We start from the raw sequence: 54,095 nt of genomic DNA, 5'->3' as shown, positions 1-54,095 counted from the left end.
AGGCAGGGGGCTCCCTGCTCCGGCAGCCCGCCCTGCCCAGCCCGAGGGTCGACCCCGGTTCTCGCGGCGCCCGTCTCATCCGGTGTGGTCATGTGGATCTCCTGCTCTTCCGAGAAGCCGGGATCACCCATTCGGGCCGCCTCGGGCGGCCGTCGGATCCATTTCTCTGCGGCTGAGGACAACGGAGAACTGCCTACGCCGTCTGATCCGGCAATTACTCACCCCGGCGCAGGTGAAGGGATGTTAGAACCGGACGTTGCGGGCCGCAACGGCGTCACCCAATCGATGCGCGCGTACTCGACGACCTGATCTACGAATGCGTCCGGAATCTCACCGAAGCGATTCGTCCCGGGACCATTACGAGCGCCCGGACGGGTGGGGGCGCCCCGGGAAGTCGATCCGTCCCAGCGGCCAGTCCGCGGCGATCCAGTGCGCCACGGCCTCGTACAAGGGGTGATCCAGCTCGGCCCGGTCGGCCCGCACCCAGCAGCGCACCACGGTGTCGAAGTCGGCTCCGCGCGCGGGGTAGATGTAGACGCACCCGATCACGTCACCACCGGCGGGCTCGATGACGGTGTAGGTGAAACCACTGCGCCGGGCGAAGTCCTGCGCGTGACCGCGCAGGTCGGCGAGATTCGCCTCCGGGGTCATGCCGGTGGCCGGAGGCCAGTCCCGGCCCGCGAACCCCGGCGTGGCCCGGATGTGCTCGATGCTGCTGGTCCAGGCGGCGAGATCGGCCTCGTTGTGCTCCGGCCCGAGGGGCTCCAACCGGAACCGCGGGGCGAGAAGCTCCCGCGGGACCGTGAATCCCTCGGGCACGAAGGGCCGATCCGTCGTCATGTGCCGGTCAGACCTTCGCCTCGACGAACTGCTTCCCGGCGGTGTTCTGGACGGCCACTCCCGCGACGTCGTCGGGAGCGATCAACGCCGACCCGTCGAGCGTGGTGCCTCCGGTGGCGCTCTGCGCGGACACGAGCCACCCGCCCGCCATCTCCCTGCTGCCGTCCTTGCCGATGACGATCAGCTGACAGCGCTCCCCAGCCGGTATGCCGGTGACCGCCACGTTGACCCGCACCCATCCGGCTGCCGGCGTGATCGCGGCCGTCAACCGTGCGCCGGTGCCGGGATCGAGCGCGCTCGCGTACCGGATGCCGGCCTGGACCGGCGCAGCCGGCTGGGTGGTGGAGGCGGGCGGTGCCGCGGCGATGACCGTCTGCTCGCCCAGGGTGACGCGACCGACGAGTACACCCCCGACAAGCGCGACGGCCGCCACGGCCGCGGCGGCCGCGGCGGCCAGGTGTCTGCGCTTGCCCTCTGCCGCTGATGACTCGGTTCTCACCTGCCGGAGGGTGCGTTGCAGCAGGAGGTCCGCGTCATCCGGAGGTCCGTCGAGCAGCACCTCGGGCGGCATGTCCGCCAATAGCTGTTGGAGTTCCCGGAGCACGGCCGCCTCCTCCCGGCACTCGGTGCACGTCTCGAGGTGTTCCTCGACGGCCCGGATCTCGTCCGGGGTCAGTTCGTCGGCGACGTAGGAATCGACGTCCGCATGGTCACGCTCCGCACTCATCAGGCTGCTCCTTCCATCCCTAGCCGCCGTTCGGGAAACATCTGGCGCAGTGCCCTCAGCGCGTAATGCGATCGGGACTTCACGGTGCCTGCCGGGATGCCCAGCTCCTTCGCGGTCTCGTCGACCGACCGGCCCTGGAGGTACACCTGCTCGAGCACCTCCCGGTGCTCGACGGAGAGCCGTCCGAGCACGTCGAGCACCACCATGCTGTCGACCACGCGGTCCGCGTGATCCCTCTCGACAGGACCCGTGGTGGGTGACTCGGCCACCTCGGCGGGCCGCGCGTTGCGTGCCCGCACCCGGTCCGTGACGATGTTGCGGACCACGGTCAGCAACCAGCCGCGCACCGAGCCCTTCCCGTTCACCAGGACGTCCGGATTGCGCCACGCTCTCACGAGAGCCTCCTGGACGATGTCCTCGGCGGCGGCGCGGTCATTGGTGAGCCTCGTGGCATACGCGAGCATCGCCTTCCCGTGCTCGTCGAACAGGGACCGCACGAGTGCCTCGTCGGCTCCCACCGGCCGCCTCGTCCTCATCCCGACCACGCACGTGTCCCTTTCCCCGCCACCCACGACGTGGGTACCCCGCACGTCGTACCGACGGCCATCGTGATGTTCGTCCGCCCACCCGGGGGATCTGGAGGGTGGTGGCGTCTTCGTCGAACGCCGGCGGCGGCCGGGACGGGCGGCGCGGCCGGGGTGGGCGCCGGGAGCCTCGTCATGGATCGAACCCCTCAACTCGGAACTGGGACCGGAGCACCGGCCACCCCCCACACGTCGCCTACGGCGGTGAGGTTCAAATCTTCTTTGCCGGATCTTCGGAGGCTCATCCATCGCCGGAGAGCCGCAGACGGGCTACGGCACACCGAACTCCCGACCTTCCATGGAATACGTCCTCGGGTGCAGGCCGGTTCGTTCTCCGAGGGGTGTCATGGATCACCCCGAATGCCGGAACCGCAATGCGGCACGGATCCGTGTGTTACTCCGAACGGGTCGGAGCGACCGGCCCGCAGATCTCCCCGAGGAACTCACCATGATGCTCCGCTCCGTCGCCCGGCATGCCGTCATCGCCGCCGTGGGCCTCGCGGCGCTGGCTGCCTGCGGCACCGCGGCCGCCCCGCCCGCTGCACTGCCGGCAGCGGCCGCACCGCCCTCCGCCGAGCAGCAGGCACCGGACCAGACGCAGCAGCAGTTCGGACAGGTCATCGCCACCGAGGCACCCACCATCACCCGCACCCAGGGCAAGGTCAAGATCTACACCGGGGCGTCGACCGCGGCGATCACCCCGCCGACCGACCACGCGTCGAACACGATCCAGCTGCAGGTGATCGCGAACACCCAGATCGGCCCGTACGTCAGCGACAGCTCCGGCATGACCCTGTACCGCTTCGACAAGGACACCGCGAAGCCGTCGAAGTCGAACTGCACGGGCGACTGCGCGACGACCTGGCCGCCGCTGCTGGTGAAGTCCCCCGGTGACATCTACACCGTCGGTCTCGACGCCAAGACCGTCGGCTACGTCGAGCGTCCCGACGGCACCTGCCAGGTGACCATCGCCGGCTGGCCGATCTACTACTTCTCCAAGGACCAGCAGCCCGGCGACATCAAGGGTCAGGGCGTGGGCGGCACCTGGTTCGCGGTGAACCCGAAGGGCGGCAAGACCGCGGCCACGCAGGAGCCGGCGGCAGCGGGCACCCAGCCGGGATCCGGCAGCGGACAGCAGCAGTCCTCCTCCGGCGGCTCCGGGGGCTACTGAGCGACAGGGGTCCGGGCGGTCGGCGTCGCCGAGCCGCCCGGACCTGCCCTCGTGGTCGCTCGTCAGGCCAGTGCCCCGGTGGTGATGCAGCCCACCGGGGCACTGCCGCGTGTTCAGGGGCCGCCGTGGCCGGGCCCGGTGGTCCGGTGGGAGCGGGCAAGGGTCTCGCGGCTGTCGGCGATCCGCTGCCGGGACGTCTCGACCGCTTCCGACCAGTCGTCCAGATGGGACTCGGCGAAAGGGTCCGCGGACGCGGCGACCTCGGGCGGGTCCACCTGGGCCCGTTCGATCGCCGACTGGTCGCGGTCGACCGCGGCGAGGTCGCGGTCGCCCGCCGAGGCGGTGCGGTCCTGGGCGGAGGCGGTGCGGTCGGCCGCCGAGCCGGTGCGGTCGGCAGCAGCGGCCCGGTGCTCGTCGTGACCCGGCCCCACCTCCGTGAGGATCTCGTCGATGAGGGACGAGACGGCGGCGCGGTCGAGCGAGGCGAGCCGTCCCTGCTCGGCGGCGTGGTCGCGCAGCTGCGCCAGGGCCGCCGGGGTGAGGTTCTGCCACGCGGCCGGGTCGATGTCGGTGTCCTCGATCCGCCGCAGGCGTTCGACGATCTGCCGGCGGATGTCCCAGAGCCGGCCGCAGAGCTCGCTGCGGTGCTCGCGGGCGGCCACGTCCCGGTCCTCGGCGTGCTCGTCGCGGGCCTCGGCCGTGCGGTCCCGCCGGGCCGAGGAGAGGTCACGCTCATCGGCGGCGTTGTCCCGATCGGCCGCCGCGTCGTCCCTGCGCTCGGCGGGAGCGGAGGAACCGGCCGGCGTGCCGCTGCAGTCCATGCGTCTGCTCCTCCCTGACGCTGACGCGTGCCATGGTGCACCTCTGCCGACCGGTCGTGCGACCTGTGCGGCCGAGGTCGTGGTGGGAACGCGCAGTTCCCGTCATCCTTGCTCGCGTGACTGACTCGGACGGTTCCGGCCACGGTGTTGCGTCCGGGCAGGCAGGCGCGGCCGGGCTCGCGCTGCGGCTGCACGCGGAGCCTGCCGCGCTGCGGGTCGTCCGAGCCGAGATCGACGGATGGCTGCGCGGGCTCTGGTGGCCCGACGCCGACCGCGACGACGTCGTGTTCGCGGTCAGTGAGGCGTGCACCAACGCGGTGGAGCACGGGTACTCGTCCGTACCGGCGGGCGACGTCGAGGTCGTCGGCGGGCTCCACGCGGAACGCCGCGGGCGGTTCGTCGTTCTCGTCGTACGCGACTGGGGTCGCTGGCGCACCGCACGCGCGGACTCCGGGTTCCGGGGCCACGGTCTCACCCTGATGCGGGAGTGCGTGGCCGACCTCGGCCTCCGTACCGGCACCGACGGCACCGTCGTGACGATCACGAGCTGTCCCGTCCCGCTGCCCGGCTCGCGATCCAGGGCACTGCTCCGCCGGGCCCCGACGGGGGTCGCGTGCCCGGCCGTCGACCGGGTGACCGGCGACCGGCGCCACCGGCGGGCCGTGCTCATCCGCCGGGCGGCGGAAGCGCGGAGCCGGTCCGCTGCCGCCGTCGCGGACGCCGGCGCCGCGAACGTGCGCGCGCGGGAGATCATGCTGACCAGCGAGCGGCTGCTCGCCCGCGGCCACGCACTCTCGTCGCTCTAGCCTGCGCCGACCGGCTGCGGCTGCTCGCGGGCCCGCCGGTCGAACTCCGTGCGTGCGACGTGCACCGTCTCCGCGTTCGCGCCCGCCCAGCCGACGAGGGCCTGGACGACGTCCAGCAGGGTGCGGCCGGAGTCGGTGAGGGCGTACTCGACCCGCAGCGGGACGGTGGGGAAGACCGAGCGGGTCACGAGCCCGTCGCGCTCCAGGCCGCGCAGGGTCGCGGTCAGCATCCGCTGGGTGATGCCGTCGACGAGCCTGCGCAGCTCGTTGAACCGCCGTGGTTCGGGCCCCAGCCGGCAGATGACGATCACCGACCACTTGTCCCCGATGCGTTCCAGCACGCTGCGGACGAGCTCGGGCGCCACACCCGCGCACGTCGGGGGGCCTCCGGCGGCCGGGGTGGTTCCCTCGGGGGTACCTGGGCAGGTCGAACTGCCTTCTTGTGGCGACGGTCCGGCGGAGCTGAGACTCATGGGGCCAGTATCAATCAGATACCTGGCGGCTGACCAGGTACTGGAGACCGTCGTGAGAGCAGTAGGTGTCGAGCGGTACGGGGGGCCCGAGGTCCTGCGGGTCGTCGAGCTTCCCGAACCGCACGCCGGGCCGGGGCAGGTCCGGATCCGGGTGCACGCCGCCGCCGTCAACCCGGCCGACACGTTGCTGCGGGCGGGCGTGGTCGACCATCTGCTGACCGAGCTCGACCCGCCCTACCGCCCCGGCCAGGACGCGGCGGGCGTCCTGGACGAGATCGGTCCGGGCACGCAGACCGACCTGCGGGTCGGCGACCGGGTCATGGCGATCGTGACCCCGATCGAACCCTCCGGTGGTGCCTACGCCGAGTACATCGTGCTCGACGCGGACCAGGTGGCGCACGCACCGGCCGGGAGCAGCCACGCGGAGGCGGCGACGCTCCCGCTGAACGGGCTCACCGCGCGCCTGGCTCTCGACATGCTCCGGCTGCCACCTGGGCGCACGGTCGCGGTGACCGGAGCCGCGGGGGCCGTCGGTGGGTACGCCGTTCAGCTCGCCAAGGCCGACGGGCTGCGCGTGCTGGCCGACGCCTCGCCGTCCGACGAGGAGCTCGTGCGGCGACTCGGGGCCGACGTCGTCGTCGCCCGTGGGGCCGACGTCGCGGAACGCTTCCGCGCCGCCGCCCCGGACGGCGTCGACGCGGTGATCGACGCCGCGCTGCTCGGCACCGCTGTGCTGCCCGCCATCCGTCCGGGCGGCGCGCTGGCGCTGTTGCGCAGCACGGGGGAACCCGGCACCGACCTGCTCGCGGGCCTGCCGAACGGGGTCACGGTCCACGAGGTGTACGTCCCGCAGTACGGCCATGCCCGCGACAAGCTCGAACAGCTGGGTCGCCTCGCCGAACAGGGGGCGCTGTCCCTGCGGGTCGCCGGCACCTTCCCGCCGGAGCGAGCCGCCGACGCTCACAGGGCCCTCGAGGCAGGTGGCGTCCGCGGCCGCCAGGTCCTCGAATTCGGCCATCAGAACCAGGAGAACGTGTGAACACCATCGGAGTCGGCATCATCGGGGCCAGCCCGGGACCCACCAGCTGGGCGGCGAACGTCCACGTCCCCGCATTGCAGGCACTGTCGGCCTACGAGCTGCGCGCCGTCAGCACCAGCCGCCGCGCGTCGGCGGACGCCGCCGCGGCCACGTTCGGGGTGGACGCCTTCGACAACGCGGCCGACCTGATCACCCACCCCGACGTGGACCTGGTCGTGGTGGCGGTCAAGGTGCCGGAGCATCACGCCCTGGTCAGCGCGGCTCTCGCGGCCGGAAGGATGGTCTACAGCGAGTGGCCGCTGGGCACCGACCTCGCACAGGCCCGGGACCTCGCCGCCCGTGCCGACGCCGCCGGTGTCCGCACCGCCGTCGGCCTGCAGAGCAGGTTCGTGCCGGAGGTCCGCAGGATCCGGGAGCTCGTCGATGCCGGTTACGTCGGGGACGTGCTCGGCACGACGATCGTGGGCTCCGGGACGTCCTGGGGGGCGACCACCCACCGCGGGCAGACCTACCTCTTCGATGCCGCCAACGGCGTGACCCCGCTGACCGCGTCGGCCGCCTACGGCCTCGATGCCATCGCGTTCACGCTCGGCGAGCTCACCCGCGTCACAGCGACCGCTGCGGTCCGCCGCGCCACCGTGCGGATCGTCGACGACGGTACGGACGTGCCCGTCACCACGCCCGACCACATCGCGCTGACGGGAACTCTCCGCTCCGGCGCCGTGGTGTCCGCCTACTACCGCGGGGGAGTGTCCCGTGGTGAGAACCTGCGCTGGGAGATCAACGGCACCGACGGCGACCTCGTACTGACCTCGCCGCTCGCCAACGGCAACATCCAGGCCACCCAGCTCGTCCTCGCCGGCGGCAGCGGCACGGCGACGGTGGTCAAGGAGCTCGCGCAGCCGGTGCCCGACGACCCGGAGGTCGCCGCGATCCCGACGCCCCCGGCGCGGGCCGTCGGGGGGCTGTACGCCGCGCTGGCCCGCGACCTCCGGGAGAACCGGAACGAGGTGCCCGACTTCGCGGCTGCGGTCCGGATGCACGCCTTCCTCGACACGATCACGGCAGCGACCGCGCCGGAACGGGCGGTGCAGGTCGGATGAGCGAGGAAAACCTGTATCGGCGCTTGGTGGACGTCGAGGAGATCAAGCAGCTGAAGGCCCGTTACTTCCGCCTCCTCGACACCAAGGACTGGGACGCCTGGCGCGGGCTGTTCACGGCGGACGCCCGCATCGAGGCCGGCGGCGTCGCGATGGCTCTCGACGAGTTCGTCACCGTCACGCGTAGGTGGATCGAGGACGCCTCCACCGTGCACACCGGGGGCATGCCCGAGATCGTCATCACCGGCCCGGACACCGCCACCGGCATCTGGGCGATGCACGACCTGCTCCGATTCCCCGAGGACGGCGGGGAGCCGCGCGGAATGGACGGCTACGGCCACTACCACGAGCAGTACCGGCGGGTCGACGGTCGCTGGCACATCGAGGCCATGACACTGACCCGCCTGCGGGTCGACCTGCTCAGCGGCGGCGTTCCCGACGTCTGAGCAGGCCGACCCGGCCGGTCAGCTGTACCAGGTGGGCTCGGGGAGCTCGTCCTTCAGCAGGTACGCCCCCACCTCGCGGCGCTTGTAGAACACCGGGTCGTGCAGGGTGTGGGTCCGGACGTTGCGCCAGAACCGGTCGAAGCCCAGCGCCCGCGTCGTCGAGCGGGCCCCGGTGCCCTCCAGCACCCGGCTGGTGACCTCCAGCGCCACGTCCGTGGCCCTCGCCTTCACCGCGGCCACCCGGACCTCGTGCTCGCCGCGCTGCCGCTCGGTGACGTTCGCCGCGTCGCGGTGGATGGCCAGGCCCTCCTCTGCCACCTGGTCGGCGAGTGCCTCGACGGCCCACAGCTTGGACGCGAGGTCGCCGCACAGGTCCAGCTGGTACGGCTCCTCGACCGCGCGCTCGTGCCCGCCGTGCAGCCACGCCCGCGTCTGCGTCCTGGTGTACCCCACCGCGGTCTCCAGGGCGCCGCGGGCGATGCCCAGGTAGAAGCTGACGAACACGAGCTGGATCGTCGGGACGTTCAGGGTGTTGTAGACGCGCGGCTGGAACGCCTTGTCCACGAAGCCCGCAGCGGCACCCCACGGCACGTGGACCTCGCTGATCGTGACGCTGCCGCTCTCGGTGAGCCGCTGGCCGATGTTGTCCCAGTCGTCGTGGAAGGTGATGCCCGGCTGGTCGCTCGGCACGATGGCGAAGACGTGCGTGTCGGTGCCGTCCAGCACGCCCTCCAGCACGGTGACGTCCGAGACCTTGTTCCCCGTCGAGAACGACTTCCGTCCGTTGTAGACGATGTGGTCGCCGTCGTCGCGGATCACCACGTCGGCGTCGCGCTGGTTCACGGCGCCGCCGAAGAACCAGCGGTTGCGGGTGGCGTCGGCCTCCACGGCCGCGATCTGCTCGGGGGTGCCCACCAGCCGCGCGGCCCAGAACCACAGGTAGTGGTAGCCGAGCAGCTGGCCGATCGACCCGTCTCCCGCGGCCACCTCGCGCACCACCCGGTAGGCGAGCGGCCACTCCTGCCCGCCGCCCCCGCGCTCGACCGGGCCGAGCAGGGTGACGAGCCCGGAGTCCTTGAGCAGGGCGATCTCGGCGTAGGGGGTGGCGCCTGCCTGGTCGCGGGCGGCCGCGTCGGTGGCGAGGATCGTGCGCACCTCGCGGGCGCGGGCCAGCCATTCGTCGGGGGAGGCCGGAGCGGGCAGGGCCGCCCAGTCCGGTGTGGTGGTCGGACGGTTCTCGAGCGTTGTCATGGTCGTTCCTCTCGTGGTCGGCGTCCTGGGGCGGCAGTCGCTTCGGTCAGCGACAGCCGCTGGACGCGACCCGGAGGAGGTCGATGTGCCTGCGCCGGGTGAGGACCACGGCTCAGCGGGTGCTCGACGTGCTCAGCTCGCGGGCGTCGAGCTCCGCCTCCTTCTCCCGGATGATCGGGAGCACGTGACGGCCGAAGTACTCGACCTCCTCGTGGTAGTGCAGGAAGCCGAGCAGCAGCAGGTCGGCCCCGCGGCGCTTGTACTCGATCGCCCGGTCGGCGATCTGCTCCGGCGTGCCGATCAGCTGGGTGCGGAAGCCGTCGTTGTACTGGACGAGGTCGTCGAAGGACGAGTCCGCCCACATTCCGCGCTTGTCCGATGTGGACGATCCGGCCTGCTGCACGGCCCCTCGGAAGCCTTCGACCGCCACCGCGTCGGCCTTCGCGATGATCTCGTGCAGGGTCTCGCGCGCCTCCCGTTCCGAGTCGCGGGCGATGAGGAAGCCGTTGAGACCGAACCGCACCTGCCCGAGGCGCCCGGCGTCGGCGGCGTGCCCGTTGACCTCCTGCACCTGCTCGGCGAACCCGTCGTAGTCCTTGCCGTTGGAGAAGTACCAGTCGGACACGCGGCCGCCGTTGCGACGGGCGGCGGTGGAGTTGCCGCCCTGGAAGATCTCCGGGTGTGGTCTGCCGGGCACCTCGACGGGCTTCGGCTTCAGGTCGAAGTCGTGCAGCCGGTAGAAGTCGCCGCGGAACTCGGCGTGGTCGCTGGTCCAGATCTCGCGCAGAACCCGGATGAACTCCTCGGTGCGCCGGTAGCGCTCGTCGTGCTCCAGCCAGGGCTCGCCGAGTTTGGTGAACTCGTCCTTGAACCAGCCGGACACGACGTTCACCGCGGCGCGTCCCCCGGAGAGGTGGTCAGCCGTGGAGATGAGCTTCGCGAGCACGCCGGGCTGCCAGAGCCCGGGGTGCACGGCGGCGATGACCTTGAGCCGCTCGGTGGCGAGCAGGAGCGCGAGCGAGAAGCTCGTGGACTCGTGCTGGTAGGCGGCGCCGTAGCTGGCGATGTAGCGCACCTGGCTCAGTGCGTACTCGAACCCGTTCGCCTCGGCGAGCTGAGCGAGCTTCCGGTTGTAGTCGTACCCCCAATCCGTGCGCTGCTCGATGGTGCTGGTGACGAGGCCGCCGCTGACGTTGGGCACCCAGTAGGCGAACTTCAGCGGAGCCTGTTCGGCGTGGGACATGGCGGGGCAACTCCTCGATGCGAGGGAAGAGCGCGGGGGCTGTGGCGGAGCGTGGACCGCAGGTCAGCAAGCCGGACAGCGCGGTGCGACACGGTGCGCGCAGGCCACGGCCGGGACACGACCCGGGGCGGCTGACTGCGGCACGTTCCGAATACAGCACACATCCCAGGTGAGCGCCACATAATCCCAGATAGGGGACGGTGTTCCGCGCTGCCCGGACAATTGCTACCGAGCGTGCGGAAAGTCGGCTGAGCAGCTCACCTGCGCCCACTGCGCCGCCTCGGCGGCCCGGGAGCGGGACGACCGCTCGGCCGCCTCCACCGCGTCGGAGCCGAGGAGCAGCCGCAGCGGTGGGTCGTCGAGGTCGACGAGATCGACGATGATCCGGGCGCCACGCGCGGGGTCTCCCGGTGCCGATCGGTCCATACCGGCGCGCCGGCGGTTCATCGCCCCGACGGTCTCCTCGTAGTCAGGCCCGACGGGGGCGAGGCGCATCGACGAGCCCGCCCAGTCGGTGCGGAACGCGCCCGGCTCGATGATGGTGACCTTGATGCCCAGCGGCTTCACCTCGTTGTTGAGCACCTCGGAGAAACCTTCGACGGCGAACTTCGCGGCCTGGTACGCGGCGGCGCCCGGGGAACCACCCACGCGCCCGCCAACGGAGGAGAACTGCACGAAGTGGCCGGAGCGCTGTGCACGCAGTACCGGCAGGGCGGCCTTCGTGACGTTGACGACGCCGAAGAAGTTGGCCTCGACCTGCGCGCGGAAGTCCTCGTCCGGGGTCTCCTCGATCGCCGACGAGTTCGCGTAGCCCGCGTTGTTCGCAACCACGTCGAGGTGGCCGAACTCGTCCTCGGCGAACTGCACAGCGGCGCGCGCGGCCTCGGCATCGGTGACGTCCAGGGCGAACGAGCGGGCGCGGTCGCCGTACCTCTGTACGAGGTCCTCGACCTGCTCGCGACGGCGGGCGGTGGCGACCACCTGGTCCCCCTTCTCGAGTGCGGCGACGGCGAGCTCGCGGCCGAAGCCTCGCGAGCTGCCGGTGATGAGCCATGTCCTGGTCATGCTTCGTTCCCCTGTTCTGCCGGATCGGATGGCGTCAATCCGACGATGTGGCGTCTTCTGTCGTCGCCTGCCGGGTGAAGCCCCCGAGGTGCGTCGGCAGGACAGTGATGGGGACGTCCGGTCCCACTGCCCGGCGCAGTATCTCGAGAATGGTCGCGGTGGGTTGTCCGTAGATGCGGATGTTCGTGGTGCCTTCGAGGGTCTCGGTGTAGGAGAGGTTCGATCCGTCCGCGAGGACCCGCATGTGGTGCTCGAAGGAGTCGCTGTCCGGATGGACCTGGACGTACTCGACTTCGGTGCCGTCGCCGCTGAGGAACTGGTGGAAAGCGATGAGGCGCGGCTCGTTCTCCTCGATGAAGTCGACCCAGCCGGGTACGCGCCGCTTCTCGTCCGCCAGCCTGCCCTCTCGGATCTTGTTGGTGGCTATGAAGACGAACGCGGCGGACATCTGCCGACCCTCCTGATGCGCTACCCCAGTAACTGTCACATCAACGTAGCAGTAAGGACGTCTCATGCCACTTGGTCGAGGACCCTTTTCCATGAGGTGCCTCACGTCGCTAGGCTGGACCTGTCATGAGAGCTGATGCCGCGCGCAACATCGACGCCGTCCTGCGCACCGGAGCGCGGCTGCTCGCCGAGGACCCGGCCACGAGCATCGCCACCATCGCGGCCGAGGCGGGGGTCGACCGGCGCACCGTCTACCGACGGTTCACCACGCGGGAGGCCCTGCTCGCCGCCGTCTTCCAGGCGAAGCTCGACTCGGCCGAGCGCGTGCTCGACGACGCCAGGCTCGTCGAGGCGCCAGTGGCGGTGGCCCTGCACCGTTACGTGGAGGGCATCGTCCCGGTCAGCCGGGAGTGGCCGGTGGACGTGCGCCGGATGATGCGTGCCGACCCGGAGGCACACGCGCGCCGGGAGCAGCAGAGCCATCGGCTCGACGTGTTCCTCCAGCGGGCGGCCGACGACGGTCTCCTGCGAGCCGACATGCCGCCCGGTTGGACCCGTGCCGTCCTGGACCAGCTCGTCGACTCCGTCGCCCACGCCTTCCCGCGGGTCGAGCCACCGCAGGCCGCCGACCTCGTCGTCGACACGCTGCTGGTCGGTGTGGGCCGGCGCTGACGACTAGCGGGGGATGATCGACGCGCATGCGGCCTGCACGCGGTCGGGCACGAAGGCGTCGGAGCGGGAGTCGCCCAGGGCGCGGGCGTCGTCGACGATCTCGCGCAGCGCGTCGGCCTGCTGCGAGCTGAGCCCGCGGTGCTGGTAGTCGTACCCCTGATCGGGAGCCCCGCGGAGATCCTCCGCGGCCCAGTAGGTGAGCTGGTTGACGCACACCGTCACGGGATCCGGCGGCGGCGGGGTGGCGCTGAACTGCGGGGGTGCCGGCGGGACCGGTCCGGCGGCGCAGCCGGCGAGCACCGCGCCGAGAAGCGCCACCCCCAGCCACCCCACGGCCCGCGTCACCGGCGGAGTCTGACCGAGCACCCCAAGTTCAGGAAAGCCACTTTCAGGCCCTCTGCGGGCAGGAAAGTGGCTTTCCTGAACCTCGGGGCGGGGCTGCGCCGGCGGTCAGACCACTCGGCGGAGCCGGAGTTTGCCGGCTGCGAGGGTCAGGGCGCTGAGCACGATCATGATGGCGGTCGTGATGCCCTGGAGCGGCCAGTAGTTCGAGTCCGGCTGGTAGTCCCGGTAGACCGAGACAGCGCCGATGGTGGGCGCGCAGACACGCATGTCGGTCGGGACCGGGCAGTGACGGTAGAAGGTGGTCAGGTCGATCCGGTTGCCGGCGGCGTCGAGGAAGCCGAAGTCCCGCGGGAGGGTGCCCGGCCCGGTGTCGCCGTCCCAGCCACGCCACGTGTCGGTGAGCGGGGTGGTGGTGGTTTCGGCGGGCAGATAGTCGTACCGGTCGTAGAGGACCACGAAGAAGATCAGCGTCCAGCCGAGGACGGTCACGACGATCGTGGCGAGCGAGTTGCGGAGCAACAGCCCGGCTGCGGCCGCGATGGCGAAGGCGAGGAGGGCGCTGCCGACCGGCAGCACGCCGGACAGGTCGAAGTCCACCGGCTCGATGCGGTAGTGCTCGTAGAGCACCGCGAACGGTGCCAGGGCCCACGACGCGACGAGCGTCAGCCCGGCGACGGCGACGAGGACCGGCACGAGCGTCACCGCGATGCCGGTGGCCCACCAGCGGGTCCGGCTGGTTGCCTGCGTCAGGGCGAACACCTGGGTGCGCTGCTCGAACTCGCGTGCGAACAGCCCGGCTCCGGCGATCATCCCGACGATCGGGGCGAGGACCCACAGCCACGCCCGCGCGGGACCCTGGAAGCCGCGGAAGGACTGGTAGAGCTCGTAGCGCCGACCGCCGTCGGTGCAGTCGACCGCGCGGTCCGTCAGGCATGCGGTGACGCCGAGCTCGGCGGCGGCGCCGGTGAGCAGCAGCCGCGCGGCGACGAGGACGAGCGCGGTGCCGCCCAGCAGGGCCGCGCAGAGCAGCAGTGCGGCGCGTTGCCTGCGCCAGACCAACCAGGTCATGCCGCGCTCCCGGTGCTCGTCGGTGCAGGTTCCTGCTGCAGGTAGCCGAGGACGAGGTCGTCCAGTGTCGGTGTGACCGCCCGGAACCCGGGTGGCACCTCGGTGTCGCGGATCAGGGCCGTGGTCTGCCGTCCGACGGTCGAGCGGTGCACCACGTGCCCGGCGCCCGGATCGGCGGCGCTGTCGGCCGGCCCGGTGAGGTGCCGGTGCGCGGCGAGAAGCTCCTCGACCTCGCCGCAGAGCCGGACCCGGCCGTCGCGGAGCAGGACGAGGTAGTCGCACGAGTCCTCGAGGTCGGCGATCACGTGGGACGACAGCAGCACCGTCGTGCCGGTCTCGGCGGCCTCGGCGAGCAGGGTCGCCATCACCTGCTTGCGGGCGAGCGGATCCAGCTCGGCCAGCGGCTCGTCGAGAAGCAGCAGGTCGGGCCGGCGCCCCAGCGCGAGCGCCAGCGCCACACGGGCCCGCTGCCCCGGCGAGAGCTCTCCGACCCGCTCGCCGAGCCCGACCCCGGCCTCGTCGACCAGCCGGAGCACGTACGGCGTGTCCCACCGGCCGCGCGCGTTGAGCACGGCCCCGGCGCGCAGCATCTCGTCCACCCGCAGAGCCCGGTAGAGCGGCTTGTCCTGAGCGACGAAACTCGCCCCCGCCGCCATCCCGGAGCGGCCGGGATCGACGCCGAGCACGTCGACCCGCCCGCTCGTGGGGCGCATCAGCCCGCTGGCCAGCATGAACGCGGTGGTCTTGCCGGCCCCGTTGGGCCCGACCAGCGCGGCGATCCGGCCGCGGGGCAGCTCCAGCGCGCAGTCGCGCAGCGCCCAGCGCCGTCGGAAACGCTTGCCGACCCCGTCGAACCGTAGGACGACCCCCTCACCCATCCCTGCCATCCCTTCGGAAGTGCCGGTCGCGGACGTCGGCGACCAGCGCGTCGATGTCCTCGTGCTCGAGCCCCGCGGCCGTGGCCCGCCTCATCCACTGCTCCAGGTCGGTCCGCAGCTGCGCGTCGACCTCCGAGCCGGGCCGGGCGAGGGACCGCAGCACGAACGTGCCGAGCCCGGGGCGGGGCTCCACCAGACCCTCACGTTCGAGCTCGCGGTAGGCCTTGAGCACCGTGTTGGGGTTGACCGCGGTGCGGCTCACCACGTCCTTCGCGGTCGGCAGCCGGTCACCCGGCTGCAACGCTCCGAGCCGCAGCGCCTGCTTCGTCTGGGCGACGATCTGCAGGTAGGTGGGCACCCCCGAGCGTCGCTCGATCCGGAACTCCACCCGCTCACCCTCAAACAACTAAGTAGTTAGTGGAATGATGGTGATGCGAGCGGACGGAGTCAAGCTCGGCGGCCGCCGGAACCGAGCACCCGAGTTCAGGAAAGCCACTTTCCTGCCCGCAGAGGGCCTGAAAGTGGCTTTCCTGAACCTCGGGGGGCGCCTCAGCGGGCCGGCGACCGCGTGCGCATCCGGGCGGCGTCGCGGCCCGGTGAGACGCCGAACATCCGGCGGTACTCCCGGCTGAACTGGGACGGGCTGTCGTAGCCGACCGCGAACCCGACACCGGCGACGGTGCCGGGCTGGGCGATCAGGCGGGCCCGGGCCTCCTGCAGCCGGACCTGCTTCTGGAACTGGATCGGGGTCATCTCGGTGACCGCCCGGAAGTGGCGGTGGAAGGAGCTGACGCTCATCGCCGACATCTCGGCCAGGTCCTCGATCCGGATCGTCTGGTCGTAGTGGCCCCGCAGCCAGCAGATCGCGCGGCCCAGGTGGGACAGGTGGCTGTCGGCCAGGCCGATCTGGCGGACCATCGCACCCTGCTCGCCGCTGACCAGACGCCAGAGGATCTCGCGCTCATAGCCGGGTGCCAGCGCGGTGACGTCCTGTGGCTGCTCCAGCAGACCCAGCAGGCGGGCGGCCGCGTCCAGCAGCGCTTGTCCGGCGTCGCTCACCGCGATACCGCGTATCGGACCGGGCCGCACAGCCGCGGCGGTCTCCCGCAGCAGCGCCGCGATCGCCCCCGGGTCCAGACGCAGGATCAAGGCGAGGAAGGGCTCGGCGGCGGAGGCGCGGGTGATGGCGCCCGTGACCGGCAGGTCGACCGAGACGACGAGGTACTGGCCCGCGCCGTAGGAGAAGACGCGGTCGCCGAGAACGGTCTTCTTGGCGCCTTGCACGACCACCGCCACCGTCGGCTCGGCCATGCTCCCGACGGGCTCGGTGGTCGTGGCCGAGGCCATGACGCCGACGCCGGGCAACGCCGTGGGCGTCACGCCCTCACCGGCGTGACGGCTGATCAGCGAGCGCAGCCGGCCCAGCGCGTCCATGGGTGGCAGCCAACCACCTCCGTGCTGGATCCGGGGACGGTTGGCAGGATCGTGCATTCATCGAGCAGGATCGGTCTACGGCGGTTCGCCGGTCCGGTGCTGTGCTGGGGGCATGCCTGCACTCGACTCCTACGTGACCCTCGGCCGCTCCGGCCTGCGCGTCAGCCCGCTCACCCTCGGCACGATGACCTTCGGCGAGGACTGGGGGTGGGGCGCCGACCCGGAGACCAGCCACCAGCTGCTGTCGACCTATCTCGACGCCGGCGGCAACTCCATCGACACCGCCAACATCTACACCAACGGCCACAGCGAGAAGATCGTCGGCGACTTCCTCGCCGCCCGGCCGGGCCTGCGCGACCGCGTCGTACTCGGCACGAAGTTCTTCGGCAACCTGCACCTCGGCGACCCCAACGGCGGCGGCGCCGGGCGCAAGTCGCTCATCGAACAGTGCGAGCAGTCGCTGCGCCGCCTGCAGACCGACTACGTCGACCTGCTGTGGCTGCACAACTGGGACCGCAGCACGCCGATCGAGGAGACCTTGCGGGCCCTCGACGACCTGGTCCGCGACGGCAAGGTCCGCTACCTCGGCTTCTCCGACGTCCCGGCGTGGGTCGCCAGCGAGGCGCAGACCATCGCGCACTTCCGCGGCTGGTCGCCGGTGGTCGCGCTGCAGGTGGAGTACTCGTTGCTCGCGCGCACCGTCGAGGGCGCGCAGATCCCGATGGCCCGGGCGCACGGCATGGGCGTGATGCCCTGGAGCCCGTTGAAGAACGGGCACCTGTCGGGCAAGTACCGCCGTGACCGCGCGGTGCCCGAGGACTCCAGACGCGCCGGGATGGTCAGCGGGACGAGCGAGGCCGAGTGCGCCGTGGTCGACGAGGTCGACGCGGTGGCAGCCGAGCTCGGCGCGGCGCCTGCGGCGGTCGCGATCGCGTGGGTGATGGGCCGTCCCGGCGTCGCGTCGACGCTGCTCGGCGCGCGCACCCCGAAGCAGCTGCAGGCCAACCTCACCGCGCTGGACGTCACGCTCGACGACGTGCAGCGCGCCCGGCTTGATGCGGTCTCGGTGCCCGCGCTCGAGTTCCCGGCCCAGTACCTCGCGCATGCGCCGATCCTGCAGTTCGCAGGGGCGACGGTCGACGGCGTGACCCACGCGGCCAACCCGCCGCTCGCCGGCAGCCGGACCCGCTACTAGTCGAGATCGGTGTCGCCGGAACCGGCACTCGTGGCACCGGCCGACAGCAGCCTCTCCGCCAGCACGCGGCAGCGCCTCCCGAGCTCCGGTGGGTCGAGCACCTCGAAGTCGTGCCCAAGCAGGAGCACGTGCATGAGCAGGAAGTCGAGGTTTCCGGCGCCGCTGAGCACCTCGCAGAGCTCGTTCCCCCGCGGCTCCACGACGGCCGCCGACGCCGGGACCTGCGCACGCACCGTGTCGGCCGGCGCGTGCACGAGGAAGCGCGCCTGGTACGGGTAGGCCCGGCTCGCCACACCCTCTTGCACGTAGGTCGCCGCGTCCGGCGCCACACGCGGGCGGAAGCGCCAGCTCCGGGCCGAGACGCCGGTCATCCGGTCGACGCGGAAGCTGCGCCAGCCGTCGCGATCGAGGTCGTAGGCGAGGAGGTACCAGCGCCGGTCGGAGGCGACCAGGCGGTAGGGCTCGACCCGCCGCCGTCGCAGCTCGCTCCGGGACGGGTAGTCGAAGCCGGCCTCGACCTCGTCCCGGCAGGCTCGTGCCAACGTCGTGAGCACCTCGGGGTCGATCGGCGTGCGGCCACCGCCGAAGGACTCCACCGAGCCGGCGAGCGCACGCACCTCGTGCCGCAGCCGGACGGGCAGCACCTGGTCGAGCTTGGTCAGCGCCCGGAGTGCGGCGTCCCCGGCGCCGGTGACCGCGCCACCCGCGCCGGCGAGCAGCGAGACCGCGGTGGCGATCGCCTCCTCATCGTCGAGAAGCAGCGGCGGCAGGTCCTGCCCCGGGCCGAGCCGGTAGCCGCCACCGACACCCTGGCCGGCGTGCACCGGATAGCCGAGCGTGCGCAGCCGCTCGACGTCGCGCCGCACCGTGCGCGGCGTGACCCCGAGCCGTTCGGCGAGCTCGGGGCCGGTCCGGACCGGACGCTGCTGCAGCAGCCCGAGCAGGGTGAGCACCCGCTCCGTCGTCCCCCGCTCGGCACCGCTCGCCATGCCCATGTCGCCCAGCCTCCCCGAGATAGCGGACCGATCCTGTCCGCCAGGGGTGTCAGGGTCATGTCCATGAGTCGACAGATCCAGGTCACGTTCGATGCCCACGACCCGCGGGCGCTCTCGTCGTTCTGGCGCGACGTGCTGGGCTACGTCCATCCCGGACCGCCCGGCGTCGATCTGCCCGAGGGCGCCGACCCGATGGCCGCGTGGGACGACTTCCTCGTGCGGATCGGCGTGCCGGAGGAGGAGCGCACCACGAGATCGGCAGTCGAGGACCCGGAGGGGCGTGGTCCCCGGCTGTTCTTCCAGAAGGTCCCGGAGGGCAAGCTCGCCAAGAACCGCGTCCACCTCGATGTCCGGGTGGCTCCCGAATTGCGGGGTGACGAGCGGATGGCGGCGCTGGAGGCCGAGTGCGACCGGCTCGTCGCGCTGGGGGCCACGCGCATACGGCGCGATGAGCCCGCTCCTCCCTTGAGCCCCGGCGTGATCGTGATGACCGACCCCGAGGGCAACGAGTTCTGCCTGGATTGAGAAACACCACTGTCGGATGAATATCCTGACTGACGGTATCTCACCCGTTCAGTGGTGTTGCGCTGTTGGTTTAGTCATGCGGTGCACGCTAGTTTCCGCACGGCGCCGGGCTATCCGGCAAAGCGCGGTGAATCAGAGCGTCGGAATTGTCTGCCGACCCGCATGAGGAGACGTCTGTGTCGAAGAAGGCAGGAATCGTGGCGGCCACCGCCACGGCAGGGATGCTCGCGCTGAGCCCGCTGGCGTTCGCGAACGACCACGGCGCCCGTGAGCGCGGTGGTGGCGGGCCGACATCGTTCGGGTTCTGGTTCGACCGCGACGACATCCAGCAGGACGGGATCATCCGTTGCACCAACGAGCAGACGATCAACGGGCTGCCGCCCACGACGCCCGCCCCGATTCCGCCGCTGGTGAGCCAGGAGCAGAGCGGCAACTGCGTCAATGTTCCCGATGGCGCGGAGCGGACCAGGCCGACGCCACCTCCCACGACGACGGTTCCCCCCGCCCCGACCGATACGTACACGAGGTCGAACATCATTACGGCCGCCCCCGGCACGCCCGCAAACGAGGACAGCGCCTACTGCGATCCCGGCGACACCCGGCTGGACATCTCATACACCGACCCGTCCGGAGTTGCTTTCGGGCCCGCTTACCCAGCTCAGTTCCAGGACCGCCAGGGCGCGACCATCGCGTACAGCAACCCCACCAGCGAACCGGTGCAACTCAGCGTCACCGTTCTCTGCGAGGACACCAACTCCGATCTCTGAGCCCGCCGCCTGCCTAGCTCGGCGATCTCCGGTCCCTACGACGCGACCGCGATTCCCGGGATGTGCTTGAGCTCGCCGAGCAGGGCGGAGGAGACCGTCACCGAAAATCCGTCGATCGCCAGTGGTGTCTCGCGGTTCCGGTAGCACAGCACCAGCGTCAGCGGGGTGCTGCCCGAATGCGCCACGAGCGCCGACTTCAGCTCCGACACCACCGCGTGGTCCAGTTTCAGTGCGTCGGCCTTGAGCACGAGCGGCGCCTCACCCAAGCCTGCCTGCGCGGCGGCCACGTCGAGAGTGATGATTCCCGACGCGAAGACCGACATCCGTTGTTCGTCGCGGATGTTGACCCGTCCCTTGACCGCGACGGCCGAGTCGGCGATGAGGTCCTCGTGCATCGCGAGGTACGACTTCGGGAAGAACAGCACCTCGATGGCGGCGTCGAGGTCTTCGATCGTGACGATCGCCCAGGGCTCGCCCTTCTTGTTCACCCGCCGGTCGACCGAGACGATCATGCCGGCGATGGCGACCTCACCTTCCTTCGGCGGGTCGTCGAGGATCGCGGCGATGGGCCGCGGAGCGTGCTTGCGCAGAATCCGCTCGGTTCCGTCGAGGGGATGCGCGGAGACGTAGAGCCCGAGCATCTCGCGCTCGTAGGCGAGCATCTGCTTCCGCGGCCACTCCTCGTCACCGATCTTCAGGTGGGCGAGCGGCGAGCTCTCGGCGGGCGGCGGGCCGTCACCCATGCCGCCGAACAGGTCGAACTGGCCGCGCTCCTCGTGGCGCTTGAGGTTGGTGACCGCGTCGACGGCATCCTCGTGGACCATCAGCAGCGACTTGCGGGGCTGGCCGAACGAGTCGAATGCGCCTGCCTTGATCAGCGACTCGATGGTGCGCTTGTTGCAGCAGACCAGGCTGACCTTCTCGAGGAAGTCGCTGAACGAGGTGAACCGGCCCTTGTTCTTGCGGGTCTCGATGATGGCTTCCACGACGTTGGCGCCGACGTTGCGCACCGCTCCGAGCCCGAAGCGGATATCGCCGCCGACCGCGGAGAACCACAGGTCGGAGTCGTTGACGTCCGGCGGGAGGACCTTGATGCCCATCCGGCGGCACTCGGCCAGGTAGACGGCCGACTTGTCCTTGTTGTCGCCGATCGAGGTCAGCTGGGCAGCCATGAACTCGACCGGATAGTTGGCCTTCAGGTAGGCCGTCCAGTACGCGACGAGCCCGTAGCCTGCGGTGTGTGACTTGTTGAAGGCGTACCCGGCGAAGGGCAGCATGACGTCCCAGAGGGTCTGGCACGCCTCCGCCGAGAAGCCCTTGCCGGTCATGCCGGCACGGAACCCCTCGAACTCCTTCTCGATGATCTCCTTCTTCTTCTTGCCCATCGCGCGGCGCAGCAGGTCGGCCTGGCCGAGGCTGTAGCCGGCGAGCTGCTGGGCGATGGCCATCACCTGCTCCTGGTAGACCAGCAGGTGGTAGGTCTCGCCGAGGATGGGGTCGAGCGCGTCCTGGAGCTCCGGGTGGATCGGAGTGATCTTCTGCCGCCCGTTCGAGCGCTCCGCGTAGTCCATGTGCGCGTTCGCGGCCATCGGGCCCGGCCGGTAGAGCGCGAGCGCCGCGGCGATGTCACCGAAGTGGGTGGGCGCCATGGCCTTCAGCAGCGTCCGCATCCCACCGCCGTCGAGCTGGAACACGCCGAGCGTGTCGCCGCGGGTGAGCAGCTCGTAGGTCTTCTTGTCGTCCAGTTTGAGCGTCGGCAGGTCGATCTCGATGCCGTGGTTCGCGGCGACGGCTTTCACCGCGTCGTCGACAACCGTGAGAGTGCGCAGCCCGAGGAAGTCCATCTTCAGCAGGCCGATGTCCTCACACGACGGGAAGTCCCATCCGGTGATGACAGAACCGTCGTCGCGCTTCCACAGCGGGATGACGTCGAGCAGCGGCTCGGAGGACAGAATCACCGCGCAGGCGTGCACGCCTGCGTTGCGGACCAGTCCCTCCAGCCCGCGCGCGGTGGACATGATCTTGCCGACCTCGGGGTCGGTCTCGGAGAGGGTCCGGACCTCCGTGGCTTCCGCGTACCGCTCGTGGGTCGGGTCGAAGATGCCGGAGAGCGGAATGTCCTTCGCCGCGATAGGCGGTGGGAGCGCCTTCGAGATCCGGTCGGCGATGGAGAAACCGGGTTGCCCGTGCAGAACCCGGGCCGAGTCCTTGAGCGCGGCCTTGGTCTTGATCGTGCCGAAGGTGATGACCTGGGCGACGTTCTCCTCGCCCCACTTGTCGACGGTGTAGCGCATCACCTCGCCGCGCCTGCGCTCGTCGAAGTCCAGGTCGATGTCGGGCGGGCTCACCCGCTCCGGGTTCAGGAACCGCTCGAAGATGAGCTTGTGCTCGATCGGGTCCAGGTCGGTGATGTGCAGGATGTAGGCCACGAGCGAACCGGTTGCCGAGCCCCGGCCGGGCCCGACGGCGATCTTCTGGGACTTGGCCCAGCGAACCAGGTCGCCGACCACCAGGAAGTAGCCCGGGAAACCCATCTTCGAGATCACGCTGAGCTCGATCTCGATACGTTCTTTGTATTCGGCTGACAAGCCGTTGGGGAATCGCGACGGCGTGTACTTCTCGACGTCCGCGCGGAGCAGGTCGTCTTCCGTCTCGCCGGGCTGCAGCGGGAATCGCGGCATCCGGTCGATCTCGGCGTAGACCTCGGCGTACGACTCGACGCGTTCAGCGATCAGCAGAGTGCTGTCGGCGGCTCCCGGGACTTCTTTGTCCCAGTATTCGCGCATCTCCGCCGCGCTCTTCAGGTAGTAGCCGTCGCCGTCGAACTTGAAACGGTTCGGATCGTCGAGGGTCTTTCCCGACTGCACGCACAGCAGAGCGGAATGCGCTTCGGCCTGATCCTTCGTCACATAATGCGAGTCGTTCGTGGCGACCGGCGGCAGATCGAGCTTCTTCGCGATCGTGAGCAGGCCCTCGCGAACCGAGCGTTCGATCGGCAGGCCGTGGTCCATCAGTTCGAGGAAGAAGTTCTCCCGCCCGAAGATGTCGCGGTAGTCGCTCGCCGCCTGCAGCGCTGCGGCTTCCTGGCCGAGACGTAGCCTGGTCTGCACTTCTCCGGATGGGCAGCCGGTGGTGGCGATGATTCCTTCCGCGTGTTCCGCGACGAGTTCGCGGTCCATGCGCGGCTTGCGGTAGTAGCCCTCGAACGAGGCCAGGCTGGAGAGTCTGAACAGGTTCCGCAGGCCGGTGGCGTTGCGGGCCACCATCGTCATGTGCGTGTACGCGCCCGCGCCCGAGACGTCGCCGCCCTCACCGAACTCGTCAGAACCCCGCTGCGACGCCTGGCCCCAGAAAATGGGTTTCTTGATGTGCCGGCTGGCCGGCGCGAGATACGCCTCGATACCGATGATCGGTTTGACGCTGCTCTTCGTGGCGCGGCGGTAGAATTCCGCAGAGCCGTACATGTTGCCATGGTCGGTCATCGCCACCGCAGGCATGTCGAGGCGCTCGGCCTCGCTGAACAGCGCATTTACTTTCGCTGCGCCGTCGAGCATCGAATACTCGGTGTGCACATGCAGGTGAACAAATGAATCCGCCACAGGCCCCGTCTCTCCCTCGCGCTGCCCGACAGTTCTACCAGGCCTTCGGGCCCGCGCCTCCCAGGTCCCGGCGCGCGTCGTCGAAGCGGCTTGTGCTCGGGGCTGAACGGGTGGGCGGCGCGTCCGGGGCCGCGCAGGCCGGGGCTGCCGCCTCGGCGCCGGGAGGAGTCATGCGCCCGGCTCGCCGATCGTGATCCAGTAGCGCCGCACGGCGCCGAGCCCGGTATCCCGGACCTCGTCGAGGACGCCGCCGTTGCGCTCGATCGTCCGCGCCGAGGCGATGTTGTCGGCCGCACAGACGACCAGCACCCGGTCCAGGCCGATTCCCCGCGCCTCGCCGAGCATCCTGCCCAGTGCCCAGGTGGCCAGCCCGCGTCGGCGCGCGGACGGGCGGATGCCGTAGCCGATGTGGCCGAGCCGCAGCACGTGGTCGTCGGGTCCGTGCCGCAGTGCGATCCCGCCGAGCACCCGGTCGTCCTCGACGATCCATCGGCACGTGGCCCGCAGCCGGCCGGCCTCCACCGGCTTCGCCGGATCCGACCCGTCGACGAGTCGCGCGACCCAGGCCCTGAACCCGGCAGGCGAGTCGACCTCGTCGGACGGCCGCAGCCCGAAACCGTCCTCGTGGACGCCGGGACCCCAGTCGTCACGCGCCTCGAGCCAGGCGGTGTGCAGGCGTGCGGTGGGCGCGATCAGGTCGGGCACCCCGTGACGATAGTGATCGAGGCGGCCGGGGAGCCGCGGACAAGACGGTGGAACGGTCCGCCACCGCCGGGGCGTACCAGGTCGCCGAGCGCGATCAGCTCATCCGCCGCGGGCTCCTGCCGTGTGGACGGCACGGCTCTACGCGGCCCGGAGCGGCTTCGGCGACGTTCCGGGCCTTGCACGGGGAGCTACACCTTGCGGGAAGCGTGCACCTCAGACGGAGGCGAGCTCACCCTTGATCATCTGCGCGAGTGCGGCCGGCTGCGACAGGAAGGGGGAGTGGGAGGTGGTGAGCCGCAGCAGCTTCTCGGCGCGCTTCGCGAAGAGCTCCTGTGCGAACGGCGGAAGGGCGTTGTCGGCCTCGCACAGGATGTAGGTGCTCGGAATGCCCTTCCACGCGGCCTCCGTCAGCTCCTGGGTCTTCCCGGCGTAGCGCTGGTAGCCCAGATCTGCGATGGCCTGCTCGGTGAGGGCCGCGTCGACGTCGCCGTAGAACACGTCGGCGGGGTTGTCGACCGTCATGTAGTCCCCGGCGCCCCCGTCGTGCTCGTGCATCACCCACCACGGCGCAGGGCTGCCCCCGACGCTCGAGAGCAGGGACTCACCTGCATCGAGCTGGAACGCCGCCAGGTAGATGATGCGTCGGACATTGCTCGCACCGGCGAGTGCCTGCGTGGTCGGAATGCCGCCGTAGGAATGCGCGAGGACGACCACCGGACCGTCGATCGCATCGACCGCGGCGCGGATGGCGGCGGCGTCGGAGAACATGTCACCGAGCGTGTTCACATCGTCGCCGCAGCTGGTCAGGGAGACGGTGTGGACGTCGACGCCGTCGAGCTCGTCGATCAGGTGCTGCAGGTGCGCGGGCTTGTGCCAGGCGCCGGGGACGAGCAGGAGTGCAGGAAGTGTCATGGGAACCTCTGTTCGGGAACGAACGGATTAACGATGATCAAACACAAACGGGCCAGGGCTGAAAACAGGACAGAACCGGCGTCATGGAAACCCTGGGCAGTCTGTGGTGATCACGGGAGCACTGTACATCGACCTTGTTTCGATGAAGTACTAGATCTAAACTCAGATCGGACGCCGACCGAGAGTCCGAGCGAGGCCGGCAGCGGCTCCTGGCGGGTCACGTGAACGCCGCGACGTTGCGCGACGCCCAATCGGCGAAGGTGTGAGGTGCACGACCGAGGAGCCGCTCCACATCCGGGCTGACGCGCTGCTCCGCGGCAGACGGTTCGCCGAGGATGGCGAGGGTGGCCTCCACGACGGGCCCGGGCATGTGATCCAGCATCCGGGCCCGCGCCTCTGCGCGGGTCTGCTCCATGAACCGCACGGGCTCGCCCAGGGCGTCTGCGATCGCCGCGACCTGCTGTCGCGGCGAGATCGGTTCCGGCCCGGTGAGCGTGTAGATCGCGCCGTTGTGGCCGGGTTCGCGCAGGGCGAGGGCGGCCACCTCGGCGATGTCGGCCGGGTCGACGGCGGGCAACGCGACGTCGCCGAACGGCGCCGCGACCACCCGTCGTGCGCGGACCGAGCCGGCCCACTGGAACGTGTTGGAGTCGAAGTTGCCCGGCCGCAGCATCGTCCAGTCCAGACCGGACTGCGTGACGGCGTCCTCCAGCACTGCGGGGTGGCGTCCGGAGCCGACGCCCTGGGAGGACAGCAGCACGACCCGCCGGACGCCGGCCGCCCGCACGGCGGTCATGACGTCACCGAGATCGCCGTTCGTCATGAAGTCGGAGGAGGTCAGGACGAACAACGCGACAGCACCGTCGAGGGCGGGCTCGAGGCTCTCCGGTTCGCTCAGGTCGGCCTGGACGTGCCGGACTCCGGCCGGCACGTCGACCGGCCTTCGGGAAACGGCCGTCACTTCCTCGCCTGCTTCGACAAGGGCCCGCGTGAGCGGCTGCCCGACGTTGCCCGTCGCTCCCGTCACCACGATCATGTCTTTCTCCTGGTCCGCGCTGGTTGAACTGACGCGGCGACGCTACTTTCGATCTACCAGGAGGTACCCAGAGGAAAGTGGGCGTGAAGTGATCGAAACCACATCGGCCGTCGCTCCGGAGCAGGCCTGCCCGATCGCTCCCGTGGTGGACATCGTCTTCAGCCGCTGGACCACCCCGATCCTGTGGACGCTCCACGAGTACGGGCGGCAACGGTTCGGGGAGCTCGAACGCCGCATCACCACGATCACGCCCAAGGTCTTGACGCAGCGGCTCCGGCAGCTGGAACGCGACGGGCTCGTCGTGCGCACCCACCACCCCGAGATCCCACCCCGGGTGGAGTACGAGATCACCGAGCTCGGGCGCAGCCTCGCGCCCCTGTTCGCCACGCTCGCCGAATGGTCGGTCAACCTGGCCGACGTCGACCGGGCACGCCTGGACTACGACGCACGGCAACAGGCTCACAACCGTCGAAGCTGAGGGCTGTAAATCGAGTGATCCCGGGTTCCCTTTCGTCCACGACCGGAGCGCTGGGCGTTGGCAGGATTGCGCCCCATGCGGACTCATGAGGAAGGCGGACCGGCCGATCTGGAGGAGCGGGGGTGGCAGGCACTGGCCACCGAAGGGGCGGGCGCCGAGTTCTATCGCGAGGTGCTCGACGATACGGTGATGATGCTGCTGCCCGGCGGGCTCGTGCTCGACGGCCGGGCCGCGATCATCGAGGCGATGAGCGGGCCCCCGTGGTCGACGTACCGAATCGAACGGCTGACCGAGCACCATCCGACAACGGACACCGGGCTCGTCACCTACGAGGTGGTGGCCCGGCGCGGGCACGGGCCCGAGTACGCGGCACTGATCGGCAGCCTCTATGTCCGGCGCCCCTCGGGGTGGCGGTTGACGTTCCACCAGCAGACCCCGGGGCGTGCTCGGGCCGGAGATCATTGAGTACGAAAAGGAAACGGGATGGCCCGTTCGGGCCCTGAGGAAGCTACCCGGCGGTCGGGTCCAAGAACATCCGGGGCTGGCCGCTGGACGCCCGCACCCCTCCGTCGACCGGGATGTTCGCACCGGTGACGAACGAGGCGTCGGCACTGGCCAGGAAGGCGATCACGGAGGCGACCTCGGACGGCTGGGCGGGTCGCCCCAACGCGATCCGCTGCATGAACGCTTCCAACACCTGCTCGTTCTCCAGGTTCGGTGCTGCCATGTCGGTGACGGTGAGGCTGGGGTGCACCGCATTCACCCGCACGCCGTGCTCCGCGTGATCGAGCGCCATCGCGTTGGTCAGGTTCACCACCGCGCCCTTGGCCGTGTTGTAGGCGACCACGCCCCAGTCGGCGCCGAGCCCCGACACCGAACCGACGTTGACGATGCAGCCACCGACGGCACGCAGATGGGGAAGCGCGGCGCGAGAGGCGAAGAAGACCCCGTCGACGTCGACCGCCATGACCTCGCGCCACGCCGCCGGATCCACCTGCTCGACCGTGCCGAGCGCCGCCGTCGCGGCGTTGTTGACCAGCACGTCCACCCGGCCGTGCCGCGCGGCGGCATCGTCGATGACGGTGGTGATCGCAGCGATGTCGGACACGTCTCCCACGACGGCCTCGACAGTGCCTTCCGCGTCCGCGACGGTCTTCTACAGCTTCTCCGCGGTACGTCCGACTGCGACCACCGTCGCTCCCTCGCCCGCGAACCGGTGGGCCGTGGCCGCCCCGATTCCGGACCCCGCCCCGGTGACGATTACGACCATTCCTGCGAACCGATCTTTTATCACGTATTCCTCCTGGTGGGACCACCTCTGGTTGCTCGATCAGGGTAGGCAGCCCGGTCAAGAGTGAATACGACGAAACTCACAGGAATGCGCAAGGAATACCTATGATCAACACTGTTCGGGATCATTTCGTCAATGGATGGGGCATCAGGTCGATGCCGCACCGCGCTGCCGGACGAGCGGCAGGTACACCTCGTCGACGATCTCGACGAGGACGTCGTCGGGGACGGTCGGCACTCCGCGCACCACGAACTCGTTGCGGAGCAGGACGATGGCGACGGTGGCGACCCGAGGGTGAAGTGCCTCCGGGGAGATCTCGCAACGTGCCACCGCGCGGCCCAGGATGGTCAGCCAGGGGGCGGCCAGTGCGTCGGCGGACTGTTCTGCCAGTCGGGTGAGGAGCCCCGAGGCGCCACCGGCTGCGGAGACCAGTTCGCGCAGGATCATGCCGAGCGGGGAGCTCCAATGACGGTTCGCTCCGCGTAGGAGTTCGAGGGCATCCGCGCGCAGGTGGCCGGTGTCCGGGAGGGGGACCGTGGTGGTCAGCTGCTTGTAGGCGGCGATGCCCAGCGCGAGACGGTCCGGCCAGCGGCGGTAGATCGCGTTCTTGTTGGTGCCCGCTCTCCTGGCGACCCGGTCCATGGTGAGCCCGGCGTATCCGTGCTCGGTGATCTCGTCGACCGCGGCACGCAGGATCGCTTGCTCCAGCGCCGCCCCCCGGCGTCGCGTCTGTCCACCCCGGACCTGCTCGGCCGGGTCGTCCGTCATGGTCGTCCTCGCATCCGGTTCCGCTCGTTCCCCCCAGCATCGACGTGGTCGCTCCGTGACGCAAGATAGGGTACGGTGAGTACCCAATCGACAGGAGAGGTCGCCATGCGCGCCAAAGGCATCAGCTACAGCACCGGGTTCGTCCTTCGGGGCGTGAACTCCCGTGTGTCCTTCGACCCGGCACTGGTCGAGCGTGAGCTGCGCGTCATCCACGACGATCTGCACTGCACCGCGGTCCGCGTGATCGGCGGCGATCCGGAGCGGATCGAGACGGCAGCGAGGATCGCCATCGACGTGGGCCTTGAGGTGTGGTTCTCCCCGTACCCTCTGGAGCTGAGCACCGATGAGATGTTGTCGCTGTTCGCCGACTGCGCCGAGAGGGCGGAGCGGCTTCGGCGGCAGGGCGGCGAGGTCGTGTTCGTCACCGGCGCCGAGCTGAGCTTGATGAACCCCGGATTCCTGCCCGGCGACAGCACCGACGAGCGGGTGGCGCTCCTGATCCGATCGGACCGGGCGCGCGAGGCGATCGCGCAGGTCGGCGCCCGCGTCAACGACTTCCTCGGCGCAGCCGTCGCTGTGGTCCGCGAACGGTTCGGAGGCAAGATCACGTACGCCTCGGTGCCGCTCGACCGCGTCGACTGGACGCCCTTCGACTTCGTGTCGGTCGACCTCTACCGCTCGAAGGAGATCGTCGACCAGTTCGCCGACGGGGTCCGGGGCCTGGTCGCGCTGGGCAAGCCGGTCGCGATCACCGAGTTCGGTGCCGCCGGCTACCGCGGCGCGGGCGACCGGGGTGCGCGCGGACTGGAGATCGTCGAGTACGACAAGGAGACGGGATGGCCGGTCCGGCTGAACGGTGACTACGCCCGGGACGAAGCCGGCCAGGCCTCCTACGTGCGTGAGCTGCTGGAGGTCTTCGATGCCGAAGGCGTCGACAGTGCTTTCGTGTTCATCTTCGCGCTCCACGACTTCCCGCACCGTCCCGGCGGAATGCCGAGCGAGGACCTCGACCTTGCCAGCTACGGCATCGTCAAGGTCTTCGAGGACCGCTACGGAGACACCTACCCCGACATGCCATGGGAACCGAAGCTCGCCTTCAGCGCGATCGCCGACTTCTACCGATGACGAACTCGGCACTCTCGCCGGCCGGACGGCGATCCGCGGTCCCTCCGGTGGCCGTCAGCTGAGCTGCTCGGCCAGTCCGACGACGATGCCCTCGGGGCCACGGACGTAGCAGAGCCGATAGCTGTTCTCGAACTGCGCCACCTCGCCGACGAGTTCGGCGCCGTGGGTGCGCAGGCGGGCGAGGACGTCCTCGATGTCGTCGACGGCGAACATGATGCGGCGAATGCCCAGCGTGTTCGCCGGTGCATCCTTCAGCTCGGAGCTGATCGCCTTCGGCGTGTGGAACATCGCCAGCTCGATCCGTCCGTGGCCGTCAGGGGTCCGCAGCATCGCGATGTCCTGCCGGACGTCGTCGATCGCGATGACACGCTCCACCCAAGGGCCCTCGACTGGCCCCTTGCCCTCCAGCTCCATGCCGAGCTCGACGAAGAACGAGATGACGGCATCGAGGTCGTCGACGACGATGAGAACGTTGTCCATGCGCTGGATCGCCACGCCAGGTCTCCTCGGTGTTGTACGGCCAGGGTGGCCGCATCCGGCACTGAGACGGAGCCGTCAGGCCGTTCTCGACAACCTTCGCGACCGGCTCCGAGAAGTCGGCCGTCGCGGCGTGACCAGCTGGTTGGCGCGGGACTGCGCGCTATCACGGGTCGGTCAGGAAGACGTCCGCCACGGCGGGGTTGTAGGCGTGCACGAGGATGCCGAAGATGACGACGTCGAAGGTCAGATGGACGGTGACCACGTAGGTCAATGATCGGGTGCGCTGGAAGATGTAGCCCTGCAGCAGGGCGAAAGGCACCGTGAGCAGCGGACCCCAGCCGCGGTAGCCCAGCTCCCAGAGGAACGAGACGAACACCACGCATTGCAGGAGGTTCGCCTGCCAGAATGGGAAATGGTGGCGGAGCAGGGCGAAGACGATGCAGATGAAGAACAGCTCGTCCCACAGTCCGACGGCGTTCACCCCGATGAACAGCCGGATGATCTCGTTGGCGCCGGCGATGTCCGGCCAGTTCCGATAGGCGCCCGAGCCCAGGAAGTACACCGGCAGGATCAGGTAGCCCCCGACAACTACCAGGGCCAGATAGCCGAACTCGAACCGGCTCCACCGGTTCCCGGTTCCGACCGGGAACGTGATGATGTCCTCCCTGTACCACCACCGGGAGAGGGCGTATGGCAGGGCGACCGCCGCCGACAGGGTGATCGCGAACCGGACCATCGCGGTGTTGCTCAGGTCCGCCTCCAGCGACATCGTGCTGATGACGACCAGACCGGCGGCGATGAAGATGAGGTGCCGCAACAGCATGCGGTCCACAACCGCCGCGACGACCAGACCGGCGACGATCAGCGCGTACCCGACCAGCCGCTCCTGCAGTCCGAACAAGGCGACCGCGGACACCACCACGAGTGTCGCGGCCAGCAGCTGGGTCCACGGGGGCCGCGCGATCGGCCGGCCCTCGTGGCTGTCGGGACTCGTCGCACCGAGCTTCACCTCGCCAGCATGGCCGGAGCGTGCTGGTGCGACAAACTTCCCATTACGGCGGTGGGGCCGTGCTGTCCGCTGTACGTCGACGCAACTCGTAGGCGACGGTCGGCCACACTTCGCCCTTGACCGCGCGCAGCCGGTCCCCGGACCGATTACGGGTGAAGCCTGCTCTCTCCGCGGCTGCTCGGGACGGGGCGTTGTCGGCGTGAGTCCACAGCCGGATCACCTGGAGATCCAGGTGGGCAAAAGCCCAGCGAGTGAGGAGTGCGAGGGCTCGATGAGCGACACCGCGGCCTCGCGCCTCCGCTGCCACCCAGTACGAGATCTCGCCTGTCCTATCTGCGTGTTCGAGGGAGATGTTGCCGAGGCGGGACCCGGTGCGCGCATCAGCGACCAGGAATCCTTCACGCCGAGGGTCCGACGAGAGCACGCTGATCGCGGCCACGACGTCGGCCGCGGTCAGGTTCGAGGGGTCGGATGTGAACCGCTGGATCTCCGCATCCCTTGCACAGCGCGCGTACCACTCTGCGTCCGAGGGCGACCAGCATCGTAGGACGATTGCGCTGTCACGGAGATGCGCGAGGCTCACCCGACGAGCCTCGCAGAAGAAGGTCGAGCGGGCTGGCTCCGCGACGTGTCAGGTCGGGGTCTGCCCAGGGCGTGGAGACCAATCCGATCGGCTGTGTGCACGAAGAGAAATGAACATGGAACCAGTTTTGAGTATCGGTTTTGAAAGTCTAGCCGGAGGAATTCTCGAAGTGCCCACGAAGGAATCTGACGACGCCAAGGTGAAACTGGGGAGCCGCTTTCACCGGCTATTTGGCGCCACGCTGGTGTCGGCCATCGGCACCGGGATGCACGCCGCCGCGTTGCCGCTGCTGGCCCTGCAGAGCACCAGCAGCCCGATGGCGTTGAGCTTCGTCGTCATGGCTGCCGAGATTCCCTGGGTGCTGCTCTCGCTGCACGCCGGTGTCGTGGTGGACCGGCTGGACCGGCGACGGGTGATGGTGTGGGCGGACCTGGGCCGGTTCGCCGTCATGGTCGTTCTCGCGGTGCTGATCCTGACCGCGACCGCGCAGGTGAACCTGCTGTGACTGGTGGTAGCGGCGTTCCTGCTGGGCGTCGGCCAGGTCTTCTTCGACCCGGCCGCACAGTCGGCCATTCCCGACTTCGTGTCGCGGGATCCGCGGAACCTGGCAACGGCGAACGGGCGGATCGTCGCGGCGGAGAGCAACGGCGAGGACTTTGTGGGGCCTCCGGTCGGCTCCGCTCTGTTCGGCGTATGGAACTTCCTGCCGTTCGCCGGCAACGCCCTCTCGTTCGCCGCCAGCGGCCTGTTGATCCTCTCGATCCGGACGGACGCCAAGCCGAAGGAGACGTCCGAAGGTCCGCGCACGAGCGCGCGGAGCGACATCGTCGAGGGCATTCGGTGGTTGTTCGGAAACCGGACCCTGCGGGCTCTGCCCACGGTCTCCTGCCTCGGCAACGTCGCGGCCACCGCTCAGTTCGCGATGCTCGCGCTGCTGGCCAAGGAGGTCCTCGGACTTCCGGATTTCGGTTTCGGTCTGTTGCTGACGGCCACCGCGGTCGGCGCGACGGCCGGGGGACTGGCCGCCGCGGCCGCCAGCAGGCGATTCGGCCCCGGCACCGTGATGCTCGCGGGCAAAGGCGGCGTGGGCGCGGCAATACTGGTTCTGGGGCTTGTCGACAATGCGTGGGTCGCGGCCGCATGATGATCGTGACCGGTGCGCTGATGACCGCGGAAAAAGTCGTGGTGAGCACATTGCGCCAGCAGATCGTGCCTGATGAGCTCTTGGGGAGGGTGCTCTCATCGAGCAGACTCGTGGTTATGGCTGGGGCGCCGGTCGGTGCGGCACTCGGCGGCGATCTCGCCAGCTTGTTCGGCGTCCAGAGCTCGTATGTCGCCGCTGGTGTCTTCCTGATCCTGGTGGCGCTGGTCTTCTATCCCGTGCTGAACAACCGCGCCCTGGCGAGCGCTACGGACGAACCAGCCGGGTAAGCGCGAAAATCCGCAGCGCGCAGGAGCCGTCGACGACGAACTGGTTGCGTGGTGCCCCCGGCAGGATTCGAACCTGCGACACACGGTTTAGGAAACCGATGCTCTATCCCCTGAGCTACGAGGGCGTACCCGGCTGATCCTAGCTGCGCAGCGGGGGGTGTGGCCCCTCGGCCCGGGTGCTGTGGGGGTGCCGGCCGCAGGCTGGTCCTGCGGAGTCCGACACCCCGCCCGCCGCGGTGGGATGATCGCAGGTGTGGCTGCTGGGACAGGCGGCACGGGAAGGTCGGAACGCACGTGGATGTGAAGACGCTCGCCGAGGTCGCGCCCCGCGACCGGTTCACCCGGGTCTGCGCGCTGACGGGAGCGGGGATCAGCGTGGCCGCAGGCCTCGGCACGTTCCGTGGGCCGGACGGCCTCTGGCGGCTGTCGCCGGAGATGGAACGCGCGATGCACGTCCAGCTGCTGCCCGGCAACGTCGACGCCCTGTGGTCGGTCTGGGGTGGCATGTACGAGAAGGCCAGCCGCTCCGGGCCCACGGTGGCCCACCGGGCACTCGCGGACGCGGGGGCGTCGGTGATCACCCAGAACGTCGACGAGCTGCACCAGCAGGCCGGGTCGGGGAACGTCGTGGAGATCCACGGTTCGGCGGGTCGCGCGCGGTGCCTCGACGAGGCGTTCTGCGGCTGGACGGGCCGGGCGGACGAGGTGGTGCGGACCGATCCGCCGCAGTGCCCGCAGTGCGGGGAGCCGGCTCGTCCGGCCGTGGTCCTGTTCGGCGAGATGCTCGACCCGGACGACCTGAGCACCGCCCGGGATCTCGCGGCGGAGTGCGACCTCTTCCTCGCCGTGGGCACCTCGGGTCGGGTCGCCCCGGCGTCCTGGCTCGCTCCCACCGCCCGCGCGGCCGGCGCCTACTGCGTGAACGTCGACCTGTACCCCGACGGCGAGCTCGACCCGGCGTTCCACGTCCGCGTGGTGGGTGACGCGCAGGACGTGCTCACGGACTGGGTGCGCTGACCGTCGACGGGGTGCGGGTGGCGAGGAAGCCCGCCAGCCCGTCCAGATAGAGCGTGAGGCCGAAGTCGAAGTCCGCGTCCGCGTCCTGCTCCTCGAGCAGGGAGTCGACGTCGAACACCCCGGCCGCCAGCACCTTGCCGAGTGCCGGCATCCGGCGGGGGTCCACCACGCGCGTGAGGACGGCGGCGTACTGGCGGCTGAACGCGTCCGGGTTCTTCGCGTATCCCGCGGCCAGTGCCGAGCTGAGCCGGACCTGACCGTGCACGTAGGTCAGCAGGCCCATCACGACGCCGACCTTCTCGTGCTCCTCGAGCGCGGTGCGGGACAGGGCGGCGAGTGCGCACTCGAACCACGCGAGGTTCTGTGGCCCGACGGGCGGCCCGCCGAGCGGTAGCTGGGCGTACCACGGGTGCTGCTTGATCGCGGCCAGCACACCGTGGGTCCAGAGCGTCAGCCCCGACCGCCAGTCCGTGTCGCCGGGTAGGTCCGGCGGCTCCTCCAGGGCGGCGTCGAGCATGAGGGTGAGCAGCTCGTCCTTGCTCTTCACGTGGCGGTAGAGCGCCATCGTGGAGTTGCCGAGCTGGGCCGCGACCCGGGACATCGACACCGCCGCGAGCCCTTCGGCGTCCGCGAGCTCGATGGCCGCACGGGTGATGTCCCCGGCGGTGAGGGACGGCTTGGGCCCCTTCCGCGGCGCCTCCCGCAGGCCCCACAGCAGGGCGACCTCGTCCGGCAGGTCCGTCTGGTCGGCCATCCTCGCCCTCTCGTCGTCGACGGGCACCAGTCTAGGAAGGGGGCTTCCACGCCCTACTGCGTATCGACTACGCTTTTGAGCGTATCTCATACGCAGAAGGGGAGAGGCGAATGATCGTCGAGGCATCGGGCCTGCGCAAGGCCTACGGATCGACCGTGGTCCTGGACGGGGTGGACCTGCAGGTCGAGGAGGGGTCGGTACTCGCCCTGCTGGGACCCAACGGGGCGGGGAAGACGACCACCGTCCGCATCCTCACCACGCTGTCCCGGGCGGACGGCGGCCGCGCGACAGTCGCGGGGTACGACGTCCTCCGCGAGCCGGCGAAGGTGCGTGCGGCGATCAGCCTGACCGGCCAGTACGCCGCGGTCGACGTCGAGCAGACGGGCCGCGAGAACCTCGTCATGGTCGGCCGGCTGATGCACCTGGGCCGGGCCGGCGCGCGCAGGCGGGCGCTGGAGCTGCTGGAGCGGTTCGACCTGGTCGAGGCGATGGACCGGCGGGTGAAGGCCTACTCCGGCGGGATGCGCCGCCGGCTCGACCTGGCGATGAGCCTGGTGGCAGCGCCGCGGGTGATCTTCCTCGACGAGCCGACCACCGGCCTCGACCCCGCCAGCCGCGCCACGATGTGGGCGGCGATCACCGAGCTGGTGCGGGGCGGGACGACGATCGTCCTCACCACCCAGTACCTGGAGGAGGCCGACCGGCTCGCCGACCGGATCGTGCTGCTCGACCACGGGCGGATCGCCGCGTCGGGCACGGCGGACGCGCTGAAGGCGCAGGTCGGCGGGGAGCGGCTGGACCTGCAGTTCGCCGACCCCGTCGAGCTCGCCCGCGCCGCCGATCTGCTCGCGGGGCGGGGCTGCGTGGCCGATCCGGAGCGGCTCGTGCTCGGCGTCGCGTCCGACGGGAGCGCCGATCACCTGCACCAGGTGCTCGACCACCTGCGGAGTGCGGGGGTCCGGGTCGCGCGGGTGACGTCGCACCGCCCGACGCTCGACGACGTGTTCCTCACCGTGACCGCCCCGACCGGTGGGCGGGCCCCCGCTGCCGTCCCCGCATGACCGTCATCGACCCCGACCGGAGGACCACCATGACCACCGCCACAGCCCCAGCCCCAGGGGAGCGCACCCACGGCGGCCTCGGGAACGCCGCGGGCGACGCTCTGACCATGATCGGGCGCAGCGTCCGCCTGTCGCGGCGCAACGTCGACACGCTCCTCATGTCGATCGTCCTGCCGCTGCTGATGATGGTTCTGTTCGTCTACGTGTTCGGCGGCGCGATCGACACCGGCACGGCCTACATCAACTACGTGGTGCCCGGGATCATCCTGCTCTGCACGGGCTACGGGGCGTCATCCACGGCGATGTCCGTGGCCGCCGACATGAACAGCGGCATGATCGACCGGCTGCGGTCGCTGCCGATCCGCAGCTCCGCGGTCCTCACCGGGCACGTCACGGCCAGCGTCGCGCGCAACGCGCTCTCCACCACGATCGTCGTGCTGGCCGCCGTGGCCATGGGCTTCCGCCCGACCGCCTCCCTCGGGGACTGGGCGCTCGTCGCCGGCCTGGTGCTGCTCTACGTGCTCGCGCTGTCCTGGCTCGCGGCGGGGCTCGGGGTCATCGCGAAGAGTGTGGAGTCGGCGAGCGTGCTCGGGTTCGTGATGCTGTTCCTGCCCTACCTCAGCAGCGCGTTCGTGCCCACCGACACCATGCCCTCGTTGCTGCAGGGGATCAGCGAGCACCAGCCGATCACCCCCGTCATCGAGACGGTGCGCGGCCTGCTCACGGGCACGCCGATCGGCGACCGGGGCTGGGTGGCACTGGCCTGGACGGTGGGGATCCTGGTGGTCGCGTTCGCCGGCTCGACCTGGCTCTACCGCCGCCGCAACCGCGCCTGACGCCGCTCCCACGGGCTCGCCGATACCCGGATATCCTGCCGTATTCGCCACGTGAGCAGCACAAACGGGCATGCCGAAGATCGTGCTAGCGTCGCTGGGTGGTGCAATCGCTGTCGTACTACGTGCACGGCAGCGGCCCAGGAATCGTCCTCGTGCCCGGTATCGGCACTACGGGGGCCGACGCCTGGGGAGCGGTGCCCAGAGATCTCGCCGACAGCCACACGGTGGTGGTCCCGAATCTGCCGGGTTCGGGCGAGAGCCCCCTCCCGGACGGCCCGCTGGACCTCGACACCGTCGCCGACCAGGTGGTCGCCACCGCCCAGGACGCAGGGTTGGAGCGGTTCACGCTCGCCGCGGTCCTTCTCGGGTCGGGTATCGCGCTGAGAGTGACCACCCGCCACCCCGCCCGCGTGTCGCGGCTGGCGTTGCTCGCCGGGTTCGCCCGGCCGCGGCCCAGCCTGCGCCTGTGGTTCGAGATCTGGGCCGCCCTCTCCGGCGACGACGAGGCGGTGAGCAAGCTGATGGTCCTGCTGAGCCTTTCGGACGGGTCGCTCGCCGCGTCGAGCGACGAGCAGATCGACCTGTTGGTCGAGCAGATCACGAGAGGCAGGCAGCCCGGTGCCGCCGCCCAGCTCGATCTCGCCACGCGGCTGGATGTCCGGGCGGACCTGGCGAAGATCGGGGTGCCGACTCTCGTGATGACGGGCACCGGCGACGGTTTCGTCGCGCCTGCCCATTCCCACGAGATCGCCGACGGAGTTCCCGGTGCTCGGCTCGTCGAGATCGCCGGCGGGCACGGCTTCTGGATGGAGAACCCGGACACGGTCGCCGTTCTCCGTGAGTTCCTCGGTGACTGACCACGGGGGCCCATAGCCACCCCGACTGCGGAAAACACATGGTGCTCTGCACAAGTACCTCTCAGGCGCGTCTCAGACGCGCAGGTCACACTAGGTGTCATGCGCATCCTTGTTGTCGACGACGACCGGGCCGTCCGCGACTCGTTGCGCCGTTCGCTCGCGTTCAACGGCTATCAGGTCGAGCTCGCGAATGACGGGCAGGCCGCACTCGATGCCGTACTCACGCAGCGGCCGGACGCGATGGTGCTCGACGTGATGATGCCGCGCGTCGACGGCCTGGAGGTGTGCAGGCGGCTGCGCAGTGGTGGCGACGACCTGCCGATCCTCGTGCTCACCGCCCGCGACGCCGTCTCCGACCGGGTGGCCGGCCTCGACGCGGGCGCCGACGACTACCTGCCCAAGCCGTTCGCCCTGGAGGAGCTGCTCGCGCGGTTGCGGGCGTTGCTGCGCCGCCGGACGCCCGACGAGAACGACGGGATGGACGGTCCGAGCAGGTCGCTGCAGTTCGGCGACCTGACCCTCGACCCCGACACCCGCGAGATCCGGCGGGGGGACCGGCCGATCAGCCTAACCCGCACCGAGTTCTCGCTGCTGGAGCTGCTGCTCGCCCACCCCCGCCGGGTGCTCACCCGCGCCCAGATCCTCGAGCAGGTGTGGGGCTACGACTTCCCGACCACCGGCAACGCGCTCGAGGTGTACATCGGTTACCTGCGCCGCAAGACCGAGGCGGACGGGGAGTCCCGGCTGATCCACACCGTGCGGGGGGTCGGGTACGTCCTGCGTGACACGCCGCCGTGAGCGAGCGGGCGAGATCGCGCGTCGACGCCGGCCGCCACCGGGTGGGGTCGCGCATCGCCGCGCTGCGTGAGCGCCTCGGCATCGTCGGCCGGGGTGCGAAAGCTCCGGACGGCGCCGATGGCCCGTCCCCGCACACCGAGGCCGAGCAGACGAGCCCGGGCATCCGGCCGGCCCGACCGGCGCGGCAGGGCCGCCCGGACGGTTCCACGCCACGTATCGAGGCACTCGACCACGTCTCGCTGCGCGCCCGCATCGGGATCATGGCCGCGTTGGTGGCCGCGCTCGCCGTGGTGCTGGTGTCGGTCGCGGCGTTCGTGACCGTGCGCGTCAACATCCTGGAGACACTCGACGCCAACCTGCTGCAACGGGCGTCCGCCGCCGCCCAGAGCGAGCTGGCCGACCCGCGACAGCTCGCCACCATCCCCACCGAGGTGCTCGGCGCGGGTGACATCCGGCTCGCCCTCCTCCTGGCGGACGGCCGGGCGAGCTCTGCTGAGGGCCAGGCGTCGGCGCCCCCGCTCGGAGTCGACGAGCTGGCGGTGGCCCAGGGCCTCGAGACGTCGTCCACCCGCACCGCGTCGGAGGACGGTGTCCAGTACCGCGTGGTGGCCGTCCAGGCCGGCGCCGACCAGGCTCTGGTGATCGCGCAGCGGCTCGACTCCACCCAGCAGGTGCTCACCAAGCTGGGGGTCGCCCTGCCGATCGTCGGGGGGATCGGGGTGGTGCTCGCCGCGCTCGCCGGCGTCGTCATCGCGAGGGCGGGGCTGCGTCCGGTGGACCGGCTCACCGCCGCCACCGAGCGGGTCGCCGCCACGGGGGAGCTGCGGCCGATCCCCGTCGACGGGTCGGACGAGCTCGCGCGGCTCACCCGCAGCTTCAACGACATGCTGGGCGCGCTCGCCGCGTCCCAGGAGCAGCAGCGGCGCCTCGTCGCCGACGCCGGACACGAGCTGCGCACCCCGCTGACGTCCATGCGCACCAACCTGGAGCTGCTCGCGGCGGCCAGCAGGCCCGGGGCGCCGACACTGCCGGACTCCGACCGCGCCGAGATCCTCGACGACGTGCAGGCGCAGGTGGCGGAGCTGTCGACGCTGGTCGGGGACCTCGTCGAGCTGGCGCGCGACGACGTGCCGCTCGTGGTGCACGAACCGCTGGAGCTGACCGACGTGGTGCTGCGCGCCCTCGAACGGGCCAGACGGCGGGCGGGCGACGTGGAGTTCGTGCCGACGCTCGTGCCGTGGACGCTCATGGGCGACTCGACCGCCCTGGAGCGCGCCGTGCTCAACCTGCTCGACAACGCGGCGAAGTGGAGCCCGGCCGGGGGCCAGGTCCGGGTACAGGTGCGTCCCGTGGACGAGTGGTCGGTCGTGCTCGAGGTGGCCGACGCCGGGCCCGGGATCGCCGAGGAGGACCTGCCGCGGGTGTTCGACCGGTTCTACCGCTCCGCCACGTCCCGGACCATGCCCGGCTCGGGGCTCGGGCTGGCCATCGTCCGGCAGGTGGCGGTGCGCCACGGCGGCGCCGTGTGGGCGGGCCGGGCCCCGGAGGGTGGCGCGTTGCTCGCCATGCGGCTGCCCGGTCGCCAACCACGCTTCTGAACAGGTCGTCGCGAACCGCTCCTACTAGGCTCACCGGACTGAATCCCGGCGAATTCGGACACGGTGGATGGCATGGCGAACGAGACCCCTGACGACCCCGACGCGACGCCGACCGGCCCGAACCCGCGAGTGACGCCGGACGGGGCAGGCGGTTACGGGGCCGGACCCTCCTACCCGCCCGGCCCACCTCCCGGTCCGTACGGCACCGCCGGCTACCCCCTCGGCAGCCCGGGGTACGGGCCGCCGCCGCCCCCGGCGGCACCCGGCAGGCGGCGGTCGGCCCGGCTCGCGGCGCTCGGTCTGGTCGGCGCGGTACTGGCCGGCGGAATCGGCGGCGCTGTCGGCTACTCGCTCGCCGAGAGCAGGAGTACCGGCGGTTCCACCGGCGTGCTCGGCGTTCCGCTCCCTTCGGTCGAGGAGGCCGCGCTGCCGGCCGGCGCGGTGGAGGCGGTCGCCGAGCGCGTGCTGCCCGGGGTGGTGCAGCTGCGGGTCGAGGGGTCGGGCTCGGCGGGGGAGGGGTCGGCGCTGGTGCTGAGCACCGACGGCCTCCTGCTCACCAACAACCACGTGGTCGAGGCGGCGGCGAACCGCGGCCGGGTCACCGCCGTGTTCCAGAACGGCGACACCGCCCCGGCGGCCATCGTCGGGCGCGACCCCAGCTCGGACCTCGCCGTGATCCGGGCGCAGGGCGTGTCGGGGCTGACGGCCCTCGAGCTCGGCAACTCCGACGCGGTACGCGTCGGTCAGCAGGTGGTCGCGTTCGGCTCCCCGCTGGGCCTGGGGGGCACGGTCACCACCGGCATCATCAGCGCGCTCAACCGTCCGGTCAGCGTGGGAGGTGACCAGGAGGCCAGCGAGGCGACCGTGCTCAACGCGCTGCAGACCGACGCCGCGATCAACCCGGGCAACTCGGGCGGCCCGCTCGTGGACATGGAGGGCCGGGTCATCGGGATCAACTCGGCGATCGCCACCACGGGGCAGCAGGGCGGTTCGATCGGTGTGGGCTTCGCGGTCCCGATCAACCAGGCCAAGCGGGTGGCAGAGGAGCTCGAACGCACCGGCAAGGCATCCCGGGCGGTACTGGGGGTCACCGTCGGGAACGACCCGCAGGTCTCGGGAGCGCGGATCCAGGGAGTCACACCGGGCAGCGCAGCCGAGGCCGCCGGGATCAAGGCCGGGGACCTCGTCATCGCGTTCGACGGCCAGCGCATTCTCGCGGGGGACGGCCTGCAGGCCGCGGTGCGGTCCAGGGCGCCCGGCGAGGTCGTCGACATCCAGCTCGCCGACCGGTCGGTTTCGGTGACGTTGGGCGCGGCGTCCTGACAGTGACCGCTCATGTGCTCCCAGTGGTTGACGAGAACGGTCTGAAGATGATTCCGTTTCGGACGTCCCGCCTGCGGTGCCCCGTGGGTAGGGACTGATGGATCGCGTCGGCGCCGGCACCCCCTCCCAGCGCCGGCGCGATTCACGACCAGCCCGCCAGCTCCGCGAAGGTGCGCTGCCCGCGGTAGAGCATGGTCAGCCGCAGCCCCGCGCGGCGGGCGATGCCGGGGAGCGCCGCCACGCCGGCGGCTGCCCACGGGAACGGGTTGCTCAGCTCCATCCGGCCCGCACCGTGGTCCCAGCGCAGCCGCGCCAGCCCCTGCCACAGTCCGGGCTCGGTGGCATCGAGCTCCACGAGCACGGTGCCGGCCGGGCCGATCAGCGAGGCGGTCCGCCGCAGCAGGGCCACCGGGTCGCCGCCGATGCCGAGGTTGCCGTCCGCCAGTAGGACGTGCGACCACGTTCCCTCCCCGGGCAGCGGGTCGAACAGGTCGGCGTGCAGCACCTCGGCCCCGCGGCGGTGGCACTGGGCCACCGCCTCCGCCGCCACGTCGACGCCGAGTGCGGGAATGCCGCGGGCGGCCAGACCCTCGATCAGCCGGCCCGGGCCGCATCCCAGGTCGAGCGTGGGCCCGTGGCAGCGTCCGAGCAGCCAGCTGTCCTCGCCCGCCGCGGTGCTCCGCCAGCGATCGGTGTCGAGCGGCGCGCTGCCACCGTCGCTGCGCAGCAGTTCGACCCCGGGGCCGGCGAGTGCAGGTGCGAACACCGCGGCCGTCATGCCGGGCGCCGCTCTGCCGGCCCGGTCGGCATCCCGTGGGCCAGCAGGCCGGGTGGCAGCGCCGTGACGGCAGCGGCGAAACGGGTGCCCGGGGCCGCCGCGGCCACCGCGAGCGCGTCCGCCGCGGTGTCGACATCGGACAGCTCGGGGAGCAGCGACACGGTGAGGCCCGCGCTGCGCAACGCAGTACCCGTGCGTTCGCCGGTGTCGGCGCACGAGGTCGGCACCGCGGCCACGAGCGCGGCATCAGCCGGCCTGCGCAGGCCGAGCCCCCACCAGCCGCCGTCGACCGCGGGGCCGAGCACCGCGTCCACCCCGGGCCGGGCCAGTGCGGCCGCCGCGGCCGCGAGCCGCGATGCGTCGAGCTGCGGGGTGTCCATCCCGATTTGGAGGGTGGGATGCCCGGGGAACAGCGCGGCGGCATCGCAGTGGGCGGCCGCGATCCGTTCGCCGAGCCCGTCGCCGCGCTGCGGGAGCACAGCGACCTCACGGAGTGCCGCGGCCAGTTCGGAGCCCCGCGCGGCCCGGTGCAGCAGGCCGGTGAGCACGACGACCGGCCGGGCGCCGGGCACGGTCGTCGCCGCCGTGATGGTGTCGAGCAGCGCGGCAGCGGCCAGCTCCGCGGCCTGCTGGGGACACAGCGGCGGGCAGAGCCGCGTCTTCACCCGGCCCGGCTCGGGAGCCTTCGCGAGCACCAGGATCGCGGTCACCGCAGCACCGACGCCATGTCCCGGGCGGCCCGGAGGGTGCCCCGCACCGAACCCGACACCTTCGACCGGCCGCCGGTGCGCGGCCGGTAGCCGACGTCGACCTCGGTGAGCCGCCAGCCGGCCCCGCCCGCCCTCAGCAGGAGCTCGAGGGGATAGCCGAACGCGCGGTCGGCGATACCCAGGTCGAGCAGCGCGGCGCGGCGGGCCACCCGGATCGGGGCGATGTCGTGCACCGGGACGCCACGGCGGCGCAGGAGCGCGGCGATCACGACGTTCCCGGCGCGGGCGTGCCACGGCCAGGCGCCCCGCCCGGCGGGCACCCGGCGTCCGACCACGAGGTCCGCGGCCGGTCCGTCCACATCGAGCAGCGCGACCATCGCGGGGAGCGCACCGGGATCGAGGGAGCCGTCGGCGTCGAGGAAGGCCACGACGTCCGCGGTGGCCCCCTCCAGTCCGGTGTGGACGGCCGCGCCGTACCCGCGCCGCGGCTCGTGGAGCACGGTGGCGCCCAGAGCCGCTGCGACCTGCGGCGTTCCGTCGGTGGACCCGTTGTCCACCACGATCGGGCGGAAGCCCTCCGGCAGCGCGGCGAGCACGCCGGGGAGCGCCTGTGCCTCATCGAGGCACGGCAGGATGACATCGACCGGACAAGGCATGCCGTCGACGGTAGGGAGAGCGGGTCGGCCAGGCGGGCCGTTCACGCTTACCGATCGGTGACGTCGTCGTCATCGCCGCCTGTGCAGGATTTGCGCGGTTAGCCTCGTGAGGTGCGGAGACTGCGATGACGGACCAGCCGTTGGCCCTGGTCGTCGACGACGACGTGACGGTGCGGGACGTGGTGACGCGCTACCTCGACCGCGCGGGCTATCGCATCGAGGTGGCGGGCGACGGCGAGCAGGCGCTGCGCGCCGTGGCGGGCCGCGTCCCCGACGTCGTGATCCTCGACCTCATGCTGCCCCGCCTCGGCGGCCTGGAGGTCTGCCGCCGGCTGCGCCGGGAGCGCACCGATCTGCCGATCGTGATGCTCACCGCGCTCGGCGAGGAGGAGGACCGTGTCCTCGGCCTCGAACTGGGCGCCGACGACTACGTGACGAAGCCGTTCAGCCCTCGCGAGCTGGTGCTGCGGGTGGCGTCGGTGCTGCGCAGGTCCCGGGAGCTTCCCGGGCGGGAGGGCGGCAACGCGCTCGTGGTCGACGGCGATCTGAGCGTCGATGTCGCGGGCAGGCGCGCCTCCCTCGGCGAGCGCCCGCTGGCGCTCACCGTGCGGGAGTTCGACCTGCTGGCGTTCCTGGTGCGCAGGCCCGGTCAGGTCTTCACCCGCGCTGAGCTGCTGGAGCAGGTCTGGGGCTGGAACTTCGGCGACCAGTCCACCGTCACCGTCCATGTGCGCAGGTTGCGGGAGAAGATCGAGACCGACCCGACGAAGCCAACGCGCATCGCCACCGTGTGGGGGGTCGGCTACCGCTACGACGGGAACACACCGGCATGAGGGAGCAGCTGCACGCGGTGGTTCCGGTGGCACTGGCGTTCTCCGTGCCGGTGGCCGCGCTCGGCGCGCTGCTGCTGCACCGGATGCGCCGCCGCTCGATCACGGCGGCGGTCACCGTGCTGGTGCTCGTGCCGGTGCTCGCCGCACTGGTCGGCGTGATCGGGGTCAGCGGCTTCATGTACACCCCGCAGCTCGCCGGCGCCGTCGTCGTGTGCGGCGCGGTCGCGGTCGTCACGGTGCCCGCGGCGATGATGCTCGGGCGGGGGATCGCCAGCGACGTCATGTGGCTGCACGAGGCCCGCGACGCCGAACGTGCGGCCGAGGCGTCCCGCCGCGAGCTGGTCGCCTGGATCAGCCACGACCTGCGCACGCCGCTCGCCGGCATCCGGGCGATGAGCGAGGCGCTGGCCGACGGGGTCGTGGCCGAACCCGACGAGGTGGCTGAGTACGCCCGCCGGATCCGCGGGGAGACCGTGCGCCTGTCCGGAATGGTCGACGACCTGTTCCAGCTCTCCCGGATCACCTCCGGTGCGCTGCAGCTGACGCTGTCGGCGGTGCCGCTGCAGGAGGTCGTGTCCGAGGCCGTGGCCGTCGAAGGGGTGGCCGCGGCGCGCAAGGGCGTCGTCGTGCGGGCCGAGGAGCACGGCATGTGGCCGGTGGTGCTGGGCAGCGACCCTGAGCTGGCGCGCGTGGTGCGCAACCTGCTGTCCAACGCGATCCGGCACACACCTCCCGACGGCGCCGTCGTCGTGGCGGCCGGGGTCACCGGCGACATGGCCTGGCTGCGCGTCGACGACGCCTGCGGCGGCATCCCCGAGGAGGACCTGGAGCGGGTGTTCGACGTCGCCTTCCGCGGCGTCACCGCCCGCACACCCGAAGAGCGGTCCGGTGGTGGCCTCGGGCTCGCGATCGCCCGGGGGCTCGTCCAGGCGCACGACGGGATGATCCACGCCCACAACCATGGCCCCGGCTGCCGGTTCGAGGTGCAGCTCCCGCTGGCGTCGGTGGGCGGCGGCCGCTGACCGCGGCCGCCCCCCGCCGACGGCGTCAGGCAGGAGCGACGGAGCGCCGCAGCGGCTCGCCGGCGAACGCCCGCACGCCGTCGTCGAACGACACGGCGGCCCGGAAGCCCAGCAGGGCACTGGCACGGGCCGGGTCGGCGACGACGTGCCGGACGTCACCGGGCCTGCTGCCCCCCGCGATGACCGGCGGGGGACCGTCCACGGCGGCGGACAGCGTCGTGGCCAGGTCACCGATGGTGTGCGGCTCGCCGGAGCACACGTTGACCGGCACCAGCACATCGGCGCCCGCCGGCCGCCCGAGAGCCAGCGCGTTGGCCGCGGCCACGTCGGTCACGTGCACGAAGTCGCGGCGCTGGCGGCCGTCCTCCAGTACCCGGGGGGCCTCCCCGCGCGCCAGGGCCGACCGGAAGATCGACGCGACGCCCGCGTAGGGGGTGTCGCGGGGCATCCGCGGCCCGTAGACGTTGTGGTAGCGCAGCGACCAGACGGAGCCGCCGGTCTGGCGGGCCCACGCGGCGGCGAGATGCTCCTGGGCGAGCTTGGTGGCCGCGTAGGTGGAGCGGGGGTCGAGCGGGGCGTCCTCGGGGACGAGACCGGGCGCGAGCGCTCGCCCGCACAGCGGGCAGGGGGGCTCGTACCGGCCGGCGTCCAGATCCTCGTTGCGTCGGGGGCCGGGGCGCACCGACCCGTGTTCGGGACACTCGTAGTGCCCCTCGCCGTACACCACCATCGACCCCGCCAGCACCAGCCGGGCGATCCCGGCCGCGTGCATGGCGGCGAGCAGCACCGCGGTGCCGTAGTCGTTGTGGCCGGCGTACGCAGGCGCATCCGACGGGTCGACGCCGTGTCCGACCATCGCCGCCTGGTGGCACACGGCGTCGACGCCGGGCAGCAGGCGGGCCAGCAGGGCGTCGTCGCGCACGTCACCGCGGACGAACTCGTGGTCGCGCGTCCACTCCGGTGCCTCCGACCCGCCGTGGGCCTGGGGGAGGAGCGCGTCGAGCAGGACGATGTCGTGCCCCTCGGCGGCGAGCAGGTCGGCGATGTGCGAGCCGATGAAACCGGCTCCGCCCGTGATCAGGATGCGCACCTGACGATGCTAGGTGGCTCGAGCCGCGCTCCCGGCCGTGTCCGTCCCCCCGTTCGCGGTCGGTAAGAAGACGTGGTGGGCGGGCGCTCCTGCGGGTCCCGCTACGGTGAGCGCCATGGAGATGGCGCCGCCCCAGATCGGTCGAGCTCTCGTGGTGATCGTGGACGACCGGGTGAGCCACGGGGAACGTGAGGATGCCATCGGACCGCTCGTCACCGAGCTGCTCGAGGAAGCCAAGCTCGTGGTCGACGCGGTGGTGGTCGTGCCGGGAGACCCGGTGGCGATCCGCAACGCGCTCAACACCGCGGTGATCGGCGGGGTCGACCTGGTGGTCACCGTCGGAGGCACCGGCGTGTCGCCGCGCGACGTCACCGCCGATGCCACCGCGGGCGTGCTCGACCGCCCGATCCCCGGCATCGCCGAGGCCATCCGCGCCTCCGGGCTCGCCGCGGGAGCGGTGGACGCGGGCCTGTCGCGCGGGCTCGTCGGCGTGTCGGGCAGCACCCTCGTGGTGAACCTCGCCCCGTCACGCGCGGCCGTCCGTGACGGGATGGCCACGCTCACCCCGCTCGTGGGACACGTGATCTCGGAGCTGTCCGGACTCGGCTGAGCGCGCCCGCGCGACGGGAGCGTCGACGGGCGGTCAGCCGGTCGGGCCGGGGATGGTGCCGGGTCCACCGGTGCCGCGACCGTCGGTGTCGGTGGCCTCCGGGTTGGTGGCCGCCGGCGTGATCGGCCCGCCGGTGTGCCCGGTGACGTCGTCCGGCACGGGCGGCACGATCACCGGGCCGGGCGGCTCGGTGGCGCCAGTTCCGGGTGCGGTGGTTCCGGGCACCGTGGTTCCGGGCGCTGTGGTGCCCGGCCGCCTGTCGAGCGACTCGCCCACCTTCGCGGTGACGCCCTCGATCTTCTCGTGGTAGCGGCCGCCGGTGGCCTTGTCCACCTTGGCGGCCGCGGTGTCGACGGCCCGGCCCGCCGCGTCGGCGGCGCGATCGAGATAGCCGGGCGCCTTCTCCCGTGCCGCATCGGAGAGCTCGACGGCCTTGACGGCGGCCTTCTCCGAGTACACCCCCGCCTTCTCCAGAGCGACGTCCGCGAACTCCTTGGCCTTCTCCGTGAGTCCCATCCCCCCATGGTGGCATCACCGGTGCAGGATGGTGGGGTGGAGATGTCGGATCGGGCGCGACGCAGGCTCGACGAGGTGTTCGGGGACGTCCTGCCGTCCACCACCGCCGACGAGCGGGACGACCGCGACGAGCCCGCTGCTGCGGTCGCCGACGAGGAACTGCTCGTCAACCGGCCGCCGCACCACGACCGGGACTGACCTCGGCTCTCAGCTGCTGCGCTGCTGGGCGCGGAGCAGGTCGCGGATCTCGGTGAGCAGCTCGACGTCGGTGGGCGCGGCAGGCCCGGGCTCGATCCCGCGCCTGCGCCGTTCCTGCAGGGCCCGGAGCGGGTAGACGATCACGAAGTACACCACCGCGGCGACGATGAGGAAGTTGAGCGCCGCGCTGAGGACGGCCGCGAAGTCGATGTAGGTGCTCTCCTTGCCACCGACCAGCTGGACCCCGAAGCCGGGGCTGCTCGGTGGCGTGACCGCGTTGATCAACGGCTGGATGATGCCGCTGGTGAAGGCGGTGACGATCGAGCCGAACGCGGCGCCGATCACCACGGCAACGGCAAGGTCGACGACGTTGCCGCGCAGGACGAAGTCCTTGAAACCCTTGATCACGCTAGCGGAGGGTAACGGCGACCTGTTCGGTGAGCGAGGCGGCCGCCACTCGCGCCGCCTGCCCCGGTGGCGCGCCGACGAGCACCAGCCGCCCGGAGGATCCGCGGTCCTCCGGCAGCACGGCCAGCACCGTGGCGCCTGCGGCGAGCACGAGCGGCTCGTCGGTGTGCGCTCCGACGGTGACGACGTCGACGCGGTTGCCCGGCACGAGCACCGCAGCAACTCCGGCGTCGGCCAGCCGGACGGGCACGGCCGCTCCGCGATCGCCACCCGCGGCGAGGCCCGCGCCGGCGAACCGCACGTCGGTGAGGGGCTCGCCCGGACGGGCGCCCCCGACGAGCACGCGGCCCTCGGCGTCCGACACCTCGCGAACCGAGCCCGCGGGGACGAGCCCGGCGGGCCACTCGCGCACGGCGAGGTGCTCAGCCCGCAACGTGCTGCCGGCCGGGATGTCGGCCGTGGTGACCACCAGCGGGACGCCGCTCGCGCCGGTGCGGGGCGCGAGCGCCAGTACGAGCGCAGCGGTGGCGAGCACTGCCGCTGCGGTGCGGCGGAGCAGGGCCAGCCTGCGCCACCCCGGCCCGGCCGCCAATGCGCCCAGGCGATCATGCAGGCGCGGGGCGAGCCGGGCTCTGGTCATGGCACGACGCTAGAGCGCCGTCACCGCCGGACCCGGCCGATCACCGGACCTGTGGACAACGGGACCGGGATGTGGACAACCACCCGGCCGGACCGGTCAGGAGGCTGCGTCAGGAGGCTGCGGCGGCCGGAGCGCTGCTGGAGGACGAGCTGCTCGACGAGGAGCTCTCCTTGCTACTGCTGCTGGACGAGCCGGAGCCGTTGGACTCGGACTTGGCCTCGGTCTTCGTCTCGGTCTTCGTGTCGCTCTTGGCCGACTCGGACGCGGTGGTGCCCGCCCGGCTGTCGGTGCGGTAGAAGCCGCTGCCCTTGAACACGATCCCGACGGACGAGAACACCTTGCGAAGGCGCCCGGTGCACACGGGGCAATCGGTCAGCGACGGGTCGCTGAAGGACTGCACTGCCTCGAACCGGTGGTCGCAGGCGGTGCAGGCGTACTGGTAGGTCGGCACGTGTCCCTCCGGACTGGCACTCGACGAGCTGGCACTCGAACGCACTGAGTGCCAGCATAACTCTCCCGGATCACTCCCTGTTCCCCAGAGGAGCCCCACCGAGCGGAGTGTGACCAGCGTCGGCGAGGAGCGCTGCCGTCACCAGCCGGTCGTGCGGTTCGGCGGGCAGCTCGGCCACCAGTTCCTCGTCGTTGAGCACCACCACGAGCGGGACCCCGGCGGTCGCCAGCGGCAGCGTGCGGTCGTAGTAGCCGCCACCCCGGCCGAGCCTGCGGCCGCTGCGGTCCGCGGCCAGCGCCGGCACCAGCACCAGGCGGGCCGCGGCGATCGCGACGACCCCGCGCCGCGGTCCGATCGGCTCCCGCAGCCCGAGCGGGCCGGCGGCGATGCTCTCCGCGCCGTCGTACCGGGCCCAGTCGAGCGGTCCCGCCGCCGCGGGCACCACCGGGAGCAGCACCTCGTGGCCTGCCTCGTGCAGGGCGGCCACCAGCTCGGGCGAGCCGGGTTCGAGACCCACCGGCAGGTACGCGCAGACCGGGCCGCCCGTGATCGCGGCGAGCCCCACCGCCGCCTCGGCTAGCGCCACCGCCCGGGCGGCGCGCACCTCCGCCGGAAGAGCCCGGCGAGCCGCGACGATGCGGGTGCGCCAACGGTTCTTCTCCGCGACGACCGCCCGTTCGGTCCGATTCGCGCGTGCCGTCACACGGCCACGCTACCGGCGCCGATAGGCTCGCCGACCATGGATGAGGCTACGACCGACCCTTCGGCACAGACCGCGCTGCCGTTCCGCTCGGCCGTGGTTCCGGCCGCGGGTCTGGGCACTCGGTTTCTGCCCACGACCAAGACCGTGCCCAAGGAACTGCTGCCCGTCGTCGACACGCCGGGCATCGAGCTGGTGGCGGCCGAGGCCGCCGAGGCCGGAGCCGAGCAGCTGCTGATCGTCATCTCCCCGGGCAAGGACGCGGTCGCCGCGCACTTCGCCGACTCCTCCGAGCTGGAGAAGGAGCTCCACGCGCGGGGCAAGGAGAAGCTGGTGGCGAAGGTCCGCCGCGCCCACGAGCTGATCGCTGTGCGCACGGTCACCCAGGACGAGCCGAAGGGCCTCGGCCACGCCGTCGGCTGCGCGCGCGACGCCATCGGCCCCGACGAGGAGGCCTTCGCGGTCCTGCTGCCCGACGACCTGGTTCTGCCCACGGGCGTGCTCGCGAAGATGGCGGAGGTGCGGGCGCAGTACGGCGGAAGCGTGCTCTGCGCGTTCGACGTCCCACGCGAGCAGATCTCGGCGTACGGCGTGTTCGAGGTGACCGACACCGGCGACGACGACGTCAAGCGCGTGCACGGGATGGTGGAGAAGCCCGAGCCCGACGAGGCGCCCTCCACCTACGCCGCCGCCGGGCGCTACCTGCTGGACCGCGCGATCTTCGACGCCCTGGACCGCATCACCCCCGGTTCCGGCGGGGAGCTGCAGCTCACCGACGCGGTGGCGCTGTTGATCTCCGAGGGGCACCCCGTGCACGTCGTGGTGCACCGCGGCGGCCGGCACGACCTGGGCAACCCGGGCGGCTACGCGCGGGCGTTCGTCGACTTCGCCCTGGACGACCCGGACTACGGTGCCGACCTCCGCGCCTGGCTGACCAGCCGCCTGAACGGCTGACCTCCCGTGCGATCGGTCGACGAGCAGCTCGAGCGGGTGCTGACGAGCGCGGTCAAGCCGGCTCCCGTGCGGGTGGCCATCTCCGAGGCGCACGGGCTGCGGTGTGCGGAAGAGGTCGTGGCGGCGCGACCGTTGCCCGGCTTCGACCAGGCGGCGATCGACGGCTACGCCGTGCGCAGCGTCGACCTCGCCGGAGCCACCGAGCACGACCCGGTCTCGGTGCCGGTGGTCGGGGAGATCCCGGCCGGGTCGCGCCAGCCCCTGCGGCTGCAGCCGAGGCAGGCGGTGCGGGTGGCGGCCGGGGCGCCGCTGCCGACGCTGGCCGACGCCGTCGTCCCGATCGGGTACACCGACGCGGGCAGCGCGCGCCTGTCGGTGCACCAGGGCGTGCCGTCGGCCGCGTTCGTCCGGCGGGTCGGTGAGGACGTGCAACCCGGCGACGTGGTGGTGCGCCGCGACTCGGTGATCGGCGCGGCGCAGGTGGCCATGCTCGCCGCGGCGGGCCGCGACAAGGTGCTCGTCCACCCGAAGCCGCGGGTGTCGGTGATCTCCGTGGGCGACGAGCTGGTGGACCTGGCGCGCACCCCCGGCGCCGGGCAGGTGGCCGACGTCTGCTCCCACGCGCTCACCGCCGCCGCCCGCGAGGCCGGAGCGGAGACGGCGAGGGCCGGTCTCGTCCGTGCCGACGCCCGCGACGTCAGCACCGCGATCCAGGGCAGGCTCCCGTTCAGCGACGTGATCGTCGTGTGCGGGTCCGTCGGCGGGGCAGCGGGCGCCGAGGTGCACGCCGCGTTCGCCGGGCTCGGCGACCTCGACATCACGCGCGTCGCGATGCACCCGGGGTCCACCCAGGGGTTCGGGCGGCTCGGCCCGGACGGCGTGCCGACCTTCCTGTTCCCCTCGTACCCGGCCACGGCCCTGCTCCTGTTCGAGGTGATGGTGCGCCCGCTGGTGCGGCTGGCGCTCGGTCGCAGCGACCCGCACCGGCGCACGCTGTCGGCCCGGCTCACCTCACCGGTCAGCTCCGTCGCGGGGCGCCGGGGGTACCTGCGCGGCAGGCTGCTGCGCGAGGAGGCCACCGGTGACTACCTCGTTCAGCCGCTCGGCACGTCCGGTACGCACCTGTTGTCGTCGATCTCCGATGCCAACGGGCTGATCATCTTGCCGGAGCACATCACCGAGGCCACAGTGGACGAGGTGGTCAGTGTGGCGTTCCTGCCGGCTCCGGCCTGAGCCTGCGATGGCGCATGCCTACCCGGCTCCGATCACCGGACGCCACCCCGGCTGGCCCGCGTCGTTCGGCGCCCTCCGGGTCCCCGCCGGGGTGGTGGCGCTGCGACCGGTACGGCTGCGCGACGCGGGGACGTGGTCGGCGATCCGGATCCGCGACGAGGGCTACCTCGCGCCGTGGGAGCCGACGACGCCGGGGGGCTGGGCCCAACGGCACGCCGTGAGCGAGTGGCCTGCGCGCTGGCTGCAGCTGCGGGGGGCGGGCAGGCGAGGCGCCGTGCTGCCGTTCGCGATCACGCTCGACGGGCGGTTCGTCGGGCAGGTGATGGTCGGCAACATCGTGCGCGAGCCGCTGCTCTCGGCCTACGTCGGATACTGGGTCGACTCCACCGTGGCGGGCCACGGCGTCACCACGGCCGCCGTGGCGCAGGTGGTGGACCACTGCTTCAGCCGGGTCGGCCTGCACCGGCTGGAGGCCACCGTCCGGCCGGAGAACGTCGCGAGCCTCCGCGTGCTGGCGAAGCTCGGGTTCCGCAGGGAAGGTCTCTTCCAGCGCTATCTGGACGTCGACGGCGCCTGGCGGGACCATTGCTGCTTCGCGCTGACGATCGAGGAGCTCGGGCCGGGCGGTCTCACGGCCCGGGTGGTCGCCTCCGGCCGGGCCGAACGGGTCTGACCACGCTCTGCGACCAACGCGTGGTCATCATGTCCTCACAAGGTTCACATCCGTCACAAGGACACCCTGCTGCACAGGAGTGAACCCGGCCGCCACGGCGCGTCGCCGCCCGTACCCCGCTCCGCCTCACTACCGTTGGACATTGGGGAGCGATCTTGGTTGGGGAGACCGGGATCGTTACCGGACTGCGCCGTGGGGAGGAAGCAGCCGTGCCGAGCTCGATGATCTTCGCGAGCCTGGTTGTGCTCTGGTTGCTGATCCTCGTGCCCGCTGTCGCGCGAGCCCGCCAGGAGGTGGCGCGCCCTAGTGTGGCAGCGCTCTCCGGGCGGGTGCTCGAGCGGCCGCGGCAGCGTCACGGTCCGGATGTGAGCCGCGAACTGGAGGTGGACGTGGACGACGTGGACGAGGTGGAGGACGAGGACACCCCGACCGCCCGGACGGACCACGAGGACGCCGACGAGGACCGGGACGACGAGGCGTACGACGACGACCGCGAGTGGGAGCGGCCGCCCCCGCGGTACCGGCCCGGCCGGGGCGGGTTCGACCCCGAGGCCGCCGCCCTCGCCGCCCGTGCCCGTTACGCGTTCCGGCAGCGGGTCGTGCTCACGATGCTGATCGTCGCGCTCGTCACCGGTGTGGTCGCCGCGATCTCCGTGCCGACGGTCTGGTGGCTGCACGGTGTGGTCGACGTCATGCTGATCGGGTACCTCGTCTACCTGCGCCGCCAGGTGCGTCTCGAGGAGGCGATCCGCGAGCGCCGGGCCGCGAGGATGGCGGGCACCCGGCGCCCGCAGTCCGCCGACGACCCCGAGCTGGACGAGTGGGCCCGCCGAGGGCGCGAGGCGATCCGGCGGCCGGCGCCCGACCGGCACGACGACGAGCACGACCGGTACGACGAGGACGGCTACCACACCGAGCACCACGAGTCCGATCCCGACGACATCGATCCCGGCCACGACGCGGACGGGCCGGGCTCGGAGCGGGTGCGCGGGGCGGGAGAACCGCTGGGCCGCCACGCCGACGCGGCCGACCCGCTCCCCGACCCCGTGGAGGGCGAACCCGCGCTGCCC

General features: G+C 71.3%; 62 protein-coding genes, 1 tRNA gene and 2 pseudogenes. 29 read left to right on the top strand and 36 right to left on the bottom strand.

Annotated elements, in window-relative coordinates; translation table 11 throughout:
• Positions 1-357: 357 nt before the first annotated feature.
• From HF577_RS13190 to HF577_RS13180, 3 genes are read right to left on the bottom strand one after another with little or no spacing between them, the layout of a single operon-like run.
• Positions 358-840, bottom strand: a complete 483-nt coding sequence (locus HF577_RS13190; RefSeq protein WP_169396106.1) for a GNAT family N-acetyltransferase — start codon at positions 838-840, stop codon at positions 358-360.
• A gap of 7 nt (positions 841-847) precedes the next feature.
• Positions 848-1,567, bottom strand: coding sequence for an anti-sigma factor family protein (locus HF577_RS13185; protein ID WP_169396105.1), 720 nt, complete (start codon positions 1,565-1,567; stop codon positions 848-850).
• Positions 1,567-2,103 (bottom strand): sigma-70 family RNA polymerase sigma factor, encoded by a 537-nt coding sequence (locus tag HF577_RS13180; RefSeq protein ID WP_169396112.1) that lies wholly within the window; start codon positions 2,101-2,103, stop codon positions 1,567-1,569. The genes HF577_RS13185 and HF577_RS13180 overlap by 1 nt, the downstream gene beginning before the upstream one ends.
• Positions 2,104-2,599: 496 nt before the next feature.
• Between HF577_RS13180 and HF577_RS13175 the strand changes: the two genes are divergently transcribed.
• Entirely contained in the window at positions 2,600-3,322 is a 723-nt protein-coding gene (locus HF577_RS13175; RefSeq protein ID WP_246266310.1) for a hypothetical protein, read from the top strand.
• Between the two features lie 113 nt (positions 3,323-3,435).
• Here the strand turns inward: HF577_RS13175 and HF577_RS13170 are convergent, their stop codons facing one another.
• Complete coding sequence (locus HF577_RS13170; protein WP_169396103.1) at positions 3,436-4,143, bottom strand: hypothetical protein; 708 nt, start codon at positions 4,141-4,143, stop codon at positions 3,436-3,438.
• A gap of 116 nt (positions 4,144-4,259) precedes the next feature.
• Here HF577_RS13170 and HF577_RS13165 point away from each other — a divergent pair, with 116 nt between their 5' ends.
• Positions 4,260-4,949, top strand: a complete 690-nt coding sequence (locus HF577_RS13165) for an ATP-binding protein (RefSeq protein WP_169396102.1) — start codon at positions 4,260-4,262, stop codon at positions 4,947-4,949.
• On the opposite strand, the gene HF577_RS13160 is transcribed toward HF577_RS13165, so the two are convergent.
• Complete coding sequence (locus tag HF577_RS13160; RefSeq protein ID WP_312859112.1) at positions 4,946-5,314, bottom strand: winged helix-turn-helix transcriptional regulator; 369 nt, start codon at positions 5,312-5,314, stop codon at positions 4,946-4,948. The two genes, HF577_RS13165 and HF577_RS13160, sit on opposite strands and share 4 nt — an antisense overlap.
• 160 nt (positions 5,315-5,474) lie before the next feature.
• Between HF577_RS13160 and HF577_RS13155 the strand changes: the two genes are divergently transcribed.
• The 3 genes from HF577_RS13155 to HF577_RS13145 are packed head-to-tail and all read left to right on the top strand — an operon-like array spanning position 5,475 to position 8,007.
• Entirely contained in the window at positions 5,475-6,461 is a 987-nt protein-coding gene (locus HF577_RS13155; RefSeq protein ID WP_169396100.1) for an NADP-dependent oxidoreductase, read from the top strand.
• On the top strand, positions 6,458-7,564 hold the full coding sequence (locus HF577_RS13150) for a Gfo/Idh/MocA family protein (protein WP_211174204.1): 1,107 nt from the start codon (positions 6,458-6,460) through the stop codon (positions 7,562-7,564). Before HF577_RS13155 ends, HF577_RS13150 begins: the two co-directional genes overlap by 4 nt.
• On the top strand, positions 7,561-8,007 hold the full coding sequence (locus tag HF577_RS13145; protein WP_169396099.1) for a nuclear transport factor 2 family protein: 447 nt from the start codon (positions 7,561-7,563) through the stop codon (positions 8,005-8,007). The genes HF577_RS13150 and HF577_RS13145 overlap by 4 nt, the downstream gene beginning before the upstream one ends.
• Positions 8,008-8,025: 18 nt before the next feature.
• Here the strand turns inward: HF577_RS13145 and HF577_RS13140 are convergent, their stop codons facing one another.
• The 5 genes from HF577_RS13140 to HF577_RS13125 form a co-directional block, all read right to left on the bottom strand.
• Positions 8,026-9,258, bottom strand: a complete 1,233-nt coding sequence (locus tag HF577_RS13140; protein ID WP_169396098.1) for an acyl-CoA dehydrogenase family protein — start codon at positions 9,256-9,258, stop codon at positions 8,026-8,028.
• 46 nt (positions 9,259-9,304) lie between these two features.
• Positions 9,305-9,367 carry a putative leader peptide gene (locus HF577_RS40165; RefSeq protein WP_407692206.1) on the bottom strand — a complete coding sequence of 21 codons (63 nt, stop codon included), beginning with the start codon at positions 9,365-9,367 and terminating at the stop codon, positions 9,305-9,307.
• Positions 9,368-9,370: 3 nt separating this feature from the next.
• Positions 9,371-10,501 carry a dimethylsulfone monooxygenase SfnG gene (gene sfnG / locus HF577_RS13135; RefSeq protein ID WP_169396097.1) on the bottom strand — a complete coding sequence of 377 codons (1,131 nt, stop codon included), beginning with the start codon at positions 10,499-10,501 and terminating at the stop codon, positions 9,371-9,373.
• Between the two features lie 225 nt (positions 10,502-10,726).
• Entirely contained in the window at positions 10,727-11,566 is an 840-nt protein-coding gene (locus HF577_RS13130) for an oxidoreductase (protein WP_169396096.1), read from the bottom strand.
• Between the two features lie 34 nt (positions 11,567-11,600).
• Positions 11,601-12,014, bottom strand: a complete 414-nt coding sequence (locus HF577_RS13125; RefSeq protein ID WP_169396095.1) for a hypothetical protein — start codon at positions 12,012-12,014, stop codon at positions 11,601-11,603.
• A 125-nt stretch (positions 12,015-12,139) separates the two neighbouring features.
• Between HF577_RS13125 and HF577_RS13120 the strand changes: the two genes are divergently transcribed.
• Complete coding sequence (locus HF577_RS13120; RefSeq protein ID WP_169396094.1) at positions 12,140-12,685, top strand: TetR/AcrR family transcriptional regulator; 546 nt, start codon at positions 12,140-12,142, stop codon at positions 12,683-12,685.
• A 3-nt stretch (positions 12,686-12,688) separates the two neighbouring features.
• Here the strand turns inward: HF577_RS13120 and HF577_RS13115 are convergent, their stop codons facing one another.
• From HF577_RS13115 to HF577_RS13095, 5 genes are all read right to left on the bottom strand, one after another.
• Complete coding sequence (locus HF577_RS13115) at positions 12,689-13,030, bottom strand: hypothetical protein (protein ID WP_169396093.1); 342 nt, start codon at positions 13,028-13,030, stop codon at positions 12,689-12,691.
• Between the two features lie 105 nt (positions 13,031-13,135).
• On the bottom strand, positions 13,136-14,098 hold the full coding sequence (locus HF577_RS13110; RefSeq protein WP_169396092.1) for a hypothetical protein: 963 nt from the start codon (positions 14,096-14,098) through the stop codon (positions 13,136-13,138).
• Positions 14,095-14,976, bottom strand: a complete 882-nt coding sequence (locus tag HF577_RS13105; protein ID WP_169396091.1) for an ATP-binding cassette domain-containing protein — start codon at positions 14,974-14,976, stop codon at positions 14,095-14,097. The genes HF577_RS13110 and HF577_RS13105 overlap by 4 nt, the downstream gene beginning before the upstream one ends.
• A complete protein-coding gene (locus HF577_RS13100) occupies positions 14,969-15,364 on the bottom strand; it encodes a GntR family transcriptional regulator (RefSeq protein ID WP_169396090.1) in 396 nt (131 codons plus the stop codon). The genes HF577_RS13105 and HF577_RS13100 overlap by 8 nt, the downstream gene beginning before the upstream one ends.
• A 161-nt stretch (positions 15,365-15,525) precedes the next feature.
• On the bottom strand, positions 15,526-16,410 hold the full coding sequence (locus HF577_RS13095; protein ID WP_169396089.1) for an AraC family transcriptional regulator: 885 nt from the start codon (positions 16,408-16,410) through the stop codon (positions 15,526-15,528).
• 112 nt (positions 16,411-16,522) lie between these two features.
• Here HF577_RS13095 and HF577_RS13090 point away from each other — a divergent pair, with 112 nt between their 5' ends.
• Positions 16,523-17,605 (top strand): aldo/keto reductase, encoded by a 1,083-nt coding sequence (locus tag HF577_RS13090; protein ID WP_169396088.1) that lies wholly within the window; start codon positions 16,523-16,525, stop codon positions 17,603-17,605.
• Here the strand turns inward: HF577_RS13090 and HF577_RS13085 are convergent.
• Positions 17,602-18,594 carry a helix-turn-helix transcriptional regulator gene (locus HF577_RS13085; RefSeq protein WP_211174214.1) on the bottom strand — a complete coding sequence of 331 codons (993 nt, stop codon included), beginning with the start codon at positions 18,592-18,594 and terminating at the stop codon, positions 17,602-17,604. The genes HF577_RS13090 and HF577_RS13085 overlap by 4 nt on opposite strands.
• A gap of 69 nt (positions 18,595-18,663) precedes the next feature.
• Between HF577_RS13085 and HF577_RS13080 the strand changes: the two genes are divergently transcribed.
• Complete coding sequence (locus HF577_RS13080) at positions 18,664-19,125, top strand: VOC family protein (RefSeq protein ID WP_169396086.1); 462 nt, start codon at positions 18,664-18,666, stop codon at positions 19,123-19,125.
• A gap of 197 nt (positions 19,126-19,322) precedes the next feature.
• A complete protein-coding gene (locus HF577_RS13075) occupies positions 19,323-19,892 on the top strand; it encodes a hypothetical protein (RefSeq protein WP_169396053.1) in 570 nt (189 codons plus the stop codon).
• Positions 19,893-19,927: 35 nt separating this feature from the next.
• Here HF577_RS13075 and dnaE read toward each other — a convergent pair whose 3' ends face one another.
• From dnaE to HF577_RS13055, 4 genes are all read right to left on the bottom strand, one after another.
• Positions 19,928-23,491: a DNA polymerase III subunit alpha gene (gene dnaE / locus HF577_RS13070; RefSeq protein WP_169396085.1), complete on the bottom strand. Its 3,564-nt coding sequence runs from the start codon at positions 23,489-23,491 to the stop codon at positions 19,928-19,930.
• Positions 23,492-23,659: 168 nt separating this feature from the next.
• Positions 23,660-24,196: a GNAT family N-acetyltransferase gene (locus tag HF577_RS13065; protein ID WP_169396084.1), complete on the bottom strand. Its 537-nt coding sequence runs from the start codon at positions 24,194-24,196 to the stop codon at positions 23,660-23,662.
• Between the two features lie 213 nt (positions 24,197-24,409).
• Entirely contained in the window at positions 24,410-25,108 is a 699-nt protein-coding gene (locus HF577_RS13060; RefSeq protein WP_169396083.1) for an alpha/beta hydrolase, read from the bottom strand.
• 217 nt (positions 25,109-25,325) lie between these two features.
• Positions 25,326-26,144 carry an NAD(P)H-binding protein gene (locus tag HF577_RS13055; RefSeq protein ID WP_169396082.1) on the bottom strand — a complete coding sequence of 273 codons (819 nt, stop codon included), beginning with the start codon at positions 26,142-26,144 and terminating at the stop codon, positions 25,326-25,328.
• An 88-nt stretch (positions 26,145-26,232) separates the two neighbouring features.
• Between HF577_RS13055 and HF577_RS13050 the strand changes: the two genes are divergently transcribed.
• Both HF577_RS13050 and HF577_RS13045 read left to right on the top strand, forming a co-directional pair.
• Positions 26,233-26,622, top strand: coding sequence for a winged helix-turn-helix transcriptional regulator (locus HF577_RS13050; protein ID WP_312859111.1), 390 nt, complete (start codon positions 26,233-26,235; stop codon positions 26,620-26,622).
• A 75-nt stretch (positions 26,623-26,697) separates the two neighbouring features.
• Positions 26,698-27,087, top strand: coding sequence for a nuclear transport factor 2 family protein (locus tag HF577_RS13045; RefSeq protein ID WP_169396080.1), 390 nt, complete (start codon positions 26,698-26,700; stop codon positions 27,085-27,087).
• 43 nt (positions 27,088-27,130) lie between these two features.
• Here HF577_RS13045 and HF577_RS13040 read toward each other — a convergent pair.
• Together HF577_RS13040 and HF577_RS13035 are read right to left on the bottom strand one after the other, a co-directional pair.
• Positions 27,131-27,892, bottom strand: a pseudogene (locus tag HF577_RS13040) (SDR family NAD(P)-dependent oxidoreductase).
• Positions 27,893-28,060: 168 nt separating this feature from the next.
• Positions 28,061-28,681, bottom strand: coding sequence for a TetR/AcrR family transcriptional regulator (locus HF577_RS13035; protein ID WP_169396079.1), 621 nt, complete (start codon positions 28,679-28,681; stop codon positions 28,061-28,063).
• 105 nt (positions 28,682-28,786) lie between these two features.
• Between HF577_RS13035 and HF577_RS13030 the strand changes: the two genes are divergently transcribed.
• Positions 28,787-29,806 (top strand): hypothetical protein, encoded by a 1,020-nt coding sequence (locus HF577_RS13030; protein ID WP_169396078.1) that lies wholly within the window; start codon positions 28,787-28,789, stop codon positions 29,804-29,806.
• Positions 29,807-29,860: 54 nt separating this feature from the next.
• Here HF577_RS13030 and HF577_RS13025 read toward each other — a convergent pair whose 3' ends face one another.
• From HF577_RS13025 to HF577_RS40160, 3 genes are all read right to left on the bottom strand, one after another.
• Complete coding sequence (locus HF577_RS13025; protein WP_169396077.1) at positions 29,861-30,301, bottom strand: VOC family protein; 441 nt, start codon at positions 30,299-30,301, stop codon at positions 29,861-29,863.
• A gap of 148 nt (positions 30,302-30,449) precedes the next feature.
• A complete protein-coding gene (locus tag HF577_RS13020) occupies positions 30,450-31,295 on the bottom strand; it encodes a CPBP family intramembrane glutamic endopeptidase (RefSeq protein ID WP_211174200.1) in 846 nt (281 codons plus the stop codon).
• Positions 31,296-31,338: 43 nt separating this feature from the next.
• Positions 31,339-31,878, bottom strand: coding sequence for a GNAT family N-acetyltransferase (locus HF577_RS40160; protein ID WP_169396076.1), 540 nt, complete (start codon positions 31,876-31,878; stop codon positions 31,339-31,341).
• A 109-nt stretch (positions 31,879-31,987) separates the two neighbouring features.
• Between HF577_RS40160 and HF577_RS40155 the strand changes: the two are divergent.
• Both HF577_RS40155 and HF577_RS38235 read left to right on the top strand, forming a co-directional pair.
• Positions 31,988-33,022: pseudogene (locus tag HF577_RS40155) on the top strand (MFS transporter).
• The gene (locus HF577_RS38235; RefSeq protein ID WP_246266308.1) at positions 33,019-33,309 is read left to right on the top strand and encodes an MFS transporter; all 291 of its coding nucleotides are present in this window, start codon (positions 33,019-33,021) and stop codon (positions 33,307-33,309) included. Before HF577_RS40155 ends, HF577_RS38235 begins: the two are co-directional and overlap by 4 nt.
• A 49-nt stretch (positions 33,310-33,358) precedes the next feature.
• Here HF577_RS38235 and HF577_RS13005 read toward each other — a convergent pair.
• Positions 33,359-33,434: transfer RNA gene (locus HF577_RS13005), tRNA-Arg, on the bottom strand.
• Positions 33,435-33,603: 169 nt separating this feature from the next.
• On the opposite strand from HF577_RS13005, the gene HF577_RS13000 reads away from it, so the two are divergent.
• Positions 33,604-34,326 (top strand): SIR2 family NAD-dependent protein deacylase, encoded by a 723-nt coding sequence (locus HF577_RS13000; RefSeq protein ID WP_169396075.1) that lies wholly within the window; start codon positions 33,604-33,606, stop codon positions 34,324-34,326.
• On the opposite strand, the gene HF577_RS12995 is transcribed toward HF577_RS13000, so the two are convergent.
• On the bottom strand, positions 34,307-35,080 hold the full coding sequence (locus HF577_RS12995) for a TetR/AcrR family transcriptional regulator (protein WP_169396074.1): 774 nt from the start codon (positions 35,078-35,080) through the stop codon (positions 34,307-34,309). The two genes, HF577_RS13000 and HF577_RS12995, sit on opposite strands and share 20 nt — an antisense overlap.
• 110 nt (positions 35,081-35,190) lie before the next feature.
• On the opposite strand from HF577_RS12995, the gene HF577_RS12990 reads away from it, so the two are divergent.
• The 6 genes from HF577_RS12990 (at position 35,191) to HF577_RS12965 (ending at position 41,553) form a co-directional block, all read left to right on the top strand.
• Positions 35,191-36,141, top strand: a complete 951-nt coding sequence (locus HF577_RS12990; protein WP_169396073.1) for an ATP-binding cassette domain-containing protein — start codon at positions 35,191-35,193, stop codon at positions 36,139-36,141.
• Positions 36,138-36,977 carry an ABC transporter permease gene (locus HF577_RS12985; protein ID WP_246266307.1) on the top strand — a complete coding sequence of 280 codons (840 nt, stop codon included), beginning with the start codon at positions 36,138-36,140 and terminating at the stop codon, positions 36,975-36,977. The genes HF577_RS12990 and HF577_RS12985 overlap by 4 nt, the downstream gene beginning before the upstream one ends.
• 98 nt (positions 36,978-37,075) lie before the next feature.
• Complete coding sequence (locus tag HF577_RS12980) at positions 37,076-37,834, top strand: alpha/beta fold hydrolase (protein WP_169396072.1); 759 nt, start codon at positions 37,076-37,078, stop codon at positions 37,832-37,834.
• A gap of 99 nt (positions 37,835-37,933) precedes the next feature.
• Positions 37,934-38,632: a response regulator transcription factor gene (locus HF577_RS12975; protein WP_169396071.1), complete on the top strand. Its 699-nt coding sequence runs from the start codon at positions 37,934-37,936 to the stop codon at positions 38,630-38,632.
• A 260-nt stretch (positions 38,633-38,892) separates the two neighbouring features.
• Positions 38,893-40,230 carry a sensor histidine kinase gene (locus tag HF577_RS12970; protein ID WP_169396108.1) on the top strand — a complete coding sequence of 446 codons (1,338 nt, stop codon included), beginning with the start codon at positions 38,893-38,895 and terminating at the stop codon, positions 40,228-40,230.
• 72 nt (positions 40,231-40,302) lie between these two features.
• Complete coding sequence (locus HF577_RS12965) at positions 40,303-41,553, top strand: S1C family serine protease (RefSeq protein WP_169396070.1); 1,251 nt, start codon at positions 40,303-40,305, stop codon at positions 41,551-41,553.
• Positions 41,554-41,695: 142 nt separating this feature from the next.
• On the opposite strand, the gene HF577_RS12960 is transcribed toward HF577_RS12965, so the two are convergent.
• The 3 genes from HF577_RS12960 to HF577_RS12950 are packed head-to-tail and all read right to left on the bottom strand — an operon-like array spanning position 41,696 to position 43,697.
• Positions 41,696-42,331, bottom strand: coding sequence for a methyltransferase domain-containing protein (locus HF577_RS12960; RefSeq protein WP_169396069.1), 636 nt, complete (start codon positions 42,329-42,331; stop codon positions 41,696-41,698).
• Entirely contained in the window at positions 42,328-43,041 is a 714-nt protein-coding gene (locus HF577_RS12955) for a TIGR04282 family arsenosugar biosynthesis glycosyltransferase (RefSeq protein ID WP_169396068.1), read from the bottom strand. The genes HF577_RS12960 and HF577_RS12955 overlap by 4 nt, the downstream gene beginning before the upstream one ends.
• A complete protein-coding gene (locus HF577_RS12950) occupies positions 43,038-43,697 on the bottom strand; it encodes a glycosyltransferase family 2 protein (protein WP_169396067.1) in 660 nt (219 codons plus the stop codon). The genes HF577_RS12955 and HF577_RS12950 overlap by 4 nt, the downstream gene beginning before the upstream one ends.
• 125 nt (positions 43,698-43,822) lie before the next feature.
• On the opposite strand from HF577_RS12950, the gene HF577_RS12945 reads away from it, so the two are divergent.
• Positions 43,823-44,530, top strand: a complete 708-nt coding sequence (locus HF577_RS12945) for a response regulator transcription factor (RefSeq protein WP_169396066.1) — start codon at positions 43,823-43,825, stop codon at positions 44,528-44,530.
• Positions 44,527-45,552 (top strand): sensor histidine kinase, encoded by a 1,026-nt coding sequence (locus tag HF577_RS12940; RefSeq protein ID WP_169396065.1) that lies wholly within the window; start codon positions 44,527-44,529, stop codon positions 45,550-45,552. The genes HF577_RS12945 and HF577_RS12940 overlap by 4 nt, the downstream gene beginning before the upstream one ends.
• Positions 45,553-45,577: 25 nt before the next feature.
• Here HF577_RS12940 and HF577_RS12935 read toward each other — a convergent pair whose 3' ends face one another.
• Positions 45,578-46,642, bottom strand: a complete 1,065-nt coding sequence (locus tag HF577_RS12935; protein WP_169396064.1) for an NAD-dependent epimerase/dehydratase family protein — start codon at positions 46,640-46,642, stop codon at positions 45,578-45,580.
• Positions 46,643-46,763: 121 nt separating this feature from the next.
• On the opposite strand from HF577_RS12935, the gene HF577_RS12930 reads away from it, so the two are divergent.
• On the top strand, positions 46,764-47,252 hold the full coding sequence (locus tag HF577_RS12930) for a MogA/MoaB family molybdenum cofactor biosynthesis protein (protein WP_407692205.1): 489 nt from the start codon (positions 46,764-46,766) through the stop codon (positions 47,250-47,252).
• A gap of 33 nt (positions 47,253-47,285) precedes the next feature.
• Here HF577_RS12930 and HF577_RS12925 read toward each other — a convergent pair whose 3' ends face one another.
• Positions 47,286-47,768 carry an Rv0909 family putative TA system antitoxin gene (locus HF577_RS12925; RefSeq protein WP_169396062.1) on the bottom strand — a complete coding sequence of 161 codons (483 nt, stop codon included), beginning with the start codon at positions 47,766-47,768 and terminating at the stop codon, positions 47,286-47,288.
• A gap of 36 nt (positions 47,769-47,804) precedes the next feature.
• Here HF577_RS12925 and HF577_RS12920 point away from each other — a divergent pair, with 36 nt between their 5' ends.
• Positions 47,805-47,966, top strand: coding sequence for a hypothetical protein (locus HF577_RS12920; RefSeq protein WP_246266316.1), 162 nt, complete (start codon positions 47,805-47,807; stop codon positions 47,964-47,966).
• Between the two features lie 9 nt (positions 47,967-47,975).
• On the opposite strand, the gene mscL is transcribed toward HF577_RS12920, so the two are convergent.
• From mscL to HF577_RS12900, 4 genes are all read right to left on the bottom strand, one after another.
• Complete coding sequence (gene mscL / locus HF577_RS12915) at positions 47,976-48,374, bottom strand: large conductance mechanosensitive channel protein MscL (RefSeq protein WP_169396060.1); 399 nt, start codon at positions 48,372-48,374, stop codon at positions 47,976-47,978.
• Between the two features lies 1 nt (position 48,375).
• A complete protein-coding gene (locus HF577_RS12910) occupies positions 48,376-49,014 on the bottom strand; it encodes an SAF domain-containing protein (RefSeq protein WP_211174199.1) in 639 nt (212 codons plus the stop codon).
• Between the two features lie 109 nt (positions 49,015-49,123).
• Complete coding sequence (locus HF577_RS12905) at positions 49,124-49,465, bottom strand: FmdB family zinc ribbon protein (protein WP_169396059.1); 342 nt, start codon at positions 49,463-49,465, stop codon at positions 49,124-49,126.
• 70 nt (positions 49,466-49,535) lie between these two features.
• Positions 49,536-50,168: a 5-formyltetrahydrofolate cyclo-ligase gene (locus HF577_RS12900; protein ID WP_169396058.1), complete on the bottom strand. Its 633-nt coding sequence runs from the start codon at positions 50,166-50,168 to the stop codon at positions 49,536-49,538.
• A gap of 36 nt (positions 50,169-50,204) precedes the next feature.
• Here HF577_RS12900 and HF577_RS12895 point away from each other — a divergent pair, with 36 nt between their 5' ends.
• The 4 genes from HF577_RS12895 to sepX all read left to right on the top strand — a co-directional run.
• Positions 50,205-51,119: a UTP--glucose-1-phosphate uridylyltransferase gene (locus HF577_RS12895; protein WP_169396057.1), complete on the top strand. Its 915-nt coding sequence runs from the start codon at positions 50,205-50,207 to the stop codon at positions 51,117-51,119.
• Positions 51,120-51,125: 6 nt separating this feature from the next.
• Positions 51,126-52,352 carry a molybdotransferase-like divisome protein Glp gene (glp, locus tag HF577_RS12890; protein WP_169396056.1) on the top strand — a complete coding sequence of 409 codons (1,227 nt, stop codon included), beginning with the start codon at positions 51,126-51,128 and terminating at the stop codon, positions 52,350-52,352.
• 7 nt (positions 52,353-52,359) lie between these two features.
• Positions 52,360-53,025 carry a GNAT family N-acetyltransferase gene (locus HF577_RS12885; protein WP_169396055.1) on the top strand — a complete coding sequence of 222 codons (666 nt, stop codon included), beginning with the start codon at positions 52,360-52,362 and terminating at the stop codon, positions 53,023-53,025.
• A gap of 209 nt (positions 53,026-53,234) precedes the next feature.
• Positions 53,235-54,095 (top strand): divisome protein SepX/GlpR (gene sepX, locus HF577_RS12880; protein WP_169396054.1); only part of this gene is annotated, 861 nt, incomplete at its 3' end.

The organism is Pseudonocardia xinjiangensis (assembly GCF_012911925.1).
GTDB classification, from domain to species: Bacteria; Actinomycetota; Actinomycetes; order Mycobacteriales; family Pseudonocardiaceae; genus Pseudonocardia; species Pseudonocardia xinjiangensis.
This window is presented reverse-complemented; position numbering and strand designations above follow the sequence as displayed.

Excerpts from the sequence above, each read along its gene's own strand:
- HF577_RS13190 (WP_169396106.1), bottom strand. The coding sequence starts at position 840 with ATGACGACGGATCGGCCCTTCGTGCCCGAGGGATTCACGGTCCCGCGG.
- HF577_RS13185 (WP_169396105.1), bottom strand. The coding sequence starts at position 1,567 with ATGAGTGCGGAGCGTGACCATGCGGACGTCGATTCCTACGTCGCCGAC.
- HF577_RS13180 (WP_169396112.1), bottom strand. The coding sequence starts at position 2,103 with ATGAGGACGAGGCGGCCGGTGGGAGCCGACGAGGCACTCGTGCGGTCC.
- HF577_RS13175 (WP_246266310.1), top strand. The coding sequence starts at position 2,600 with ATGATGCTCCGCTCCGTCGCCCGGCATGCCGTCATCGCCGCCGTGGGC.
- HF577_RS13170 (WP_169396103.1), bottom strand. The coding sequence starts at position 4,143 with ATGGACTGCAGCGGCACGCCGGCCGGTTCCTCCGCTCCCGCCGAGCGC.
- HF577_RS13145 (WP_169396099.1), top strand. The coding sequence starts at position 7,561 with ATGAGCGAGGAAAACCTGTATCGGCGCTTGGTGGACGTCGAGGAGATC.
- HF577_RS13140 (WP_169396098.1), bottom strand. The coding sequence starts at position 9,258 with ATGACAACGCTCGAGAACCGTCCGACCACCACACCGGACTGGGCGGCC.
- sfnG (WP_169396097.1), bottom strand. The coding sequence starts at position 10,501 with ATGTCCCACGCCGAACAGGCTCCGCTGAAGTTCGCCTACTGGGTGCCC.
- HF577_RS13130 (WP_169396096.1), bottom strand. The coding sequence starts at position 11,566 with ATGACCAGGACATGGCTCATCACCGGCAGCTCGCGAGGCTTCGGCCGC.
- HF577_RS13125 (WP_169396095.1), bottom strand. The coding sequence starts at position 12,014 with ATGTCCGCCGCGTTCGTCTTCATAGCCACCAACAAGATCCGAGAGGGC.
- HF577_RS13120 (WP_169396094.1), top strand. The coding sequence starts at position 12,140 with ATGAGAGCTGATGCCGCGCGCAACATCGACGCCGTCCTGCGCACCGGA.
- HF577_RS13110 (WP_169396092.1), bottom strand. The coding sequence starts at position 14,098 with ATGACCTGGTTGGTCTGGCGCAGGCAACGCGCCGCACTGCTGCTCTGC.
- HF577_RS13105 (WP_169396091.1), bottom strand. The coding sequence starts at position 14,976 with ATGGGTGAGGGGGTCGTCCTACGGTTCGACGGGGTCGGCAAGCGTTTC.
- HF577_RS13095 (WP_169396089.1), bottom strand. The coding sequence starts at position 16,410 with ATGGACGCGCTGGGCCGGCTGCGCTCGCTGATCAGCCGTCACGCCGGT.
- HF577_RS13090 (WP_169396088.1), top strand. The coding sequence starts at position 16,523 with ATGCCTGCACTCGACTCCTACGTGACCCTCGGCCGCTCCGGCCTGCGC.
- HF577_RS13085 (WP_211174214.1), bottom strand. The coding sequence starts at position 18,594 with ATGGCGAGCGGTGCCGAGCGGGGGACGACGGAGCGGGTGCTCACCCTG.
- HF577_RS13080 (WP_169396086.1), top strand. The coding sequence starts at position 18,664 with ATGAGTCGACAGATCCAGGTCACGTTCGATGCCCACGACCCGCGGGCG.
- HF577_RS13060 (WP_169396083.1), bottom strand. The coding sequence starts at position 25,108 with ATGACACTTCCTGCACTCCTGCTCGTCCCCGGCGCCTGGCACAAGCCC.
- HF577_RS13055 (WP_169396082.1), bottom strand. The coding sequence starts at position 26,144 with ATGATCGTGGTGACGGGAGCGACGGGCAACGTCGGGCAGCCGCTCACG.
- HF577_RS13045 (WP_169396080.1), top strand. The coding sequence starts at position 26,698 with ATGCGGACTCATGAGGAAGGCGGACCGGCCGATCTGGAGGAGCGGGGG.
- HF577_RS13035 (WP_169396079.1), bottom strand. The coding sequence starts at position 28,681 with ATGACGGACGACCCGGCCGAGCAGGTCCGGGGTGGACAGACGCGACGC.
- HF577_RS13030 (WP_169396078.1), top strand. The coding sequence starts at position 28,787 with ATGCGCGCCAAAGGCATCAGCTACAGCACCGGGTTCGTCCTTCGGGGC.
- HF577_RS38235 (WP_246266308.1), top strand. The coding sequence starts at position 33,019 with ATGATGATCGTGACCGGTGCGCTGATGACCGCGGAAAAAGTCGTGGTG.
- HF577_RS12995 (WP_169396074.1), bottom strand. The coding sequence starts at position 35,080 with ATGGCCGACCAGACGGACCTGCCGGACGAGGTCGCCCTGCTGTGGGGC.
- HF577_RS12990 (WP_169396073.1), top strand. The coding sequence starts at position 35,191 with ATGATCGTCGAGGCATCGGGCCTGCGCAAGGCCTACGGATCGACCGTG.
- HF577_RS12985 (WP_246266307.1), top strand. The coding sequence starts at position 36,138 with ATGACCGTCATCGACCCCGACCGGAGGACCACCATGACCACCGCCACA.
- HF577_RS12975 (WP_169396071.1), top strand. The coding sequence starts at position 37,934 with ATGCGCATCCTTGTTGTCGACGACGACCGGGCCGTCCGCGACTCGTTG.
- HF577_RS12970 (WP_169396108.1), top strand. The coding sequence starts at position 38,893 with ATGGCCGCGTTGGTGGCCGCGCTCGCCGTGGTGCTGGTGTCGGTCGCG.
- HF577_RS12965 (WP_169396070.1), top strand. The coding sequence starts at position 40,303 with ATGGCGAACGAGACCCCTGACGACCCCGACGCGACGCCGACCGGCCCG.
- HF577_RS12960 (WP_169396069.1), bottom strand. The coding sequence starts at position 42,331 with ATGACGGCCGCGGTGTTCGCACCTGCACTCGCCGGCCCCGGGGTCGAA.
- HF577_RS12950 (WP_169396067.1), bottom strand. The coding sequence starts at position 43,697 with ATGCCTTGTCCGGTCGATGTCATCCTGCCGTGCCTCGATGAGGCACAG.
- HF577_RS12945 (WP_169396066.1), top strand. The coding sequence starts at position 43,823 with ATGACGGACCAGCCGTTGGCCCTGGTCGTCGACGACGACGTGACGGTG.
- HF577_RS12940 (WP_169396065.1), top strand. The coding sequence starts at position 44,527 with ATGAGGGAGCAGCTGCACGCGGTGGTTCCGGTGGCACTGGCGTTCTCC.
- HF577_RS12930 (WP_407692205.1), top strand. The coding sequence starts at position 46,764 with ATGGCGCCGCCCCAGATCGGTCGAGCTCTCGTGGTGATCGTGGACGAC.
- HF577_RS12925 (WP_169396062.1), bottom strand. The coding sequence starts at position 47,768 with ATGGGACTCACGGAGAAGGCCAAGGAGTTCGCGGACGTCGCTCTGGAG.
- HF577_RS12910 (WP_211174199.1), bottom strand. The coding sequence starts at position 49,014 with ATGACCAGAGCCCGGCTCGCCCCGCGCCTGCATGATCGCCTGGGCGCA.
- HF577_RS12895 (WP_169396057.1), top strand. The coding sequence starts at position 50,205 with ATGGATGAGGCTACGACCGACCCTTCGGCACAGACCGCGCTGCCGTTC.
- HF577_RS12885 (WP_169396055.1), top strand. The coding sequence starts at position 52,360 with ATGGCGCATGCCTACCCGGCTCCGATCACCGGACGCCACCCCGGCTGG.